Source organism: Anaerovibrio lipolyticus DSM 3074, assembly GCF_900141865.1.
GTDB classification, from domain to species: domain Bacteria; phylum Bacillota; class Negativicutes; order Selenomonadales; family Selenomonadaceae; genus Anaerovibrio; species Anaerovibrio lipolyticus.
Map to the genome: position 1 here is coordinate 1 of NZ_FQYW01000023.1, position 43,611 is coordinate 43,611.

The following is a 43,611-nucleotide window of genomic DNA, read 5'->3' on the forward strand; positions in this document are numbered from 1 at the left end:
GCCAGTTGTACAGCTGGGTAGCTGCGTTCGGAAGGGATAAACGCTGAAAGCATCTAAGCGTGAAACCCGCCTTGAGATGAGATCTCTCACAGAGTAATCTGGTAAGACTCCTTATAGACGATGAGGTAGATAGGCTGGAAGTGGAAGCGTGGTGACATGTGAAGCGGACCAGTACTAATAAGTCGAGGGCTTAACTTAAAAAGCACTTACTAAGATGGTTCTTGTTTCTGTTTAGTTTTGGAGGCACATTTAAAAATGTCTTCAAAAAAATTGTATATCCGGTGATGATGGCTATGTGGTCCCACCTGTTCCCATTCCGAACACAGTAGTTAAGCACATAAACGCCGAAAGTACTTGGCTGGAGACGGCCTGGGAGGATAGGAAGTTGCCGGTTAATAAAAAAGACTGTCTGTTGGCAGTCTTTTTTATTATGCAGATTTGTATTTTTCACTGGTCGTCTCCAGCCAATATTGGACGGCCTGGGAGAGTAACATGCCAGTGGCATGTTACTCGGAACAAGTACGACTGAATATCGGACTTGTTCCGCGGTTGGAAGTTGCCGGTTAAAAAAGAGGATTGTCTTTTGACAGTCCTCTTTTTTTATTGTTTTCAGGCCGTCTCGGCGTTTATGGCTTATAAGTTAATTCGTCGAAAGTACTTGGCTGGGGGTGAACATGCCGGTGGCATGTTCACCGGAAATAGTTCGACTGTATATCGAACTATTTCCGCGACCGGCCAGCAAGGATAGGAAGTTGCCAGTTAGGCGGGTCCTGTCATGGGATAGGCCATTCATTTGCTTCGCTAGTGCCACATCAATTAATATATCGGCTTTAATAAGCATGGACGGGCTACGCGGCCGTCCGCCATATCATATCGTCTTAAATAGATTTTGTGCAGATGTGCCATTTAGAGCTTCGCATGCTTCATGTCCTTATCCCATGCCACCCGCATTCCGCGGTTGGAAGTTTTTCGAGTTATCTCAATTTAGATAACTCTTTTTTTATGTAAACATTTAAATTGTTTAAGTATAATACGTTTAACTACCTACACCTAAAATAGGTAATTTGACCATGGTGTCAAGGCAATAAGTCTGAGAGATGTTTACTGACTAAATAACCCCTTTCTGCCACATAAACTCTAAAAATAGTGGTTATTACTGATTTTAAATGTTAAATTTTGGTTTTAAATTTTATATAAAAATTAATATAAAATTTTAGAAGTAATTTTTGCTGAATAAAATCGCTTTTTGTATTGGGATCGAAATCTGCTTTCAAGGCAACAATTTCTAAGTTGTTTCAGGATTTTTCGTTTAATTGTATTCTATAACCGAATTATCAAAATATTAAAACAATTGGAAAAATGTTCAGGACTATCGTTGCAATTTTTCGAATATTGTTGACTTTATCGCCTATTGATTATAAGATTTAAAAACAATTTGAAGTATTTATCATAAAAAGTTATATTTTATAACTTTTTTATGCTTTTTTGGTGATTTAAGATGGTATTTGAAAAATATGATGAACTTTGGCAAGGAATCTTTTGCTTAATTCAACTTCAGGGAATTCAGGCCGAAAGAGATAGATTATTAGCCGCTAGTATGGAAAAGCCAAAGGATTGGAAGGAGCTGGCCAAAATTGGTAAGGGTCTTGGTTTACGCTTTAAAAAGCGGGATTATGACCCTGAAGAGCTGTCTTCTTTGGAAGACCCTGTATTGGCCCTCATGAAGGATGGAAGCTGGCGTGTGCTTGGAAAAGGTAATGCTCAACGGATTATGGTTATGAATCCGTTATCTGGTGAAGCGGGAGCCGTTACCCTCGATAAATTTATTCCCCAGTGGAGTGGGGAATGTCTGAGGGTATCGGAGCCTTTTTCTTTGTCCAAGGGGCAGAGAAGATTTGGCTTGTCATGGTTTTTGCCGGTATTGCTTAAATATAAATCCTATCTTTTTGAGGTCATATTGGCATCCTTTTGTTTGCAGCTTTTGGGTATTGTAACACCGATTTTTACACAGGTTATTATTGATAAGGTCATAGCGCAACAGGGAATAGCAACCTTGACAGTCTTGGGTATTTCCTTGATTTTTTCGGCGATATTTGTTTGTGCCATGTCTATTGCCAGAAAGCTGCTTGAAACCTCGGTTACAAGTAAAGCGGACATTATTTTGGGCAGTCAGCTTGTCCATCACTTATTGAGGCTTCCTCTCAGATATTTTGAGGTCAGGAGAGTTGGAGATACGCTTACAAGGGTTTCCGCCTTAAGCAGTATAAGGGAATTCCTTACGGGGTCGTCTATAACTGCTGTTTTGGATGGAATTTTTTCATTTGTTTTTTTTGCCATTATGGCTTATTACAGTTGGAGCCTTACGATTATAGCTTTGCTCCCTGCTCCTTTGTATTTACTCATAAATATTTTGGTTACACCTGTTTATAAAAAGAGAATTTCAGAATATTGGCAGACAGGTGCACTTAATAATGCATTTCTTGTGGAAACTGTTACAGGGGCACAAACTGTAAAGGCTCTTGCTATAGAGCCGCAATTTATAAAGCGATGGGAAAGATTATTGGCTGAAAATATTAGTTCTGGGTTTAACAGCTTTAAATTGGGACTATTAATTAATACTTCCACGTCAGGAGTTCAGAATTTTTCCACGTTGATTATTTTGTTGGCAGGTGGTCATCAGGTTATGGATGGTACCTTAACAATTGGCCAGCTGATTGCCTTTCAGATGTTGGCCAGACAGGGCAGCGAGCCTTTATTCCGCCTATCAGCTTTGTGGCAGAAGGCACAACAGACAATGCTTTCAGTTCGAAGGCTGGGGGATATTATGAACAGTCGTCCAGAGCTGCTTCAGGGGGAGTGTCCCAAAACCATGTCTGGGGCCCTGGAATTCCAGTCAGTTTCCTTTTCTTATGATGTGGAGAAGGAACCGGCAGTAAAGGACGTTAGTTTTCAGGTGATGGCTGGACAGCGTATTGGTATCGTAGGTCCTTCCGGATCTGGTAAAAGCACTGTTACCAAGCTGGTAGAACAGTTATATTTGCCTGGTGAAGGGCAGATCTTAATTGACGGGCAGCCGGGGCAGAGAATTGATCGTCGTTGGCTGCGCAGTAATATTGGTGTTGTGCAGCAGGAAAATATACTGTTTAAGGGATCTATACGAGAAAATATTTCTTTTTCAAGGCCGGGGGCATCAATTGATGATGTAATCAGAGCAGCAACGGTGGCTGGTGCTCATGATTTTATTGTGGAATTGCCTAATGGCTATGATACACAGGTGGGAGAGCAGGGAGCTAACCTCTCAGGAGGACAGAAGCAGAGGATTGCTATAGCAAGAGCATTACTGAATAACCCCAAGATAATAATTTTCGATGAGGCAACCAGCGCTCTTGACTATAAAACAGAGCGGATTGTTATGAATAATCTTGATAGTATAGCCAAAGGGCGCACCATGTTGATTATCGCTCACAGATTATCTACGGTGGTAAAATGCGACAAAATATTGGTTATGGAGAGAGGCCGATTGGTGGAAGAGGGAAGCCATCAGCAGCTAATGGAGAAAAAGGGGCTGTATTACAGCTTATATAGACAGCAGGAGGTAGGATGATGTTTAGAAAGCTGCGTTTGTATATTGACAGATTGACGGCTGACAGAAAAAATGGGGATTCACAGGAGCTGACTTCCCAGGAGCGGGAGTTTTTACCAGGGGTTTTGGAAACCATGACCAGTCCACCGGCTCCAGCAGCCCGTAAGCTGTTATGGGTGCTTTTTGCTTTGTTATTATCAGCGGTGCTTTGGGTCTGCTTTGGACATGTGGATGAAGTGGCCGTGGCCGAGGGAAAGGTAATTCCAAACGGGGAAAGCAAGGTTATACAGGCTGAAGATAAGGGAGTAATTAAAAAAATCTACGTTACAGAAGGTCAACTGGTTCATAAGGGGGATCTCCTGGTGGAGCTGGATACTACTATGACTCAGGCTGATCTGGATAATTTAAAAAAGAAAATTGCCTACTACGAGACTGATATAGAAAGGCTGTTGGCGGAGCAAAGGGGGGAAGCCTTTATTATAGGGGAAAACAGTTCATTGGACAAGCAGGACAGGCTTTTTCAGCAGAACCTATATGCAAGCCGTATGGCTCATTACCGCTCCCAACTGGCAGTGGCAGCATATAATCTCCAGCAGCAGAAGGCAGCACTTTCCTCGGAACAAACAGGCTATGAGAAGCTGTCACGTCTATATGATATCGCTCAGGAAAAGAATACCAAGGTAGCAAAGCTTGCAGAGCAAAATGCCATTTCTACTTTTACGGCACTGGAGTATCAGTCAAAGGCTGTGGAGCTGGAGCAGGATGTTTATGGACAGAGTCATAAAATTGATCAGGCTCAATGGGCTGTGATTCAAGCAGAGCAACAGTTGGAGGAGGTTCGGGCTGAGCATGACAAGGAAATTACCGGCATGCTGGTGGAGAGTCGCAGACAGCTTGCTTCTTATCAGGAGGAGCTGAAAAAAGCAGATGAAAAAAATCGTCTATCACAGCTGCGGGCACCTATTGATGGCAAGGTAGCCCATTTAAGTGTTCATACTGAGGGCGGTGTGGTAACGCCAGCACAGGCTATTTTGGAAGTGGTTCCTGAGGATGCCCGCATGGAAGTAGAGGCCTGGGTTCAAAACCGCGATATTGGTTTTGTGCAGGAAGGCCAAGAGGCAGAGGTAAAAGTAGAGGCCTTCAGTTTCCAAAAATTCGGAACCTTAAGCGGTCATGTAATGCAAATCAGTCCTGATGCCATGGAGGACAAAGACAAGGGACGTCGTTACAGGGTAACTATAGAGTTAGACAAGCCGGAATTTCAGCTCGTTGATAGAGTGGCAGATATTTCATCGGGAATGACTGCCAGTGCTGAAATAAAAATACGCCAAAAACGTATTATTGAGTTCTTTCTGGACCCATTCCGACGTTATAAAAGCGAAGCATTACGTGAGAGATGAGAGGACTTGGGATGGGAGAAATAAAAATAGATTCCCTGCTTAAGTGTCTGGTAGTGGTGTTGACTATTCACGGCAAGGCTATACAGGAAAATCAGTTAAAACGGGCTTACGCTTCTGACGGCAAGCCGTTATCTTTAACAGAGCTCATAAGAGCCAGTAGGGAACTGGGGTTTAGGGCACAGCAGATAAAGGCTGAGAAAAATCACCTAAAATCTTTACCAATGCCCTTTATTGCCTGTATGGGGAAGAATGAGCACATTGTTGTTGTCAAAAGTCAGACTGATCAAATAGTATTTTACAATCCATACCATGGACTTATGGAACAGGCTCCTATGGAAAAGCTACAGCAGGAGTGGGATGGATCTTCTATATTGTTTGCAGATGATGGTAATACTGATGAGGTGCAGGGAATAGGCTTTTCCTGGTTTGTCAGTGTCCTTCGTAAATATTGGCCCCAGCTTGCAAAAGTAATGCTGTTGTCTGTATTATTGCAGCTATTTGGTCTGTTAAGTCCTTTTTTTACCCAGATCATTATAGATGATGTACTGGTACATAACAGCGTGTCTACTTTGGATATTATGGTTGGCGGCATGGCCATGGTTATGATGTTTCAGCTAATTTTGAGTGGCTTTAGAAGCTATATTTTTACCAATATTGCTAATAAGGCGGATGCGGAGTTGAGTGCCAGACTGTTTAAACACCTTATGTTTTTGCAGACATCTTTTTATAATAATTGGACTTCAGGGGATGTGGTAACGAGAATACGGGAGCTGGAAAAGGTTCGTCAGTTCATAACAGGTACCGGGGTTACCTTGGTGTTGGATGCTATATTTGCCGTGATTTATATGGCTGTAATGTTTCATTATAGTGTGGATTTGACATTAATCGTTTTGGTAGCAGTTCCGTGCTATACCCTGCTTAATCTGGCTATTATTCCTATATATAGAAAACGTTTAAATGAAAATTTTGCAGCCAATGCGGCCACCCAGTCCTACATAATTGAAACTGTTACGGGGATTGAAACCGTGAAGCATCATGCTGTGGAAGGACTTATGGAGAAAAAGTGGGAGAGCCTTCTGAATGGATTTGTAAAATCCAACAGGGCCATTGCCAATCTGGTAAATGGGGTGGGCAGTGTAGGTGGTCTGTACCAACAGCTGTTCATGCTTTCAATCCTTTGGTATGGTGCTTATCTGGTTATGGAAAATCAGCTCAGTATCGGTCAGCTTATTGCATTTCAGATGCTGGCGGGCATGGTGGTAACACCTGTTATGAGAATATTCTCCGCATGGCAGAGCTTTCAGCAGGCAAAGGTTTCTCTGGATAAGCTAGGGGATATAATGAACAGTCCAGCTGAGGCCACCTTTAATCCTAACCGTTCTGTATTGCCATCGGTAAGGGGGCGTTTGGAGCTGGACAATGTGTCCTTCCGCTACAGTGATGAGGGAAATCAGGTCCTAAGGCATATATCACTCAGTATTTCCGAGGGTAGCTGTGTGGGCATTGTGGGCCCGTCTGGGTCAGGTAAGAGCACAATAACCAGGCTGATGCAGCTCTTATATACCCCGGAATCCGGCCGGGTTCTGGTGGATGGAGTGGATATGGCCCAGATGGAGCCCGCTTGGCTTAGACGGCAGATTGGGGTGGTTTTGCAGGAAAGTTTTCTGTTCAATGGTACTATTGCTGAAAATATTGCGGCTGCCAAGCCAGATGCAACTGAGCAGGAAATTGTTCAGGTGGCTAGAATGGCCGGCGTTATGGATTTTTTGAAGGATATGCCTGATGGCTTTAACACCAATGTGGGAGAAAGAGGCGGTAATCTGTCAGGGGGACAGCGCCAGCGAGTGGCTATAGCCAGGGCACTTATTACAAATCCTAAAATATTGATTTTGGATGAGGCAACCAGCGCATTGGATTACGCCTCAGAACACAGTATTATGAGCAATTTGGAGAAATTTGCCAAAGGGCGCACTGTCATTATGATAGCCCACCGGCTAAAGACCGTGATGAAGTGCGATAAAATATTTGTTATTTCCCAGGGCGTGGTAGAAGAAGAGGGGAGTCATGAGGCCCTGCTGGAAAGGGGAGGTTTATATCATTCACTGTGGATGGAACAGCAATAACGCGCTGTTGCATTATAAATTTTATTTCTTGTAAGGGGGAAAAGAAAGATGGCGTTATTATCGAGGATCGTAAACGGTCTGGAGGAATTTTGGGAAGGAGGTGACTATTACGAAAGTGCTACTGAGCGTTCTCATGCAGAGCTAAATGCTGCCAAAAGGCATACTGCCATGCAACAGCTGGCAGACACTGCTGTGGCTGTCGGTGAAAGGGTAATCTCTGATCCTAAGGGGACCTTGGATATGGTAATTAACGATGCCAAGGTAGCTGTCTGGGGACACCATGGCCCACATCCAGTTCGGGATACGGCTAATTTCGTTAAGGGCATTTTTGGTATTACCAAGGATGGTATGTTAAAGGTGTTCAATGGATTTGCCGGTGACAGTGCTCCAATGCATTTTGAAAGACAGGATAATGCTGTCAGCCAGGCAGAGGGAGCTGTTATTACTTCCAAATTCAACACGGGTGCTTCTATCGGTGAGATGTCCTGGATGATTTATCAGGGTAGATTCAAGTACAATCAGGAGCTTATGGACAAGTGGACCCAGTATAACGATATTGAGACCTCCCATGGCTTCAATTGCCGCACCTATGTTAATGAGGCTGATAAGCAGGTCGTAGTTACTCTTGAGGGCACCCAGCCTAACAGTGATCTCAGTACCCTGTGGATTTGCAAGGATGGTCTGACTGATGCTGAAATTGGTCTTGGCATTATTCCTCCACAGATGCGTGAGGGATATGAGGAATTTAAGACAATTGTAGCGGATATTTCCAATAAATTTGTTGATAATGGCTACAATATTTCCTTTGCTGGCCACTCTTTGGGCGGCGGTTTGGCTCAGATGCTTCCAGGCATGTATTACATTGATACTGGTGTTGCCCTGCCTACTTTGGCAGAGGCTGGCCCTGGTATGCTGAAACACTTGAAGCTTTATGCTCAGGAGCAGCTTTTGGCCGGTAAATCCATTCATTTGCCTAGTGGTAATGTGGTTAGTCTTCACAGTGGCAGCATGGTGGACCGTGCCAAGGAGGCCAAGGCTATCGTTGACACCTTCAAAGCCCGGGATTTCAGCTTTGTTACTAATATGATTACTGTGCAGGATCCTGTAGGTGCTGTAAACTACGATGCTGACCCTGAAAAGGACGGCCATATCGGTGTATCCATTATTGTTCCTTATCTTATGACTACCCGTGAGGATATGCAGGATCTGGAATATGATGTGGTGGATGGTGTAAACAGAAAGCATTTTGTTACACCTGAGCTTACAGATAAGCTGGGCTTTGGCAATATTGAGGCAACCCGCTTTGATCGCCATGAGCCTGATCAGTCCGCTGTACTGTGGTCTGGTACAGCTGTGGGCTTCAAGGACCCAAGCATTATCGGTCTGGGCAGTGCAGTCTACAGGGCGTATGGTGAGCCACGCAAGGTTTGGGAAGGATCTTCATTGTCCCTGCCAGAGGTAACCATGTTCGGAACTTCTGAAAATGATTATATTGAGACTGGTGACAAGGCTACTCAGGTATACGCTGGTGATGGCAACGATGTTATTAAGGGCGGCAATGTAGGCAGTATTTTGGCCGGTGGTCATGGTGATGATTATATTGTAGGTGGCAGCGGAGACGATTATCTTGCAGGCGAAAATGGGGACGATAGCCTCCATGGTGGTGCCGGGAATGATATTCTCTTCGGTGGTGATGGCAATGATTACCTTGATGGCGGTGAAGGCAGTGATTTGCTCTTTGGCGGTCACGGTGACGATACGTTAGTATGGTCTAAGGGGAATGATTTCCTCTGTGGCAATGAGGGCAACGATACTATGGTTATCCGTGATGGTGCTCAGGGCAATGCTCAGCTCAAGTGGGAGCGCAACTACTCCAACTTTGGCAACGATACCGTTATCTTTGAGGGCACTATGGGCAAGGACAGCAATGTGCTTATGAACTTTGCTGATGAAATTCGCTTCCAGCATATGCGTTGGTCTGAAAATGGCGATGACCTTGTTATGACCGATAATCTCGGTGACAAGGCTGCCAGCGTAACCTTTAAGGATGCCTTTGATGCATTTGCCAAGAACAGCGGCAACATTGACATGCAGTTTACCAATGGCAGACTTTATGTGGATGATGTACTGTTTAATGTTCAGGCTGGCAGCGGTGATGTTAATGCCAGCGCTGATGAAAAATACAAGGGCACCATTATGCTGGGCTCCAAGGGTGATGATACCCTGCATTCTGGCAAGGGTGACGATTTGATGGTAGGCGGCAAGGGCAAGGATACCTACGTATTCGGCAACACCTTCGGCCATGATACCATTGTGGGCGGTGCTTCTGATGACGTTATTCAGTTCACCAATGCCTTTAATGAAAAGGAATATACCATTTCTCAGGACTTCGACGATTTGGTTATTTCCTATCAGCAGACCGGTTCTGCTGCAACTAATACGGTTACCCTTTCTGATTGGTTTACTTCAGCTGACCATATTGATACAGTTCAGTTTGGGGATGGCAGCTACAGCCTTTCTGATAAGGGATTCTCCAAGCAGAGTGCATCCTGCTAAAAATTAACCTTCATTTCATTCAAAAAATTATACCTTCATAAAACTTACCTCTCCTGAAAAAACTCCTCCTGTGATAACAGTATTCCACCTGTTGATCATGGGAGGAGTTTGTTGTTTTTATGAAAATTTTTCTTGCAGAGCTTGTAGGAAAAGTTGGGAGGCCTTGGAAAAAACTTGATTTTTTTTCCAGACCATTATCGGCTTGGCATAGATGGCCGGTTTCAATGGTCTTATACAAAGATCAGTTCCAGTTGTATTAATAAGGCCATCAAAGGAAATGGCACATCCTAATCCTGCCTGAATCATTATAGAAGCGTTATAAAACAGAGTATAAGAACCGACGATGTTCAAGTCCTTTAATGGCTTTTGCATCCATTGCTGTACTTCTGCTCCGTGGGTGATGGGGGTAATGCTCTGTCGTGATAGCAATAGAGGCGCATCCCAAAGGTCAGCCGGAGTGATGAATTCTTTTTTGGCCAAAGGATCATCTTTACGCACAACCAATACCCAGCGATCTTTAACCGGCAGCTTTAGATAACTGTATTTTTGGGAGCTAAGTTTTCCGTATATGTAACCAAAATCTATAAGTCCTAATTCAAGACGCTTACGGGTTGTTTCACCATCACCCGAAACGATATGAAAGTGGATATTTGGATATGTCCTGTGAAGTTCTTCTGCCACCTGCATTATTAGGGAAAAATTAATTGATTCTCCCGCACCAATACGGATATCACCTGCAATCGTCCGGTCATGGCTTAATAATTCTCCTTCGGTTTTTTCTACCAAAGATAGGATTTCTTCGGCACGTTGGCGAAGTAGTATTCCGTCTTCTGTAAGGGAGATGCGTCGAGGGGCACGTATGAGAAGCTGTTTGCCATATTCATCCTCTAAATCCTTTATTTGTCTGGAAAGAGTAGGTTGGGAAAGGTGAAGTTTTTCCGCTGCCCGGGAAAAACTTTCCTCTTTGGCCACTGTAAGGAAATATTTTAATATGCGAAATTCCATTATGATTTCTCCCTTAATTCATTTGATATGGAATATTATTCTACGCGTAGGGGAATAATCCTTTTTGGTGTATTTGGCTACATTAAATTAAAGAGGAGCTGCGAAATCACAGCTCCTCCAGGGTGAGTCTTATTTTATCATTTTGTTGTATTGTCATGTGGCTGGCCCAGTGGAATGTGGTTTACTGGGGCCTTGTCCACAGAATTGTCTTCTGATGGCTTTGGGGTTGATGAGGTTTTATCCGTTGGCTCGTTTACGGTTGGGTGATTATCTGCAACGGGGGTTTTGGCTGGTATATTGGATTTAGGGGCAGCTTCGGCTGGCTTATCTGTCATTGGGCCCTCATCAGTGATTGGGGTATTGCGCATTGATTCTTCTATTTCTATTGCGCCTGTTGCTGGTGGCTCAATTTTATCCTGTAAGGCTTCACTGGCAAATGCAGTGCAACTAAGCATCATAACGGCTAAAACGGACATACAAGTAATAATCTTTTTCATAATATCTACCTCCAATATATAAACTTATTTAAACTTCATAGGCCTATGTTGTTAATTATATTATCTTATAAATATGAAAAATTTATGGGCGATTATGAAAAATATAAGGAAAGAGTTAAAATAAATTAGTTTACTTATATCTATTACCAATAAGCATAGGTTTGTATTTGCTATAAGTATTTGTATTAGATTATTGCCTTTGCTATACTTGAATCATCGACAGAGATAGTGACAGTTAAGGAGGCAGGTTGCATGAAAAAAGCATTCAGACAGATTTTGGCAGCAATGTTATGTGCGGGAGTAATGACTGTAGGAATAAATACTGAGGCAGCAGTGCAGGAGGGAAGTATTATGCATAGTGCTGAAAAGCAAACGGATCGTGTTATAAAGGCAGAAAAACTTAATCTCACCAGTGAATGGGATAAGGTTTTTGCCAAAAGTGATGCGGTTAATCATAAAAAGGTAACTTTCGTAAATCGGTATGGAATTACCCTGGCCGCTGATATGTACATCCCTAAAGAAGCAAAGGGGAAAATGGCGGCTTTAGCGGTAAGCGGACCATTTGGAGCAGTAAAGGAGCAGTCATCTGGCCTCTACGCCCAGGAAATGGCTAAAAGGGGTTATTTGACTATTGCCTTTGATCCTTCATTTACCGGTGAAAGCGGTGGAGCACCACGGTATGTGGCTTCGCCGGATATAAATACTGAGGATTTCTCAGCTGCAGTGGATTTCCTTTCCACTCAGGAAAATGTAGATCCGGAACGTATTGGTATAATCGGGATTTGTGGTTGGGGCGGTATGGCAATTAATGCTGCTTCTATGGATACCAGGATTAAGGCTACGGTGGCTTCTACCATGTATGATATGACCAGAGTCAGTGCCAATGGCTATTTTGATTATGAAAAGGATGCTGATACCTTAGCCAAGGAGCGCTATGCCAACCGTCAGGCATTGAATAATCAGCGTACAGAAGACTACAGAAATGGTTATTATAAAAATGCCGGTGGCGTTCCCGATGTATTGCCAGAGGATGCACCTTGGTTTGTAAAGGATTATTTTGCATATTACAAGACCAAGCGGGGCTATCATCCACGTTCCCTTAACTCCAACGGTGGTTGGAATATGACTTCTGGGCTTTCCCTTATGACCATGCCGATTTTACAGTACAGTGATGAAATTCAAAGCGCTGTGATGGTTCTCCATGGTGAAAAGGCTCATTCCCGTTATTTCGGTGAGGATGCCTTCAAAAAGCTGAAGGGAGATAACAAGGAGCTGGTGATTGTTCCAGAAGCATCTCACATTGATTTGTACGATAATATGGATAAAATTCCATTTGATAAAATTGAAGACTTCTTCAAGAAGAATTTAAAATAACAGAATAGATACCAAGCCGGGGCTTTTGTGTGAGCTCCGGCCTTTGGTGTTATGGATGAGAACTATAAATGTGAAGTGCTTTAGAAAGGATAAATAAAATGAAAAAGATTTTGTTACTTTGTGTTAGTCTGTTGGTCGTGCTTGGAATAATGGGATGTGGCTCAGATAAAGGAAAGGCTGAGGTAAAACCTGACACCACATCTAAGGTGACTACAGACACATCGGCACCGGCAGCCAAGAGCAAGATTTTGGTGGCTTATTTTTCCGTCACAGGTAATAGCAAGCAACTGGCAGAGAACACAGCTAAGACTCTGGGAGCTGATTTGTATGAAATCCGTCCAGCCAAGCCTTATACCAAGGATGACTTAAATTATAACGACGAATCTACCAGGGCCACTGTGGAGCAAAAGAATGATAGCGTCCGTCCAGAATTGGCGGATAATAAAGCACCAATTTCCAATTATGAAACCATTATTTTAGTGCATCCTATTTGGTGGGGACAGGCACCACGCATCATGGATACCTTCGTGGAAAGCTACGATTTTACCGGGAAAAATATGACTAATATTTGTACCTCTGGCGGCAGTGACATCGGTACAAGCGGTGATTATCTGCAAAAATTAACTAAGGGTAAGGCTAATTGGAAGCCTGGTAAATTGTTCACCAAAGATGCCAGTGAGGCAGAAATCAATAGTTGGTTTAAGGCACTTGGATTTTAAAAATGAATGAACAAAAGATATCAAAACAAATGGTAGTGACCATATTGCTACCTATTATGCTTATATTGGTCATGTGTTTTCATCATATTCCAAAATTATTACATGAGATAATTGGTGTGGCATGGCTATTGCTGATGGGGGTACACATTTACCAGCATCGTCGTTGGTTTAGTGGCCTGCGACAGGGATCATGGAAAGCTGGCCGTGTGATAAATACCCTGGTCAATATTTTGCTTTTAGTCCTTGTATTGGTGGTAATTGGAGCAGGAATCGGAATATCCAACTACCTCTTCCGGGAAATTATTCCTCTGGATATACAGCGCAGCATTACTATTCATCAATTTCATGTGTCCCTGGGCTACGGCATAATAATTTTATGTGGCATCCATTGGGGACTGCATTGGAAGGGATGGCTAGGACAATGGAAGAAGGGGCTGAATATTGATAAATCAGTTTGGATTCGTCCCTGGCATAAATATTGTCTGGTGGCAATAATCATCATCGCTGGAATTTACAGTTCCATCATAAATCAGGTAGGCAATCGACTTTTGATGAAGCATATTTTTGCTACGGCGGCCACCTCATTGCCAGGAGGAGCCTATGCAATATTGCTGGTCTGTTTGTTGGGATTGTATGTTTTGGTTGGTGTTGTTATCGGTAGAGTATTTAGGTAGGGTAGTATGGTAAAGTACCTGTTTTAGTCGTGTTTTGGAGGAGATCCTTAGATGAAAATTAGAAAAAAGATAATAGTAGGGTTGGCAGCTGTAATGCTCATGTCAACAAATTTATTAAATGTGGAGGCATCAGAAATGGCAGATAATAATCGCAAAGCAGTAAAGGTGGTTCAGACCGCAGGCCGGCAGCAGCTGGGAGAATTTGCCCCGGATTTTGCCCGCTACAACGACGATATCCTCTTTGGGGAAGTGTGGTCAAAAAATGATGTGCTGTCCCTGCATGACCGCAGTATTGTAACAGTTTCAGCACTGGTGGCCAGTGGTATAACGGATAGCTCTTTAAAATATCATTTGCAGTCTGCTAAAAATAATGGAGTTACTAAGGCAGAAATGGCAGAGATTATTACTCAGCTGGGCTTTTATGGCGGTTGGCCAAAGGCTTGGGCTGCATTTAATCTGGCCAAAGAAGTATATAATGACACTCCGGTAGTAGCTGAAACCACTTCAGACAATGAAACACTGGAAAATATTATGGCTACCAGTCTATTTCCAGTGGGGGGCGAAAATGTAAACTACGCTCAGTATTTTGATGGGACAAGTTATCTGAATATGCTGTCCATGGATCAGGTAATTATTGGCAATGTTACCTTTGAGCCTGGTTGCCGCAACCATTGGCACATACATCATGCAGATAAGGGCGGCGGGCAAATGCTGCTCGTTACTGCTGGTCGTGGCTATTATCAGGAATGGGGCAAGGCTCCTCAGGAGCTTAAGCCAGGGGATGTGGTGCATATTCCTGCGAATGTAAAGCATTGGCACGGTGCGGCTCCAAACTCGGCCTTCCAGCATTTGGCTATAGAAGTACCAGGGGAAAATACCTCCAGTGAATGGTGCGAAGCTGTAGATGCAGCTGAATATAATAAATTAAAGTAAAACGTATTATTTTAAATAGTGCATTGTCCTTCTTCGGGGAGATTTTCTTATGATTAAAAGTAAAATATTGTGTGCAGCAGGATTAGCGATGCTGTTTTTGCTTTCAGGCTGTTCAGCTAATCAAAATACTGGTACAGCTTCTATGGCTGCACACCATGAACAGGCTGTACAGGAAAATACATCAGTTAAATCAGGTCAGAAAAAGGAAATGGCTATGGAATTGATGATTAATAATGTCAGAGTTCCTGTTAGTTGGGAACAAAACCCGTCTACTGAAAATCTAAAAAAGCTATTGCCCTTAACCATCAATATGTCAATGTATGGTGGATTTGAACAGGTGGGCTCTATAGGTCACAGCTTGACCAGAAATGATACACAGACAACTACCCAATATGGGGATATTGTTTTATACTCTGGCGATAAAATAGTAATTTTTTATGGTTCAAATTCCTGGTCATATACCAGGTTGGGACATATTAATTTATCCCAGCAGGAAATGACAGATTTGCTGTCTCATGGCGATGTGACAATGAAAATTACAGAATGATTGATTTTTTAGTAAAAGGAAAAGCTGTATGAGCATGAAAGTTCATACAGCTTTTTTGGTGTGTTAAAGATTCCACAGTTCAGCTTTCACATTACTCTTGGTCAGCAGGCCGTGGATTAGGGTAAAATATTTTGGCAGACTATCTTTGCACCATTGAATATCAATATTAAACAAGTCCTTGGTGATAGCTGTAAGGTCGAAGCCAAAGGCATCCATGGAATAGCGCATTTTGTCGGGTAGTCTGCATGGAATACCATCCTTTCGGGTACATATACTACAATTATTGCAGCCACCGGAGGATAGGGAGATACTTTCTGGAACTAATTGTTCCATGCTTCGGAGACTTTCCTCCAGATTAGCTTTTATCTCACATAGAATTTTCCACCCAATATCCTTTACCTTGTCAGGTGTATCTGCTTCGTGAATGATACGTTCATCCAAGGTTATTTTGGCACAGACCACATAAACATAAGTATATTTATCTAAATATTCGTTGACATCGAAGGCCAGAGGCGGGCAGGACCAGGTATTGTTGTATCTGGGGCATTCCTTGCAGTATGCAAGAAACTTTTCCTGATTCTGGTATTTTCTTTTAAATTCCTCGATATTAATAAAATTTTTTTGGTAATTTACTGAATACATAATGGCAATTCTCCTGTTACTTACACATATCATCGCCCCTATTATAACGCTATTACTCAAAAATGGCGATTTAATACAAAGCTTTTAAAAGACGTATCTGATAGAGGTGCGTCTTTTTTTATGTGCGCCCGGCGGCGCACGTTTCTAACCGGTGAAAGTCCGGAATCTGCCCGGTAGCGGGAAAGATATAGCCAATGGCAAGGGTGTCCACCGTGAGGCGGAATCTGAAGGAAGCCGGCGGCAAATCTCTGGCCTGACGAACAGAAATCGCATAAAGGCTACTATTGAGGATAAGGTCGCATAACGGGTTGAAGTCCAATAGCTACACGGAATCAATGGTAGTAAATGCGGCAGGTAGGTGGAGGGAAAGAAACGTGTGGTACCCGGGGAGGTCTGCATGGTATGCCTTGCAAAGTGATACAATATTCACTTCTAGGTAAGCTACGGTGAGAAGCGTGAGTTGAACATGCAGAAGTCAGTTCAAGTCATAGTACCGATGAAACCTGTGAAAGTAGGTAGGAGGGAAGGACTTGACGGTTATAACGGGACAGACGTCATTTACCCAATACTCGAAGATGGCAGTTGCTCGAAATGAGGTCACTTGCTGGAGAATAGGTCGGAAACCGAAAGGAAAGCAGGGACGCCTAGGGCTAGGGATAGGTGGTGCAAGGCATAGGCACATCCTGAAATAACCGAACCGCCGTGTACCGAACGGTACGCACGGTGGTGTGAGAGGACGGGGGTTAGCCACCCCCTCCTACTCGATTGCAATGAATGCTGTGTTTGAAAAATTAAAAAAGAAAAAATATTTTATGGAGTTGGATATGGAAAATAATATAAGTAAAGATAAGCAAAAGTTGTATGGATATGCCAGAGTCAGTTCATCATCTCAAAAAGAGGACAGGCAAATTATCGCATTAAAAGAAATGGGAGTATCGGAAGATGCCATATTTGTGGATAGGATGTCTGGCAAAAATTTTGATCGCCCAGAGTATAAAAAATTACTCAGAAAGCTCAATAACAACACTTGCTTGTACATAAAATCTATAGATAGGTTGGGTAGAAGCTATTCGGATTTAAGTGAGCAGTGGCGTATCATAACCAAGGAGAAGCAGTCAGATGTATATGTGATAGATATGCCTATATTGGACACACGGCGTGATAAAAACTTGCTCGGAACATTTATTAGCGATTTAGTTTTGAGCCTGCTTAGTTATTGCTCTGCTTCTGAATTGGCACTGATTCATTCAAGGCAACGGGAAGGAATAGAAGCGGCTAAGGCGAGGGGAGTAAGATTGGGTAGACCACCTAAACCTTTACCTGAAAATTTCGATGAGGTATTTCAAGAGTGGTCCTTGGGGAAAATTAGTGCAGTGGAGGCGTCCAAGAAATGTAATATGCCAGAATCCACATTCCGTTATAAAGCCCTTGCTTATCGTAAAAATTTAAAAAATAAAACCTGATTATCAGATTATGCTGGTAATCAGGCTTTTAGATAAAAAATCGCAAAAAAGTATACTTTTTTGCGGTGCTTATCAAAAGAAAAACTCTATGAATTATTCTACACCAAAAATCCTTTTTTACAAAGGATTTTATGAAGAATAATTAACAACTATATTCGTCAGAAATATCAAATTCCTGTGGCTTAAAAAAGTATACTTTTTTAAAGCTATAAGGAGATAAAGAGAGAATGGATATAGGACAAGATATGTATATATTGTGTGACAAAATGTTCCCATACAGTCGTAGTATTACTGGTGATGGGGTAAGACAAACATTACAGACATTGAGGGAAATAGTACCAGAAATCACAGTACATGAAGTACCAAGCGGTACAAAAGCATTTGATTGGACGGTGCCAAAAGAATGGCGCATCCGTGATGCATGGATAAAGAACTCCAAGGGTGAAAAGATACTGGATTTTAACGAGCATAATCTTCATGTGGTGGGCTATTCAACCCCTGTAGACAAAATAGTGGATTTGGCAGAGTTAAAGCAATATCTTTACACTCAGCCAGATCAGCCAGATGCTATTCCATATGTTACGTCTTACTACAAAGAGCGTTTTGGCTTTTGCATGACACAGCAGCAGTATGATGCTTTGCCTGAGGATACTTACCATATTTTCATTGAGAGCGAGCTCTTTGATGGTAGTCTGACATATGGTGAATTAATTATCCCAGGTGAGTCTGAGAAGGAAGTTCTTATTTCAACATATATGTGTCACCCATCCATGGCGAACAATGAATTATCTGGTCCAGCGGTATCAGTTTATCTGGCTAGATGGTTGCTTTCCACAGAGAAACGGCACTATACCTACCGATTTGTATATGTTCCTGAGACCATTGGTTCGTTGACGTATATGAGCCAAGGGGATAACCTTGAAAAGATGAAAGCAAATATTGTGGCAGGATGGAATCTGTCATGTGTTGGCGATGACCGTACATATTCTTATGTTAAGACTCGTTATGGTAACACTTTGACAGATAAAATAACTAAGAATGTTTTGAGCTTCATTTATCCTGAGTATAAGGAGTACTCTTTCTTGAAACGAGGCAGTGATGAGAGACAGTACAATGCTCCAGGTGTAGATTTGCCAATATGCGGTTTTTCACGGTCTAAATATGGTGAATATCCGGAGTATCATACCTCTAAAGATGATATGGGGTTGATCTCACCATCAGGTCTTCAAGGCGCATATGAAACAATGCAACGATGTATAGAAGCATTGGAAGGGAATAACAAATACAAGATACAGTGCCTGGGAGAGCCACAATTGGGAAAACGTGGATTATATCCGACTATCAGTCAGAAGGGTTCTTACGATGAAGTAACTGCAATGATGAATTTTATTGCATATTCTGATGGGACTAATGATATTGTTGATATAAGCAATTTAATCAGGACACCAGTTAGCAATTTGATACCTATTGCGCAAAAATTATCAAAATCTAATCTGATTAAAGTCGTAGAATGACTATTAAGGAGTTTTTCTATGTATGTATATGAAGAATCGTTGAAAAACACACTAATTAATTTGGGAGTTACTAAAGGAGATATCGTATATGTAGCCTCTGATATCACATTAATGCTGAATGTGATTAGAAAACAATACGGCATACGTACTGTTGAAGAAAGAAATAAGTTTTTGAATTGTTTTGTAGATATATTACAAGATATTGTTACACCTCAAGGAACATTACTTTTTCCAATGTATACATGGAAATTTTGCAGTGAACATTTATTTGATCGAAGAACGACCAAAAGCGAGGTTGGAGTATTAAATAACTGGATATTTGATAACAGGAAAGATTTTCAACGAACCAAACATCCAATGTATTCATTTATGGTGTGGGGAAAAGATTCAAAGTATCTCTTGGAACTTAATAATATAGATTCCTGGGGGGCAGGTTCTCCGTTTGAATATTTTCATCATAACAAGGCAAAAATGCTTTTGTTGGATGTTCATTTGAAACAATGCTTTACGTTCATGCATTATGTTGAAGAGTGTATAAATATTCCTTGCAGATATTTAAAAAATTTTCGTGGCAAGTATATTGATAACGATGGCAGTGAGTCTGAGCGATCTTACACAATGTTCGTTCGTGACCTAAATATCGACTCTGAGGCGTATGAACCAGATACAATGCTTACTGAACCAGGTGTAATGGTAGAAAATAATTGGTTGGGAATACCACTGAGACTTGTAGATTTGGCGGAATCTTATGATATTTATAGGCATGATTTCTTGAATAATGCAGGTCGGAATTGTTACAAATTTACAAATTATATTTTAGATTGTAATTCACCAAAGACTCATAATGATGATCTAAATAATTAAAAAATACGAGGAGGAATATTGCTATGGAGGAAAGACTTTTAATTATTATAAATGAAATCCGCAATGATAAGGGGGAGGAGCATGTAGCAGAAATAAAACCCGAATTGTCTTTACGAAAGGATTTAGGCTTTGATTCTATGGATTTAGCAACTTTTACTGCTAGAGTGGATGAAGAATTTGGTGTAGATGTTTTTGAAACCGGTATAGTTGATTTGCTTAGTGATGTTATGGAAAAATTGGGATGATGGAATATTTTTGGCAAGATGAGCAACGAAATATATTAAAATCTCGTGAGGAATTCATTGAGGATTTAAGGAAAATACAAAGTATCAACTTGTATAATTGTGAACAAAATCCCTATGATATGATGTTGCAATTGGTGGCATCAATGTTGTATGGAAAAGAGACATATTTGTTAGATGACAATTTTTCAGCTTCTGAATTATTATCATTGGGAATAAGTGCAACTGATACATCTAAGGTGTATTATATTGATAATCCCGTTCGGATAAAGAATTTTTCTGATATCGTATCAGCAATACAATCTAATAATTGGCGCGTGTGGTTATTTACATCAGGAACGACAGGATTGCCTAAGAAGGTATGTCACGGTTATGGTTCTTTGGGGAGAAATGTTCGATATAATGAACGCCACAATAAGGATGTATGGGCCTTCGCTTATAAAATGTCTCATATGGCTGGCGTTCAAGTGTTATTACAGGCACTGGTTAATAATAATACCATAGTTTATATTTTTGAAGATTCACCTCAAAATGTTGTGAAGATTATAAAACGGGCTGCATGTACTAATATATCAGCAACTCCTACATTTTATCGTAATTTATTGCCATTTATTTCTGAAGATCTGCCAGCAGTAAAGCACATTACTCTGGGAGGAGAAAAATATGATGAGAATCTTTGTAACAAACTCCATCAATTAATTCCTGGAGCGAAGATTCATAATATTTACGCTTCAACAGAAACAGGAAGTATATTAGCCTCACATGGCAATAAATTTAGTATTTTGCCAGAATACAAACAGTGGATAAAAATTTCTCCTGATAATGAACTTTGCATTCATAAATCATTATTGGGTGATTTTTCGTGTGCTGATGATTGGTATAATACCCATGATTTGGTAGAAATTGATGAAAACGGATTCTTGCGTTTTTTATCGCGAAAAAGCGACTTGATAAATGTTGGTGGTTATAAAGTCAATCCATTAGAGGTTGAAAATTTAATTCAGCAGGTAGATGGTGTAGAAGATTGTTTAGTAAAGGGAAAGAAGAACAGTGTGTTGGGATCAGTGCTGGAGGTAGATGTTGTAGTGAATTCCCGGTATGATGCTAAAACTATGAAGACCAACATTATGGATAGGCTGAAAAAAGAACTTCAACCATTTAAGATTCCTCGTATTTATCATTTTGTAGAAACTATAGAGAAAACACGTAGTGGAAAGAAGGTACGCAAATGAATTGGGTTGTAGTTACTGGTGACACCGGAAGTCTTGGCAGTGCTATAATTGAGAAGATTATTGGTGAAACATCATTTGGTATAATTGGTATTGGACGGAGAGAAAATGAATTTACAGATAAAGTAGCGAAACTTTATCCTGAAAGGTATTGGCATTTGTCTTTTGATTTAAACGATGCGGACAATATTAAAGAATTATTTAATAAAAAAATTCGTCCGATTGGAAGAATATATGGCTTTGTAAATAATGCTGCCAATGCTTATGATGATTTGGTTACCAATATACATCTGGAGCCATTGGAGAGAATGTATAGAATAAATGTGTTTTCTCCGATGTTATTAACTAAATATATTATTCGTGATATGTTGGTTAGTAAGCTGTCTGGGTCTATCGTTCATATATCATCCGTTTCTGCACATACTGGATATAAGGGGTTGGCGATGTATGCTTCTACCAAGGGGGCTTTAGAAGCCTTTTCTAAAGGAACAGCCCGTGAGTGGGGATCTAGAGGCATTCGTTCAAATGTTGTGGCTCCAGGATTTATGGAAACAGCAATCAGTGCAAAACTTACAGATGAACAGCGCAATAAAATATATAAGCGTACTTCTTTAAAGAAGGCAACTGATGTGAATAGTGTTGCTGAATTGGTTGTATTTCTGATGACAGAGAAGGCAAAGTCTATAACTGGTACTACCCTACATGTAGATAATGGGACTATATAATATAAAAAGTTATGCCAATTGTACTTGATGTTGACTCATATTTGGATCGGTGTATTGTGGATATGAGCAAGGTAGTTAATTTTAAATAATAATACATACGAGGTAGAAAAAAGCCCTATTCGTGAGTAAAATATTGTTCTCGGATAGGGCTTTAAAAATAGCTTGTCTTATGTAGTACAGAGCAAAAAATTAGATTCGCAACCCAGTATAGGCATGTGGTGCATATTTCATATTGCTGCCTCTTTTTCCGATGTTCAATCACAGGGCAAATTATGGACGAGAAGGCCCGATATATTGTAAAATAGTGGTGGATGGGAGGTATTGGTATGGAAGCTTTAAAGGATTATAATAAATCAGAACTTATAGATGGTGTTATCTACGATATGAGCCCGGCCAACATTCGTCACATAAGGATTCAGGGGCATTTGTTTACTATTATCAATAATTTTTTAGCGGGGAAAAAGTGCAAGGCTTTTTTTGAGGCTGAAGCGGTACTTAGTGAACGGGATCACCTTATTCCGGATATTAGTATTGTTTGTGATGATTCCAAGATCAAGGAAAGCTACATTGATGGGGCACCTGATTTTGTGGCTGAGATATTGTCTCCCAGCACCCGAAAGCGGGATATTACAGTAAAGAAAGATATTTATGAGCGTTCTGGTGTTAAAGAATATTGGGTAATCAGTCCGAAGGATGAGGCTATTGAGGTTTACCGATTAAATGAGCAGGGGACTTTTTACCTTGACAATGTATATACGAGATTTACGGAAAGCGAATGGGAACGCTTGCGGGAAGAGGAAAAGGCTGAACAGAATTTGTCTTTGAAAATTAGCTTGTATGATGATTGGGAAATACAGCTGGATGATATTTTTGCAGAATAATTTGATAGTACAGAGAATTCCTTGCTAAAATTCCCGTAATGTGATACAGCTCATTGATTAATTACTGGTATAACTGTATTAACTGGCAGTCCAAGAAAAATGAACACTTCAGCTATGGTACAGGCCTTTTGTGAAGGGGCTGAGGCAGCTGGCCATCAGGTAGAAGAATATCATGTAGGCAAGATGAAAATCGGTGGCTGTCTGGGCTGTGAGTATTGTCACACCAAGGGTGAGGGAAATTGCGTTCAAAAGGATGATTTCGAAAAGCTGTTGCCGGCCTACAAAGAGGCAGATATGGTTGTCTTTGCTTCACCAGTGTACTATTTTGCCATGACTGCCCAGATGCAGGCGGCCATCCAGCGTGTGTACTGTATCGGTAAGCCACAAAAGGCTAAAAAGGCGGCATTGCTTTTGTCCTCCGGCTCTCCAGGCACTCACGATGGCTCCATTGCCCAGTTCAAGGCTTATATGGCTTATGCTAATATCGAAGTGGCGGGTATTATTACCGCCGCAGGCGAGGAAAATAAATCCGAAGCGAAGCTGAATGAAATCAGGGATTTTGCCAAGGGCTTGTAAAATGATAACAAGTCAGTGGGAGCTATAGAGTCTCACTGAAGTTATTCAAATTCCCATAGTGGCCTGACAAGGTGTGTGACTTTGTCAGGCTATTTTTTAGCATAGCAGGTAATTTTTAGTTGGTGTCGAAGAAAATAACCAGGTAATTGTGTATGACAATAGGAGGGCTTGAATGATGAAAAAAGTAATTGCCATAAATGGCAGTCCACGACGTAATGGAAACACGGCAGAACTCTTGAACCAGGCCTTAAAAGGTGCCCAGGAAGCTGGCGCGGAAACTGAGCTGATAAATCTTTATAGTCTGAACTTCAAAGGCTGTATCAGCTGCTTTTATTGCAAACGCAAGGACAAGGAGCATGGTACTTGTGCAATGAAGGATGATTTAACGCCAATTATCGAGCGCATTAAGGAAGCAGATGCTTTGATTATGGGTGTACCCGTTTATTTTATGAATCTTTCTTCCGGAATGTGTGCCTTTATAGAACGGCTGCTTTTTTCCAATTATATTTACAGCAACGAAATTCCAACAGTATTTCCAAAGTCTTTGCCCAATGCTTTTATTTATACCATGAATATGACTGAGGAACATGTTAAACAGTTTGGTATGCGGGAAAGATTTGCTGTGCATGAAGGCTTTGCCAGCAAAATCCTGCAAGCGGAAACCAAGACGCTATATGCGTATAATACGACACAGTTTAGCGACTATGCCAAATATGAGTCCTCGATATTCGACCCGCAGGCTAAAGCTGCTTATCGTGAGGAGATGTTCCCCAAGCAATGTGCAGCGGCTTATGAATTGGGCAAGACCCTGTTAGCTGATTAAGATGGAAAAGCCCCTTGCCGTTTTTATGAGGCAGGGGGTACTTTTTGATAATTGTGCGTATACAGTCAGATTTTGAAACCCGTCTGGTTGTGGTTGAAGTACTGCAAAAAAGTGGAGGGCTGGAAATGGACAATAAGGAACACCCTAAAAATATCATAGTTAGGGGGGCTCGCGTGCATAATCTGAAAAATATTGATGTGGATATTCCCTTGGGCAAGCTGGTGACCATTGCCGGGGTATCCGGCTCGGGGAAATCGTCTTTGGCGTTGGGGACCTTGTACGCAGAGGGTTCACGGCGTTATCTGGAGGCACTGTCTACCTATACACGTCGCCGCATCACGCAGGCCGGCAAAGCCGATGTGGAAGAAATTCGTCATGTACCGGCGGCACTGGCACTTCATCAGCGCCCGGGAATTCCCGGCGTGCGCAGTACCTTTGGCACGGCTTCAGAGCTATTGAACAGTTTGCGCCTGTTGTTTTCCCGTTTGGGCAGTCATACCTGTCCCAATGGGCATCTCTGCCCGCCCAATATGGATGTGGCGTTAATGTTGCCTACGAAATGTCCGATATGTGGCGAGGAATTTTATGGCCCTGGAGCTGAGGCTATGGCTTTTAACTCAGAAGGGGCATGCCCGCATTGTTCAGGGACAGGGATTGTGCGTACGGTTGATGAGTCTAGTCTTGTGCCGGATGAAAGTCTGTCTATTGCGGAGGGGGCAGTGGCTCCGTGGCAGACGCTTATGTGGTCTTTGATGAAAGATATCGCTAAAGAAATGGGCGTGCGGATTGATGTACCCTTCCGTGATTTGACACCGGCTGAAAAAGATATTGTCTTTCATGGCCCCGCAGAGAAAAAACATATCTTCTATGTTAATGAGAAGACTAATGTAGCTGCGGAAATGGATTTCACCTATTACAATGCCATTTATACGGTAGAAAATGCGCTGGCGAAGGTCAAGGACGAAAAGGGCATGAAGAGGGTCGAAAAGTTTCTGCATGAGGCTGCCTGTCCAGAATGTCAGGGTACGCGGCTGTCGGCGAAGGTTCGTTCAACAAAACTGGCTGGAAAAAATCTGGCCGAGGCCACGGCCATGACCTTGGATGAATTGATTCTCTGGGTAAAGGGTGTGCCGGATACCTTGCCGCAGGAAATGCGCCCGATGGCCGAAAGCATCAGCGAATCTTTTTTGGATAATGCCCGCAGGCTGAAGGAATTAGGCTTAGGATATTTGTCCCTTGACCGTGCCAGCAGTACATTATCAACTGGCGAGCGCCAGCGCGTGCAGCTGGCCAGAGCGGTGCGCAATGAAACCACAGGGGTGCTTTATGTACTCGATGAGCCGAGTATAGGCCTGCATCCGGCCAATATCGAGGGCCTTTTGGATGTGATTGACAGCTTGCTGCGTGACGGCAATACCGTGGTCTTGGTTGATCATGATGTACATGTATTGCAGCATGCCGATTATTTGATTGAACTTGGACCGTTGGCTGGTAGTGAGGGCGGTAATTTGTTGTTCACCGGAGACATGCAGGCGGCAGTGAAAAGCAAGATATCCAAGATTGCGCCCTTTATTCGGGGTGGGGCAAATTGCAATTTGCGGCAGCGTGCGTCCATGGATGAGATGTTTGCCTTTGGTACAATCCATTTGGAAACGAATTCGTTGCATACGGTAAAACCATTGCAGGTAGACATCCCCAAGGGGAGATTGACGGTAGTTACCGGCGTATCTGGTTCGGGCAAGACCACCATGGTGCTTGAATGCCTGATGCCTGCACTGACAGCAAATGCTGAAGGAAGCAAGCTACCGCCACAGGTCAGGACCATAAATGCTGAAGGCGTACGCCGAGCCAATCTGATTGATGCCTCGCCTATCGGTATCAACATCCGTTCCACAGTGGCGACGTACAGCGGTGTACTCGATGACTTACGGAAGCTCTATGCCGCTACTGACATAGCCAAAGAGAAAAAATGGAAGGCGGGTGCCTTTTCCTATAATACGGGCAAACTTCGTTGTCCAACTTGTGATGGCACGGGCCAGATTTCTCTCGATGTACAGTTCTTGCCTGATGTGACGATTACTTGTCCGGACTGCAACGGCCAACGTTATAGCGAAGCAGCCAAAGAGGTCCATTGGCAGGTGGATGGTTTAGAACGAGGCTATACTTTGCCGGAAATACTCTCTCTTACAGTCAAGGAGGCATTGCCGCTCTTTGCCAACCAAAAAAAGATTTATGGAAAGCTTTCGACCTTGGACAACTTGGGATTGGGTTATTTGACTTTGGGGGAAGATACACCTGCCCTCTCTGGCGGAGAAGCTCAACGCTTGAAGCTTGCCAGTGAGATGGGACGTTCTCAGGCAGATTCGGTCTTTATCTTTGATGAGCCGACAATTGGCTTGCATCCCTTGGATGTACAGGTACTTCTGCAGGTATTTGACCGCTTGGTGGGTGCCGGTGCAACCGTGATTGTCATCGAGCATGATTTGGATGTAATCATCAATGCGGATTACCTGATTGATATGGGCCCCGAAGGTGGTGAAAAAGGCGGACGTATAGTGGCCTGTGGCACGCCGGAAATGGCAGCAGAGAGCAAGGATAGTATTACGGGAAAATATATTGCCAGAGAAATAGGACAGCAGGAATTTGAATAAATCGACTGATTAAGTTATTATACTTTGAAATTCGGCTGGTCAAGATAGAAGTGCTGCAATAGCTTTATGAAGGCGTGAAGGGATTCCCGTTGGTCATTTTTATGGGTATAAACCCCACAGGGAATGATTACCTCGCTATCAAATTCCAGCCAGGCAAATTCGCCGTTATGGTCATTTAGGAAGCCGGGAGCCAGACACACTCCACGATGGGCAGCCACGTTGGTTAGGGTAGTATCATGGTCTTGGCTGTTGAAGTAATCTACATGAATTTCCTGAATCATACGCTGCTGCAGGACACGTAAAACAGGCGGTGAACCACCGCCTACCATAAGTGTACGGCCTTTTAAGTCGCTGGGTAAAACCAGTGACTTTTTTGTTAAAGGATCATTTTTTTCTGTAATGAGATATATTTTGCTGTCAAATAGATGGTGGCAAATAACATCGGGAACCCGTTTCATGGTGTATTCCATAGCAAAGGTCACGTCATGCTCTCCCCTTAGAAAAGCGTTTTGTCCATCCTTCCAGTCAAAGTTGGCAACTATAGAGACTTCAGAAAAGCTTCGGCTGAATTGGGCGATGACTTGGGGAAGAAAGTAGATGGCGGACCGTATAGGCAGGGTTATACTGATACTTTCTTTATATTTGGCACTAAAATTTTGCCCCTGTTCAATGGCAACTGCCAGTTGGGCGTATATAGAGCGCAGTGTGCTCACGAATTGGGAACCGGCAGGGGTGAGAGCAGCTCCTTTTCCGGACCGTTCAAAGATATCAAAGCCAATTTCCTTTTCCACCAGCTTTATTTGATAGGTGAGTGTTGGCTGTGAAATAAAGAGATTTTCGGCGGCACGGTTGAAATTCAGCACCTGTGCCAGTTCCAATATATATTCCATTTGCTTGGTGTTCATCGATAAAGCCTCCTTTGCTTCTATTTGCAGTATAGCGTTCAGAAATCAAAAGGGCAACGATTTTAATAGAAAAAATAAATTAATAATCTAAGTTTACAATTAGATATTTCAATAAGAAATGGCTATAATGAAATCAACAAAAGTAAATGCAGATATGATGAAAGGGGAATATCAAATGTCATTGGAGATTTTGGAAGCAAAAGAAGCAATTCGTGAGGTTATCGATGGTTTTGCCAATATGGAGTGCAATGTGCCGGCTCAGATGGTTTATTTTACTGAAGATGTTCATGTTATGGTTTATATGGGTGATAAGCTCACCATGGATATTCATGGACGGGAGACGTTGGAAAAGCAGTTCAGTGCTTTTACTGGTGGTATCAAGGCGTCGCACCATCAAAATGGTCAGCAGGTAATTACGGTGGAGGGCGATACGGCTACAGATGTTCATTATTGTCGGGCAGCACTGGTGATGGAGGAAAATGGACAGGAGGTAGTGTCAGATAACTACATAAGGTATACAGATAAGCTGGTTAAGCAGGGTGGCAAATGGCTGATTAAGGAACGGGAACAGCATTTTGTTATCACGAAGAAGCAGACGATATAAGTGGTATAGCCAGCGTGATATCAAATATAGTACATTTTAGGAAAGGATAAAATATAATGAGTGTTTTTGCGGATTTACGTAATGGTAAGCATTATGACATTATGGATGAGCAGTATAAAAAGGAGGCTCATACAGAATTTAATCGTTGCCGCCATTTGTGCCATGAAATCAATGCCACTGACCCTGATGAGCAGGAAAAAATCGTAAGACTGGAGCAAGAATTGTTTAATGGTAATTTGCCGGAAAACAGTTTTTTGACACCGCCTCTGCAAATTGATTGTGCCAGCTGTCTCCATCTTGGTGAAAAAGTATTTGCTAATCATGGGCTTACGGTAATGTCGGTGGGAACCATTACTATAGAGGATGGCGTTATGATGGGGCCGGAAGTAGGATTGTTTACGGTTAACCATGAGCCTAAAAATATTCGTACCATTATGACCAAGGAAATCCATATCAAGAAAAATGCCTGGATAGGGGCGAGGGCAAACATTCTTCCAGGGGTGACTATCGGGGAAAATGCTATTATTGGCACCGGTTCTGTAGTGACGAAGGACGTACCGGATAATGCTGTAGCAGTTGGTGTGCCGGCTAAAATCGTGAAGATGCTTGAGTGAAATAAATCATAAGGGTGCAACAGCAGTTGAGGGATTAGCTGTTCATGGCGGATTAGTTGGAAGTCAAAAGACACAAAAAATAGACTGAGTCAAGAGAAAATTGAAGTAAGGTTATTCCTATCGGATAATTGAGAACATTGGAGGGGCAAAATATGTACGGATGGAAAAAGGTATATCGAAACATCTTAGTGGTAGGAATTTTGTTGGCATTTAATACCGGTTTATCACAGGCCTCACCTATCACCATAGAGGCGCAGGGTTCCTTCACCGTTGGAGGAAGCTATAAACAACATGAAGGAACATGGGTACAAGAGAATTTCATTTCCGAGGCCGGTCAGAGGGCTTATGGAGATTTTGCCTATGTGGAATATCAAAAGCCTATTAACGCAAAAAAATTACCGTTGATTTTCCAGCATGGTGGTGCACAGTCCAAACGTACTTGGGAATCTGGTCCTGACGGGCGGGAGGGGTTCAATACCATGTTCCTCAGAGCAGGTTATTCGGTTTATTTGGTAGATCAGCCGAGAAGTGGTGAAGCAAATTTGTCCACAGAGGCGGTTACTCCGGATACACCTTGGGCAAGTAATCCAATGTACGGTGATAAGACACTATATGTTCTTTCACGTATCGGGCATTATGATGAAAATGGAAATCCTGTGCCAAATGCACAATTTCCAGATGGGGAAACAAATTATCAAGCCTTCCAGCAAAGCTGGACGATTGGTTCTGGGCCATTGGATAATGACCTTAACGCCGATGTTTTGACGAAACTTTTCCAGCAACAAAAGGATGGGGCAGTTCTGGTATCTCATTCTATGGGGGGAACCATAGGTTGGCGTGCAGCCATTCGCACGGATAAAGTAAAGGCAATTATTGCGTATGAGCCTGGTGGTACGCCATTTCTGTTTCCACAAACAGAAATGCCAAGAATAAATGAGGCTCGATTTAAGGCTCTTTCAGCATCGGCAGTAGGGGTACCCATGGATGATTTTCTGAAATTAACCAAGATTCCTATCATTCTGTATTACGGAGACTATATCAAGATGGGTTCTGAAAATGTTGGCGAGGACAAGTGGGGCACAGAGTACGCTATGGCGCAGCAGTTCGTGGAGACTATTAACCGCCATGGCGGAGATGCTATGCTTGTGCATTTACCGGATATTGGTATCAAAGGCAATTCTCATTTTCTTATGCAGGAAAAAAATAACAGGCAAATTATGGAATTAGCTTTAAAATGGCTGCATGAAAAGGGTTTGGATGGATAAACTAAAATCATGTCAAGGAGTTGTAATTGGTGTTTGGACGTAATGTAGGCAAGGTAATTGGAGCTCTTAAGAAAGGAAATTTGTGGTACTTATGGCAAAGACTTTGGTAATCTATTATTCCCGTAAGGGGGAAAATTATGTAAATGGCAGCATAAAGAATTTGGCCAGGGGCAATACAGAAATTTGTGCAGAATATATAAAAAAAGCCGTAGGTGCGGACATTTTTGAGATAGAGACACAAAAAGCCTATTCTACGGATTATACTCAGTGCACGATTGAGGCCAAGGCTGAATTGAAAAATGGTGCCCGTCCTGAATTGGTGAAAATGCTGGATTCGGTGGCTGAATATGACAACATTGTAGTGGCCGGCCCTTGCTGGTGGGGAACCTACCCTTGTGCTGTGTTTACCCAGCTTGAGGCCTTGGATTTTAACGGTAAAAAAGTATTTCCATTGATGACCCACGAGGGCAGTGGCATCGCCGGGGCTCCTGCCGCTTTGAAAAAGTATTGTCGGGGTGCTGTGGTTGGTGAAGGCCTGGCCGTACAGGGGGGAGCCGTCGCAGAATCTGAAGCAAAGGTGGCTGCTTGGGCAAAGAAAAATCTTGAATAGGAGGGGATATATATAATGAGTAAAGATGTTATGATTGTCACCGGTGCAGGGCAGATTTCCATGGCTATTGCCCGCCGCATGGGTTATGGCAAGAAAATTATTCTCGGTGATAAAAACGAAAACAATGCGCAGGCAGTTTCTAAAATTATGAATCAGTCAGGCTTTGATGTGGAGCCGTTTATGATGGATATGTCATCGCGAACATCTATTCAGGCTATGGTGCAAAAAGCAACGGAATATGGTGAAGTGAAAGCATTGGTCTGTGGAGCAGGTGTTTCACCGTCACAGGCATCGATTGAAGTTATTTTGCAGGTTGACCTCTATGGAACGGCAGTACTGATGGAAGAAGTCGGCAAAGTTATTGCCAAGGGCGGCACTGGGGTAATTATATCCAGCCAGTCCGGACATCGTATGCCAGCACTCACGCCGGAGCAGGACAGGGCACTGGCGATGACAGCGACAGAAGACCTGCTAAGGCTGGATTTTTTGCAGCCAGAAAAGATAAAGGATACCTTGCATGCCTATCAGCTGGCCAAACGCTGTAATGAAAAGCGCACAATGTATGAAGCTGTCCGTTGGGGTGAACGTGGCGCAAGGATAAATGATATTGCGCCCGGAATTATTGTTACGCCTTTGGCGATTGATGAGTTCAACGGTCCGCGTGGTGATTTTTACAAGAATATGTTTGCCAAATGCCCGGCAGGCAGACCCGGCACTGCTGATGAAGTGGCTGATGTAGCGGCGCTTTTAATGAGCGAACGGGCGCAGTTTATCACGGGTTCAACATTTTTGGTAGATGGTGGTGCAACAGCCTCGTACTACTATGGGCCGTTGCAGCCTAATTCTTAAAGCAGGGATGGCCCCATTCAGCATGGCTGAAAATCGGGCTGTTTTGTGCAGCCCATTTTTTTAAAAAAATTTACTTGACCGGTAGTAACTCCCGAATGATATGTTTTTACATAGAGGTGAATGTAAATATTGTATCGGGAGGTTGACGAAATATGCCAAAAATAAACTTGAAGCAGCGTGTTACAGGAACCGCGATGGCACTTACCCTTGTTTGGGGTGTGACATTATCGGCTCATGCCATGGAGCATCCCATTATGATTGAGGATCAGGGCAGCTTTTTTGCTGGCGGAAGGGTAGTGCAAAGTCAGGGCGTGTACAAGGATGATGAACCGACAAATTTTGACGGAGAAACGTTGCATGGTGATGCGGCATATGTTTTCTGGCAGAAGCCGGTAAAGGCGAAAACAAATGCAATGGTTTTTCTCCATGGCTTCGGTCAATCAGGAAAAACATGGGAAACGACCCCTGATGGTCGGGATGGGTTCCAAAATATATTTCTTTCCAAGGGATATTCTGTCTATATTGTTGATGAGCCAAGACGGGGACGGGCCGGTAATTCCACAGTGCCAATGGAGTTGAAGGCACAGCCCCAGGATCAGCTGTGGTATGATAATTTCCGTATAGGTCAATGGCCGGGCTATTATGCTAATGTAGCAGTGCCACGGGATGAGGAATCAAGAGCACAGTTTTTCCATCAAATAACGCCAGATACCGGAAAGTTTGATGTGCAGGTGGTAGCAGAGGCTATGACAGCTGTAATGGAAAGAACAGGCAATAGCGTGCTGGTCACCCACTCTGCTGGCGGCGGACCTGGCTGGCTTACCGCAGCGCATAGTGACAAGGTCAGGGGAGTTATTGCCCTGGAACCGGGAACATTTCCTTTTTTAAAGGAAGATATGCCCGAGGTAGAATCAACCACCAGTCCATTTCCTGCCCCAGGTATGGAAGTGAGCAGGGAGGAATTTCAGCGATTACTAAAAATACCTATGGTGGTATATTTTGGTGACAACATTAAGACCGGCAGTGAGCCAGATACTCATTGGGGACTGGATAATTGGCGGGTTCGTCTAAATCTGGCAAAAAAATGGGAGCAGACTATGAAACGATATGGAGGAGATGTACAGGTAATTTCCCTGCCTGATATTGGCATAAAGGGCAACACTCATTTTCTTATGGCTGATCTTAATAATGCAGAGGTGGCCGGTGCCATGGAAGCATGGATGAAGGAAAAAGGACTGGTGCAGGAGGCTATGCCACTGCCCTTAGGAAAAGATATTTCAGAGCGTTTTATTGGTACGGTACATCGAAATGATTTGATTGATAATGAAGATGTCTACAAGCTGCCCCAGACAAATGTAATAACCTTTGAGCCAGGCAGTCATAGCGGCTGGCATACTCATGGGGCGATGACCGTCATCGGCGTAGCGGGCGTGGGGATTTATCAGGAATTTGGCAAGCCTGCTGTATTGATTCGTCCCGGTGATGTGGTACAGATTCCAGCAGGCATCAGTCATTTTCACGGGGCTGTAAAAGACTCCCAATTTCAGCAAATCGTTATTTATGATAAAAATTGGCAGGCTCCGGCAAATTCTAAAGCACATACCGGTCCTGTGACCGATGATGAATACCATAGCATTGAATTTTCTGCTCAAAATGTTACTGCCAATGTAAACAATAATGCGTATCTATTTAATTATTCATCGGAACCGTTTAAATCTTCCAATTTCAATAATCCGGTGTATTTAGGCAAGGTTTTGTCAAAACCAAATGAAGCAGCTTCGCCAGAATGGACGTATGTTGTTTTTCCGAAAGGAACGTATAACCGTTGGCATAGCCATAAGACGGGACAGGTGCTTATTGCCACTGATGGCGTGGGATATCATCAGATAAAAGGCGGTAAATTGGAGGTGCTACATCCGGGAGATGTGGCATTCTGCCCGCCGGGAGTAACTCATTGGCATGGAGCAGCACCCCAAAACAGCTTTGCTCATATTGCCATAAGTCCACAGGACAATCACGATGTTACCTGGTATGATTTTCCTGATAAGGAATATTCTTCAATTGATTGAATAATAAATAAAGAATTTAGATAGTTGCCTTATGTGCTTCGTCTGGTGGTACAAGATTGCTGTAGTATTCGATTTTTCCACTTTGTACATTATCGTAAAATTGCTGCTTCCAGTCGATATAGGCAATGGCCTCCTGCAAGGAGGCCAGCTTTTCTTTAAGCAGACTCTGCTTATGCTCCAACATGATTTTTCTCTGGGGAATGGTTGATTTACCAGCCATACATAATTCCAGATATTCTTTCATTTCAGCTATACTCATTTCACAGTTTTTCAGACAAACAAGGCTTTTTATCCAGGCCAGATCATGGTCATCAAAGACACGGCGGTTGTTTTTGTCCCGTTTGACGTAGGGAACCAGACCCTGATTGCAATAAAATTTTAGGGTTTCATAGGGTATTCCTGTTCTATCGCCGATTTGCTTCATGGTGTACATGTAAAAATGTCTCCTTTCTTTGGCAAAAAATCTGAGAAAGCACTTGACCGGTAGTTACTACCGCTTGATATGCTTTAATTATAGCATATCAAGTCTGGCTAATCGAGACGGACTGTCGATTTTTTTACAAAGCAAAGGAGGATTTTCAATGGGAAAAGGCTTTACCAAGAAATTAATTACTGCGCTTATGATTGGAGGATTGATGACAATGGGAGTTAGTGGACAGATTTCGGAGGCTGCGGCAAATATTACAAATCCATACGGCCTTGTATACGGAAATGCTATTACACATAATGAAGCCGGCAAGGTGAATATTAGGCCTGTAGAGTATAAGGTAGAAGGAATAAAGGTATCTGCTAACCTTTACCTTCCAGCCGGTTATGAGGAAAACGGCAGTAAAAAATATGCAGCAGTGACCGTGGCCCATCCTAATGGTGGCAGCAAGGAACAGGTGGCAGGACTTTATGCCCAGCGACTGGCAGAGCTGGGGTATATCGCCATTGCTGCTGACGCACGCTATCAAGGGGCCAGTGGAGGTGAACCAAGGCTTCGGGATTACCCGTCAAATCGCATTGAGGATATAAGTGGTATGCTGGATTACCTGTCCACGCTCAAGAATGTTGATACGTCACGCATAGGCTCGTTGGGAATTTGCGGTGGCGGTGGCTATACTCTGGCAGCAGCTCAAATTGACAAGCGTATCAAGGCTGTGGCGACTCTTTCCATGTTTAATTCCGGACGGGTTCGCCGCAATGGATTTTTGGATGCGGATATTAAGGGAATACAAGCCCGGCTGGAAAAGGCAGCTGTGGCCAGAAATAAAGAACTGACAGGCGAAATTGTGTATGAGGGCTTCCTGCCGCCAAATTCCACTGATGAGCAGCTGCGGGCAAAAATGGCTGAGCTTCCTGAAAACACACTTTATCGGGATGGTATTGAATATTATGGGCTTTCCCATCGTCATCCAAATGCTACCGGCAGTTATACTACCGAGTCCTTTATGAAGCTTATGGCCTTTGATGTGGAGGATCGGATGGACCTTATTAATCAACCACTTTTGATGATAGCTGGGGAAAAGGCGGATACCCTCTATATGACAGAGGATGCTTATGCCAAGGCCAGTGGAACGGAAAATAAGGAGCTTTATATGATTGAAGGAGCCAGCCATATCCGTACCTATTGGGTGCCTGAGTATGTTGACAAGGCAGTGAATACGCTAGGGGATTTCTTCAGAAGGAATTTATGAGTTCGTCACAGGAAATTTTTGAATGGGAGGACAGGCTGTGAAATATCGTACATTGGGAAAAGACTTGAAGGTTTCTGCCGTGGGACTTGGCTGCATGGGTATGAGCCACGCCTACGGAGCACCAGCGGATCATAAGGAAATGACAAATCTCATAGCCGAAGCCGTTGATATGGGCTATACTTTTTTTGACACGGCGGAGTGCTATGGTACCGACGACGATCCCCACGACAATGAAAAGTTGGTGGGGGAGGCACTGAAGCCCTATCGTGACAAGGTTATTATCGGCACAAAATTTGGCGTTTACTTCGATACCTCTGTCACAGCAGCTGATAAGCCCGTCATAACGGATTCCCGCCCCGAAACCATAAGAAAGAGTCTGGAAGGCTCACTGAAACGTCTGCAAACTGACCATATAGATATTTATTACCAGCACCGGCAGGATGCAAATGTTCCCGTGGAGGAAGTGGCGGGTGTCATGGCTGATCTCATCCAAGAGGGGAAAATTCTTCACTGGGGATTGTCAGAAGTGAATGAGGACACCATTCGCCGTGCCCATAAGGTTTGTCCCGTAACGGCGGTGCAAAATCGCTATTCCATGATGGCACGGCACTATGAGCCACTATTCCCGGTACTGGAGGAGCTTTCCATAGGTCTGGTGGCATTCTCGCCCATGGCCAATGGACTGCTGACGACAGCTTACGGTAAAGATGACAAATTTGATGCGAAAACAGATTATCGCAGCACCATGCCCCAATTCACAGCAGAGGCCATGGAGAAAAATCGGGAGCTTTTTGCTTTGCTGAAGCACACCGCCGAGGAAAAGGGAGCTACCCCAGCCCAAATTTCCTTGGCGTGGATGATTGAGAAAAAACCTTGGATTGTGCCGATTCCCGGCACGAAACAATTGTCCCGCTTGGAAGAAAACGGAAAATCAGCAGATATTACGCTCACTGCGCTGGAGGTCAAGGCACTGGATGAGGCTTTGGATCACATGGAGATGTCGGCGGTGTACGGCGGAGCGCAGGTGAAAACAAGATAAGTGCGGCTAGGAGGAGATTAACTTGAAAAAAATATTGACAATTATGTGTTTGGCGTTATTTGCCATTATGACAGCGGCATGTGGGTCAGCAGAAACCCCTGCCAAAACTGAAAAGACGGTATCAAATAACAATTCCGTCAGCACTCAGGCACCAGCTGCGCAGGGAAAGCGTATATTAGTCGCTTATTTTTCCCGGGCGGATGAGAATACTGGTGGCGTGGGCTACATAGAAAAGGGGAATACGCGCATATTGGCAGAAATGGCTGCGGATATAACCAAGGGAGATTTGTTTGAAATAAAGACGGTCAAGCCGTATCCAAAGGAATATCGCCCTGCAACTGAAGTTGCCAAGCAGGAAAAGGAAAACAATGAACGTCCGGAAATCAATGGCCCATTGCCAGACATGAGCCAATACGATGTCATTTTTTTAGGCTATCCGATTTGGTGGAGTGATTTGCCAATGGGGGTATATACGTTCTTAGAAAAAGAAAATTTTGCAGGCAAGACAATTATCCCTTTCTGTACCCATGAAGGCAGTGGTATAGGCAATACCGAGCGGTTCATTGCAGAAACTACAAAAGCTAAAGTCCTGCCAGGCTTGGAAATGCGCGGTAAAAAAGCTCAGACTCAGCAGGCTGAAGCCAGAAAAGATATGGAAAAATGGGTAAATGAAAGCTTAGGGAATTAAGCTTTTATGGAGGTAGATGAAAATGGAGTATTTGGAGTTAAATAACAAGATGAAGTGTCCGGTGGTCGGTATAGGGACTTATACTCTTTCTCCGGCTGACGCGGAAAAAAGTGTCAGGGAAGCCCTTAAAATGGGATATTCTCTTGTAGATACAGCAAATGCCTATGTTAATGAGCGAGCAGTAGGGAGGGGAATAAAGGAAAGTGGCGTTAAGCGGGAGGATATATTCCTGTCCACCAAGCTGTGGCCTTCGGAATTTGAAAATAATAATGCTGTGGATGAGACCTTGGCACGCTTGGGCGTTGAATATGTTGACTTGCTATATGTCCATCAACCAGCCGGTAATTGGCTGGCAGGCTATAGACAGCTGGAAAAGGCCTATAAGGAAGGTAAAGCAAAAAGTATTGGCATTTCCAATTTTGAGGGGAAGTATATTGATGAGCTTCAGCATAAATGGGAAATAGTACCTCAATTTATTCAGGTAGAGGCCCATCCATATTTTACGCAAAAAGAGCTTCGTCAGATTCTTGGCAAATATGATATAAAGCTCATGAGCTGGTATCCTCTGGGGCATGGTGATAAATCTCTTATGGATGAACCATTATTTGTAGAGTTGGGGAGAAAGTATGGTAAAAGTACTGCTCAGATAATTCTTCGCTGGCATACCCAAATGGGTTTTGTAGTAATACCGGGAAGCAGAAATGTGGCTCATATAAAAGATAATCTTGATATTCTTGATTTTGAATTGACAGATGAGGAAATGACAGAAATCGCCAAACTGGACAAGAATGTACGCTATTATTATAGAACTGATGAGCAATTGGTTCAGTTTGCTGCCTGGAAGCCAGAGTATGAGCAGGTGTAAAAAAGTTCATTTTATGATATTCTTTCATATAGGAAAATGAATGGAATTTAAAGCTTAGGAGGGATAATGCCATGTCGAATATGTCAAGACGTAATTTTGTGAAGATGGCAAGTGCGGCCATTGCCGGAGTTAGTCTTACCGGGCTATCGGGGTTTGTAAGTGGTTGTGGCGCAAAGGCTGCAGATAGTAAAGCTCCTGCAACAAATGCCAATAAAGCATCTGTACAGGCGTCAGATAAGGCAAAGGTTTATTTTACCAAGCATATTGATGCAGAGCACCTTCAGAAGCTGTATGAAAAGGTTAATAGTGAAATAAGTGGTAAAGTAGCAATCAAGCTTCATACGGGTGAGCCCCATGGCCCCAATATTTTGCCACGGGATATGGTAAAAGCCTTCCAGAGCCATGTACCAAACAGTACCATTATTGAGGCCAATGTGGCCTATGGCGGACCACGTTCTACCACGCAGCAGCATCGTCAAACCTTGCAGACCAATGGTTGGACCTTTTGCCCGGTGGATATTATCGATGAAGACGGGGATGTGAATTTCCCGGTCAAGAACGGCTTGCATCTTAAAGAGGTGGCTGTGGGAGGCCATTTGGCAAATTATGATTCACTGGTAGTGCTTACCCACTTCAAAGGCCATGCCATGGGCGGCTTTGGCGGTTCATTGAAAAATATCGCCATTGGTTGTGCTTCAGGCAAAAAGGGCAAGCTGCAGGTTCATGGTGTGCAGGATTACGGAAAATGGGTAATGGGCGGCCTGTTTATGGAGCTTATGGCGGATAGTGGCAAGGCTATTTGCGACCATTTTGGCAAAAATATCACTTTCTTAAATGTGATGAGACGTATGTCGGTGGATTGTGATTGCGCGGGGACCAGTGCGGCGGAGCCAGTTATCCCGGATATAGGTATACTGGCCTCAACGGATATTTTGGCCATCGATCAGGCCTCCATTGACCTGGTATATAATTTTAAGGATTCACGCAAAAATGACCTTATTGAACGCATTGAGAGCCGGGAAGGCTTACGCCAGTTATCAGCCATGAAGGAGCTGGGGATGGGCAATGACCAGTACGAGTTAATCGAGGTAGAGTAGGTATATGGTGAATGCTCATGAATAGACGAAATTTTATTATTGGTGGACTGGCGACGGTGGGAATGCTGTCCCTGGGTGGATATAGCTTTCTCCATCGGCCAGAATTTGGGCGGCTGCCACAGGGGGAGCGATTGGCCCGTATTCAGGCTTCACCTCATTATGTCAACGGACAGTTCCAAAATCTGGTGCCAGTACAGGTGATGAATGAGGATAGCGGGGAAAATCGTTTTGTGGCTACTGCCAAGTTCCTCTTTGGAGATAAGTCAGCTCTGTCACCCCAGGAGCCTATGCTTTCACATAAAACAGATTTAAAAGCTCTGGACATAAATCAGGATCTGGTGGTGTGGATGGGGCATTCCACCTTTTATATGCAGCTGGGGGGACGGCGGATTTTGATAGATCCGGTTTTTAGTTCCTACGCTTCGCCAGTATTTTTTATCAATAAAGCCTTTCCTGGAAGTAATGTTTACACGTCTGATGATATTCCGGATATTGATGTGTTGGCTATTTCCCATGACCATTGGGATCATTTGGATTACCCGACGGTAATGGCTTTAAAAAGCAAAATTAAAAATATCGTTTGTCCTTTGGGGGTAGGCGAATATTTTGAACAGTGGGGCTTTGATCCACAAATTCTCCATGAAGAGGACTGGGACACGGAAATTAAACTAGCAGAGGACTTTTCTGTTCATGTGTTACCATCACAGCACTTTTCGGGGCGGTTTCTTACGCCAAATCCTACCCTGTGGTGTGGCTTTGCCTTTATAACACCAAGGCACAAGGTGTATTATAGCGGTGATGGGGGATATGGGGCCCATTTTAAGACCATTGGTGACCAGTTCGGTGGGTTTGACCTGATGCTAGGCGAAAATGGCCAGTATAATATGGCTTGGCACGCTATTCATATGCTGCCGGAGGAAACAACTAAAGCGGCGGTGGATGTGGGGGCAAAGGCATTGCTGCCTGCTCATGGGGGAAAATTTGCTTTGGCCCGCCATCCGTGGCAGGAGCCATATAGAGAATTGACTCGCTACAGCCAAGGGCAAAGCTACAGGCTGCTCACCCCGATGATTGGTGAGGTTTTCAATATAGGTGATGAACCGCCACAGCAGTTTGGGCAATGGTGGGAAAATATGAAATAAAAATTGGACTATATGACTCCCGGCTTCGGCTGGGAGTTTTATGTTGATAGAATAGTCAGAGAATAATATTGGTGTGAAATGCCTGATTGTTCGTTGCAGTATGGGGATGTCTTGTGCTACAATAACCTTCGATGGACGGTATTCCATGAGGAAACTGTACTTATCTTTTTTTGAATTGAAAAGCGCATCCGCATAAATGAGGTGATGCGATGAAGATTGGTTTTTTCGGAGCCGGCAAGGTCGGCTTCACTCTGGGAAAATATTTCCGCATACATGGTGTCGAAGTTATAGGCTATTATAGCCATAGCATTCAATCTGTAAAAGAGGCAGCAGAGTTTACTCAGTCACAGGCTTTTATCAATGCAGAAGACCTGTTAGCAGCTAGTGATGTGCTTTTTTTCACGCTGCCGGATGGAGTGATTCGGAATTTTTACGAACAGCTTCCTTCTGAAAAGATTCAAAATAAGATTTTTTGTCATTGCAGTGGTGCGCTGACCGCAGGGGATGCGTTTCCAAATATTGAGCAATATGGGGCCATCGGCTTTTCCGTTCATCCGTTGTTCGCCGTAAGTGATAAATATCACGCTTACGAGGAGCTGACGGATGTTTTTTTTGCGCTGGAGGGCTCGGGGGAAAAAATTGCCCTTATGGAAACGTGGCTTAAAGGGTTAGACCTTAAGGTCAAGGTAATTGAGCCAGGGGTTAAGGTCAAATATCATTGTGCGGCGGCGCTGGCCAGCAATTATGTGATTGCCTTGCTCGCATTGAGCCAAAGCTTGTTGACGGAGTGTGGCTTTTCACCTGCAGAGGCAGAGTGGGCCCTTAAACCGCTGTTTGCCGGCAATGCTCACCATATTGTAACTGACGGTATGGTACAAGCATTAACTGGTCCTGTGGAACGGGGAGATTTGGGGACAATTCAGAAGCATCTGGAGTGTCTGCCCCCTGATAGGGCACAGCTTTATAGCCTTCTGGCCAGGGAGCTGGTTATGACAGGCCAAGCAAAGAATCCAACACGGGATTACTCTTCCATCAAGGAATTTTTAAACACATGGGACTTGAAAGGAAGAGTAAAATGAAAAACACTGTTGCGACGTTTGCTAAGATGAAGGCTAATGGTGAAAAGATTTCTATGCTGACCTGCTATGATTATTCCACCGCCAAGCTGGAGGAAGCAGCCGGCATCAATGCCATTTTGGTAGGGGATTCCTTGGGGAATGTAATGCTTGGCTTACCAGATACCTTGTCAGTTACCATGGAGGATATGATTACCTATGGTCGTTCAGTGGCTAGGGCCTGCCATGATACCATGGTGGTTATCGATATGCCATTTATGTCTTATCAGGTGTCCGTGGAGCAGGCTGTAATGAATGCGGGACGCCTGATGAAGGAAGGCCGGGCCAATGCCGTAAAGCTGGAGGGTGGCGCCGCTGTTTGCCCGCAGATTAAGGCCATTACAGAGGCTGGAATTCCCGTGGTGGCTCATTTAGGCCTTACCCCTCAGTCAGTAAATGCCTTGGGGGGAAACCGCATTCAGGGGAAGAGCGAAGAAGCGGCAAAAAAGCTAATTGAAGACGCATTAGCCATCGAAAAGGCTGGAGCATTTGCTTTGACCCTGGAGTGTATACCGGCTCCATTGGCCCAGCTTATCACTGACAAGCTGTCTATTCCTACTATTGGCATTGGGGCCGGGGCTGGATGTGATGGACAGATCCTTGTATACCAGGATATGCTGGGACTGTTTTCAGATTACACACCAAAGTTTGCCAAGCATTTTGCCGCGCTGGGTAAACAGATGAAGGAGGCTTTTGCAGCCTATGTTAAGGAAGTACAGGCAGGAACCTTCCCAGCCGAGGAGCATACATTCAAGATGGACGAAGATGTGTTAAATAAGTTATATTAATATTATATAAATTTAATTCTTCTTATTAAGAATTTCTTTCCTAAGCAAGATGATACCGTGATGAGGTTCACCGTTGAGGTTTATACATTATGAATACTATACAAGAAATAGATAAGCATTTGCCTATACTAAGTAACTGTGCTTTTTTTGGTGGAATGAACCATAAAGAAATACAGGCGGTATTAGGCTGTATAGGTGCATATTCCGTGCAGGCTCCTAAGGGGAAGTATATTTTCCGGGCAGGGGACAGCACTGAAGTCATGGGGCTGGTTTTGTCCGGCTCGGTGTTCATTATCCAGGAGGATGTATGGGGGCACAGAAATATTATGGCTAAATGTCATCCAGGGGAGTTTTTCGGGGAAATTTATGCCGCTACTCCTGGCGCAGTGCTGAATATCAGTGTTGTGGCAGAGACGGATTCCCTCATAATGATGATGAACGTCAAAAGACTAATGGCCAGCTGTTCCTCGGCCTGTGAGCACCATCAACGGCTTATTCGAAACTTGGTTAGTGTTTTAGCCAATAAGGTTATGGCTTTTAATGAGAAGATTACTCATATAAGCAAACGGTCAACCCGGGAAAAAATACTTTCCTATCTTTCCCGGGAAGCCCAGCGGCAGGGCAGTCTTAGCTTTGATATACCCTTTAATCGGCAGGAGCTGGCTGACTATCTCTGTGTGGAGCGTGCTGCCATGACGGTGGAAATCTCCAAGCTGCAAAGGGAAGGGATTTTAAAAACCAACCGAAAGCACTTTGAGTTAGCGATTAAGGACATTACCTAAAAAAGGCGATTCTTTGATAGAAGTTATCAAAGAATCGCCTTTTTTTTATGGGTAGTATACTTATATGAAGTAACGCTCTGAATTTGCAGGATAACGGCCCTGGGTGACGAATATATGCGGTAGCTGGACAAGGCATAGGAATGTGTGTATGAGCAACCTGGTAATATGTAAAGCTCATTTTTCAAAAGTTTTGCAAGCAAATCCTTAAATTAGCGTGCACTTAACAGGCCCCTGGACAGTAAACCTAAAATCCAGAAGGCTTGTTCGTAAAATATTAAGATTGGCCTACTCTGTTTTCGGAGTAGAGCTGATTCTTGGCCAGCAATCCAAAAATCAACTTTATTGCTTTACGAGCTGTGAGAGCGAGTGCACGTTTATGCTGATGGGTTTTAACCTCAGCGTATTTCTTGTAGTAAAACTCACTGTATTCTTGGCAGTGTAGTCTTATATGGCTGGTAGCTTCCAACAGATAATATCTT

The 43,611-nt window shown here is 43.3% G+C and carries 40 protein-coding genes, 2 rRNA genes and 1 pseudogene; 37 read left to right on the forward strand and 6 right to left on the reverse strand.

Annotation, left to right across the window (positions count from 1 at the left end; translation table 11 throughout):
- The 6 genes from B6K08_RS11600 to B6K08_RS14280 all read left to right on the forward strand — a co-directional run.
- Positions 1 to 198 (forward strand): 23S ribosomal RNA (locus B6K08_RS11600); the annotation flags it as partial.
- Positions 199 to 277: 79 nt separating this feature from the next.
- Positions 278 to 394 (forward strand): 5S ribosomal RNA (gene rrf / locus B6K08_RS11605).
- A 1,104-nt stretch (positions 395 to 1,498) separates the two neighbouring features.
- Complete coding sequence (locus tag B6K08_RS11610; RefSeq protein WP_039205783.1) at positions 1,499 to 3,604, forward strand: peptidase domain-containing ABC transporter; 2,106 nt, start codon at positions 1,499 to 1,501, stop codon at positions 3,602 to 3,604.
- On the forward strand, positions 3,601 to 4,983 hold the full coding sequence (locus tag B6K08_RS11615) for an HlyD family type I secretion periplasmic adaptor subunit (RefSeq protein WP_234985360.1): 1,383 nt from the start codon (positions 3,601 to 3,603) through the stop codon (positions 4,981 to 4,983). The genes B6K08_RS11610 and B6K08_RS11615 overlap by 4 nt, the downstream gene beginning before the upstream one ends.
- Positions 4,984 to 4,994: 11 nt before the next feature.
- Positions 4,995 to 7,106 (forward strand): peptidase domain-containing ABC transporter, encoded by a 2,112-nt coding sequence (locus B6K08_RS11620; RefSeq protein ID WP_159446775.1) that lies wholly within the window; start codon positions 4,995 to 4,997, stop codon positions 7,104 to 7,106.
- Positions 7,107 to 7,154: 48 nt separating this feature from the next.
- On the forward strand, positions 7,155 to 9,662 hold the full coding sequence (locus tag B6K08_RS14280; RefSeq protein WP_039205780.1) for an alpha/beta hydrolase family protein: 2,508 nt from the start codon (positions 7,155 to 7,157) through the stop codon (positions 9,660 to 9,662).
- A 117-nt stretch (positions 9,663 to 9,779) separates the two neighbouring features.
- Here the strand turns inward: B6K08_RS14280 and B6K08_RS11630 are convergent, their stop codons facing one another.
- Complete coding sequence (locus B6K08_RS11630) at positions 9,780 to 10,667, reverse strand: LysR family transcriptional regulator (protein WP_039205778.1); 888 nt, start codon at positions 10,665 to 10,667, stop codon at positions 9,780 to 9,782.
- A gap of 137 nt (positions 10,668 to 10,804) precedes the next feature.
- Complete coding sequence (locus B6K08_RS11635; RefSeq protein ID WP_080326205.1) at positions 10,805 to 11,164, reverse strand: hypothetical protein; 360 nt, start codon at positions 11,162 to 11,164, stop codon at positions 10,805 to 10,807.
- 252 nt (positions 11,165 to 11,416) lie between these two features.
- Here B6K08_RS11635 and B6K08_RS11640 point away from each other — a divergent pair, with 252 nt between their 5' ends.
- The 5 genes from B6K08_RS11640 to B6K08_RS11660 all read left to right on the forward strand — a co-directional run bounded on the left by B6K08_RS11640 (position 11,417) and on the right by B6K08_RS11660 (position 15,411).
- Positions 11,417 to 12,538 carry an alpha/beta hydrolase gene (locus B6K08_RS11640; RefSeq protein ID WP_039210457.1) on the forward strand — a complete coding sequence of 374 codons (1,122 nt, stop codon included), beginning with the start codon at positions 11,417 to 11,419 and terminating at the stop codon, positions 12,536 to 12,538.
- Positions 12,539 to 12,636: 98 nt separating this feature from the next.
- Positions 12,637 to 13,257 (forward strand): flavodoxin, encoded by a 621-nt coding sequence (locus B6K08_RS11645; protein WP_039210459.1) that lies wholly within the window; start codon positions 12,637 to 12,639, stop codon positions 13,255 to 13,257.
- Positions 13,258 to 13,373: 116 nt separating this feature from the next.
- On the forward strand, positions 13,374 to 13,931 hold the full coding sequence (locus B6K08_RS11650) for a hypothetical protein (protein WP_234985361.1): 558 nt from the start codon (positions 13,374 to 13,376) through the stop codon (positions 13,929 to 13,931).
- A gap of 51 nt (positions 13,932 to 13,982) precedes the next feature.
- Complete coding sequence (locus tag B6K08_RS11655; RefSeq protein ID WP_080326206.1) at positions 13,983 to 14,864, forward strand: carboxymuconolactone decarboxylase family protein; 882 nt, start codon at positions 13,983 to 13,985, stop codon at positions 14,862 to 14,864.
- A 49-nt stretch (positions 14,865 to 14,913) separates the two neighbouring features.
- Positions 14,914 to 15,411, forward strand: coding sequence for a cyclophilin-like fold protein (locus B6K08_RS11660; protein ID WP_052212416.1), 498 nt, complete (start codon positions 14,914 to 14,916; stop codon positions 15,409 to 15,411).
- Between the two features lie 63 nt (positions 15,412 to 15,474).
- Here B6K08_RS11660 and B6K08_RS11665 read toward each other — a convergent pair whose 3' ends face one another.
- The gene (locus tag B6K08_RS11665; protein ID WP_039210465.1) at positions 15,475 to 16,053 is read right to left on the reverse strand and encodes a DUF2284 domain-containing protein; all 579 of its coding nucleotides are present in this window, start codon (positions 16,051 to 16,053) and stop codon (positions 15,475 to 15,477) included.
- A gap of 151 nt (positions 16,054 to 16,204) precedes the next feature.
- Between B6K08_RS11665 and B6K08_RS13840 the strand changes: the two genes are divergently transcribed.
- The 11 genes from B6K08_RS13840 to B6K08_RS11715 all read left to right on the forward strand — a co-directional run bounded on the left by B6K08_RS13840 (position 16,205) and on the right by B6K08_RS11715 (position 27,021).
- Positions 16,205 to 16,357 (forward strand): hypothetical protein, encoded by a 153-nt coding sequence (locus B6K08_RS13840; RefSeq protein WP_159446776.1) that lies wholly within the window; start codon positions 16,205 to 16,207, stop codon positions 16,355 to 16,357.
- A 475-nt stretch (positions 16,358 to 16,832) separates the two neighbouring features.
- Complete coding sequence (locus tag B6K08_RS11670; RefSeq protein WP_234985362.1) at positions 16,833 to 17,516, forward strand: recombinase family protein; 684 nt, start codon at positions 16,833 to 16,835, stop codon at positions 17,514 to 17,516.
- Positions 17,517 to 17,743: 227 nt separating this feature from the next.
- Positions 17,744 to 19,030 carry a DUF4910 domain-containing protein gene (locus B6K08_RS11675; RefSeq protein ID WP_080326208.1) on the forward strand — a complete coding sequence of 429 codons (1,287 nt, stop codon included), beginning with the start codon at positions 17,744 to 17,746 and terminating at the stop codon, positions 19,028 to 19,030.
- Positions 19,031 to 19,048: 18 nt separating this feature from the next.
- Positions 19,049 to 19,894, forward strand: a complete 846-nt coding sequence (locus B6K08_RS11680) for an AAC(3) family N-acetyltransferase (RefSeq protein WP_039209583.1) — start codon at positions 19,049 to 19,051, stop codon at positions 19,892 to 19,894.
- Between the two features lie 23 nt (positions 19,895 to 19,917).
- Complete coding sequence (locus B6K08_RS11685; RefSeq protein WP_039209579.1) at positions 19,918 to 20,139, forward strand: acyl carrier protein; 222 nt, start codon at positions 19,918 to 19,920, stop codon at positions 20,137 to 20,139.
- Positions 20,136 to 21,368, forward strand: coding sequence for an ANL family adenylate-forming protein (locus B6K08_RS11690; protein WP_039209574.1), 1,233 nt, complete (start codon positions 20,136 to 20,138; stop codon positions 21,366 to 21,368). Before B6K08_RS11685 ends, B6K08_RS11690 begins: the two co-directional genes overlap by 4 nt.
- Positions 21,365 to 22,090 carry an SDR family NAD(P)-dependent oxidoreductase gene (locus tag B6K08_RS11695; RefSeq protein WP_039209570.1) on the forward strand — a complete coding sequence of 242 codons (726 nt, stop codon included), beginning with the start codon at positions 21,365 to 21,367 and terminating at the stop codon, positions 22,088 to 22,090. Before B6K08_RS11690 ends, B6K08_RS11695 begins: the two co-directional genes overlap by 4 nt.
- Positions 22,091 to 22,416: 326 nt before the next feature.
- Entirely contained in the window at positions 22,417 to 22,971 is a 555-nt protein-coding gene (locus tag B6K08_RS11700) for a Uma2 family endonuclease (RefSeq protein ID WP_052212284.1), read from the forward strand.
- Positions 22,972 to 23,040: 69 nt separating this feature from the next.
- Positions 23,041 to 23,547, forward strand: a complete 507-nt coding sequence (locus B6K08_RS11705; protein WP_268761951.1) for a flavodoxin family protein — start codon at positions 23,041 to 23,043, stop codon at positions 23,545 to 23,547.
- A gap of 172 nt (positions 23,548 to 23,719) precedes the next feature.
- A complete protein-coding gene (locus B6K08_RS11710; protein WP_234985363.1) occupies positions 23,720 to 24,370 on the forward strand; it encodes a flavodoxin family protein in 651 nt (216 codons plus the stop codon).
- A gap of 53 nt (positions 24,371 to 24,423) precedes the next feature.
- Positions 24,424 to 27,021: an excinuclease ABC subunit UvrA gene (locus tag B6K08_RS11715; protein ID WP_327078481.1), complete on the forward strand. Its 2,598-nt coding sequence runs from the start codon at positions 24,424 to 24,426 to the stop codon at positions 27,019 to 27,021.
- A gap of 17 nt (positions 27,022 to 27,038) precedes the next feature.
- Here B6K08_RS11715 and B6K08_RS11720 read toward each other — a convergent pair whose 3' ends face one another.
- A complete protein-coding gene (locus B6K08_RS11720) occupies positions 27,039 to 27,926 on the reverse strand; it encodes a LysR family transcriptional regulator (protein ID WP_080326209.1) in 888 nt (295 codons plus the stop codon).
- Positions 27,927 to 28,101: 175 nt separating this feature from the next.
- Here B6K08_RS11720 and B6K08_RS11725 point away from each other — a divergent pair, with 175 nt between their 5' ends.
- The 6 genes from B6K08_RS11725 (at position 28,102) to B6K08_RS13625 (ending at position 33,937) form a co-directional block, all read left to right on the forward strand.
- Positions 28,102 to 28,530, forward strand: a complete 429-nt coding sequence (locus B6K08_RS11725) for a nuclear transport factor 2 family protein (RefSeq protein ID WP_039207860.1) — start codon at positions 28,102 to 28,104, stop codon at positions 28,528 to 28,530.
- 56 nt (positions 28,531 to 28,586) lie between these two features.
- Entirely contained in the window at positions 28,587 to 29,144 is a 558-nt protein-coding gene (locus tag B6K08_RS11730) for a sugar O-acetyltransferase (RefSeq protein ID WP_039206655.1), read from the forward strand.
- A 152-nt stretch (positions 29,145 to 29,296) separates the two neighbouring features.
- A complete protein-coding gene (locus B6K08_RS11735) occupies positions 29,297 to 30,409 on the forward strand; it encodes an alpha/beta hydrolase (protein ID WP_080326210.1) in 1,113 nt (370 codons plus the stop codon).
- 91 nt (positions 30,410 to 30,500) lie between these two features.
- The gene (locus B6K08_RS11740) at positions 30,501 to 31,019 is read left to right on the forward strand and encodes a flavodoxin (RefSeq protein WP_039207323.1); all 519 of its coding nucleotides are present in this window, start codon (positions 30,501 to 30,503) and stop codon (positions 31,017 to 31,019) included.
- 15 nt (positions 31,020 to 31,034) lie between these two features.
- Positions 31,035 to 31,868 (forward strand): SDR family oxidoreductase, encoded by an 834-nt coding sequence (locus B6K08_RS11745; RefSeq protein WP_039207321.1) that lies wholly within the window; start codon positions 31,035 to 31,037, stop codon positions 31,866 to 31,868.
- A gap of 152 nt (positions 31,869 to 32,020) precedes the next feature.
- Complete coding sequence (locus tag B6K08_RS13625) at positions 32,021 to 33,937, forward strand: alpha/beta fold hydrolase (RefSeq protein ID WP_082013138.1); 1,917 nt, start codon at positions 32,021 to 32,023, stop codon at positions 33,935 to 33,937.
- A gap of 16 nt (positions 33,938 to 33,953) precedes the next feature.
- Here B6K08_RS13625 and B6K08_RS11755 read toward each other — a convergent pair whose 3' ends face one another.
- The gene (locus B6K08_RS11755; protein ID WP_039207319.1) at positions 33,954 to 34,370 is read right to left on the reverse strand and encodes a MerR family transcriptional regulator; all 417 of its coding nucleotides are present in this window, start codon (positions 34,368 to 34,370) and stop codon (positions 33,954 to 33,956) included.
- Between the two features lie 148 nt (positions 34,371 to 34,518).
- Between B6K08_RS11755 and B6K08_RS11760 the strand changes: the two genes are divergently transcribed.
- From B6K08_RS11760 to B6K08_RS11800, 9 genes are all read left to right on the forward strand, one after another.
- On the forward strand, positions 34,519 to 35,616 hold the full coding sequence (locus tag B6K08_RS11760) for an alpha/beta hydrolase (protein WP_080326211.1): 1,098 nt from the start codon (positions 34,519 to 34,521) through the stop codon (positions 35,614 to 35,616).
- 37 nt (positions 35,617 to 35,653) lie between these two features.
- Entirely contained in the window at positions 35,654 to 36,655 is a 1,002-nt protein-coding gene (locus B6K08_RS11765; RefSeq protein ID WP_039206523.1) for an aldo/keto reductase, read from the forward strand.
- A gap of 22 nt (positions 36,656 to 36,677) precedes the next feature.
- The gene (locus B6K08_RS11770) at positions 36,678 to 37,343 is read left to right on the forward strand and encodes a flavodoxin (RefSeq protein ID WP_200810428.1); all 666 of its coding nucleotides are present in this window, start codon (positions 36,678 to 36,680) and stop codon (positions 37,341 to 37,343) included.
- Positions 37,344 to 37,365: 22 nt separating this feature from the next.
- Positions 37,366 to 38,208 carry an aldo/keto reductase gene (locus B6K08_RS11775; protein WP_039206518.1) on the forward strand — a complete coding sequence of 281 codons (843 nt, stop codon included), beginning with the start codon at positions 37,366 to 37,368 and terminating at the stop codon, positions 38,206 to 38,208.
- 71 nt (positions 38,209 to 38,279) lie between these two features.
- Positions 38,280 to 39,305, forward strand: coding sequence for a DUF362 domain-containing protein (locus tag B6K08_RS11780; protein ID WP_039206516.1), 1,026 nt, complete (start codon positions 38,280 to 38,282; stop codon positions 39,303 to 39,305).
- Between the two features lie 17 nt (positions 39,306 to 39,322).
- Positions 39,323 to 40,447 (forward strand): MBL fold metallo-hydrolase, encoded by a 1,125-nt coding sequence (locus B6K08_RS11785; protein ID WP_039206514.1) that lies wholly within the window; start codon positions 39,323 to 39,325, stop codon positions 40,445 to 40,447.
- A 209-nt stretch (positions 40,448 to 40,656) separates the two neighbouring features.
- A complete protein-coding gene (locus B6K08_RS11790; protein ID WP_039206512.1) occupies positions 40,657 to 41,526 on the forward strand; it encodes a Rossmann-like and DUF2520 domain-containing protein in 870 nt (289 codons plus the stop codon).
- The gene (gene panB, locus B6K08_RS11795; protein WP_039206510.1) at positions 41,523 to 42,350 is read left to right on the forward strand and encodes a 3-methyl-2-oxobutanoate hydroxymethyltransferase; all 828 of its coding nucleotides are present in this window, start codon (positions 41,523 to 41,525) and stop codon (positions 42,348 to 42,350) included. The genes B6K08_RS11790 and panB overlap by 4 nt, the downstream gene beginning before the upstream one ends.
- An 89-nt stretch (positions 42,351 to 42,439) precedes the next feature.
- Entirely contained in the window at positions 42,440 to 43,132 is a 693-nt protein-coding gene (locus B6K08_RS11800) for a Crp/Fnr family transcriptional regulator (protein ID WP_039206508.1), read from the forward strand.
- 274 nt (positions 43,133 to 43,406) lie between these two features.
- On the opposite strand, the pseudogene B6K08_RS14135 reads toward B6K08_RS11800, so the two are convergent.
- Positions 43,407 to 43,611, reverse strand: a pseudogene (locus B6K08_RS14135) (IS110 family transposase); the annotation flags it as partial.

What these genes read in the sequence shown, in the direction of transcription:
- B6K08_RS11610 (WP_039205783.1), top strand. Translation starts at nt 1,499, where the DNA reads ATGGTATTTGAAAAATATGATGAACTTTGGCAAGGAATCTTTTGCTTA.
- B6K08_RS11615 (WP_234985360.1), top strand. Translation starts at nt 3,601, where the DNA reads ATGATGTTTAGAAAGCTGCGTTTGTATATTGACAGATTGACGGCTGAC.
- B6K08_RS11620 (WP_159446775.1), top strand. Translation starts at nt 4,995, where the DNA reads ATGGGAGAAATAAAAATAGATTCCCTGCTTAAGTGTCTGGTAGTGGTG.
- B6K08_RS14280 (WP_039205780.1), top strand. Translation starts at nt 7,155, where the DNA reads ATGGCGTTATTATCGAGGATCGTAAACGGTCTGGAGGAATTTTGGGAA.
- B6K08_RS11630 (WP_039205778.1), bottom strand. Translation starts at nt 10,667, where the DNA reads ATGGAATTTCGCATATTAAAATATTTCCTTACAGTGGCCAAAGAGGAA.
- B6K08_RS11635 (WP_080326205.1), bottom strand. Translation starts at nt 11,164, where the DNA reads ATGAAAAAGATTATTACTTGTATGTCCGTTTTAGCCGTTATGATGCTT.
- B6K08_RS11640 (WP_039210457.1), top strand. Translation starts at nt 11,417, where the DNA reads ATGAAAAAAGCATTCAGACAGATTTTGGCAGCAATGTTATGTGCGGGA.
- B6K08_RS11645 (WP_039210459.1), top strand. Translation starts at nt 12,637, where the DNA reads ATGAAAAAGATTTTGTTACTTTGTGTTAGTCTGTTGGTCGTGCTTGGA.
- B6K08_RS11655 (WP_080326206.1), top strand. Translation starts at nt 13,983, where the DNA reads ATGAAAATTAGAAAAAAGATAATAGTAGGGTTGGCAGCTGTAATGCTC.
- B6K08_RS11660 (WP_052212416.1), top strand. Translation starts at nt 14,914, where the DNA reads ATGATTAAAAGTAAAATATTGTGTGCAGCAGGATTAGCGATGCTGTTT.
- B6K08_RS11665 (WP_039210465.1), bottom strand. Translation starts at nt 16,053, where the DNA reads ATGTATTCAGTAAATTACCAAAAAAATTTTATTAATATCGAGGAATTT.
- B6K08_RS11675 (WP_080326208.1), top strand. Translation starts at nt 17,744, where the DNA reads ATGGATATAGGACAAGATATGTATATATTGTGTGACAAAATGTTCCCA.
- B6K08_RS11680 (WP_039209583.1), top strand. Translation starts at nt 19,049, where the DNA reads ATGTATGTATATGAAGAATCGTTGAAAAACACACTAATTAATTTGGGA.
- B6K08_RS11685 (WP_039209579.1), top strand. Translation starts at nt 19,918, where the DNA reads ATGGAGGAAAGACTTTTAATTATTATAAATGAAATCCGCAATGATAAG.
- B6K08_RS11690 (WP_039209574.1), top strand. Translation starts at nt 20,136, where the DNA reads ATGATGGAATATTTTTGGCAAGATGAGCAACGAAATATATTAAAATCT.
- B6K08_RS11695 (WP_039209570.1), top strand. Translation starts at nt 21,365, where the DNA reads ATGAATTGGGTTGTAGTTACTGGTGACACCGGAAGTCTTGGCAGTGCT.
- B6K08_RS11700 (WP_052212284.1), top strand. Translation starts at nt 22,417, where the DNA reads ATGGAAGCTTTAAAGGATTATAATAAATCAGAACTTATAGATGGTGTT.
- B6K08_RS11710 (WP_234985363.1), top strand. Translation starts at nt 23,720, where the DNA reads ATGATGAAAAAAGTAATTGCCATAAATGGCAGTCCACGACGTAATGGA.
- B6K08_RS11720 (WP_080326209.1), bottom strand. Translation starts at nt 27,926, where the DNA reads ATGAACACCAAGCAAATGGAATATATATTGGAACTGGCACAGGTGCTG.
- B6K08_RS11725 (WP_039207860.1), top strand. Translation starts at nt 28,102, where the DNA reads ATGTCATTGGAGATTTTGGAAGCAAAAGAAGCAATTCGTGAGGTTATC.
- B6K08_RS11730 (WP_039206655.1), top strand. Translation starts at nt 28,587, where the DNA reads ATGAGTGTTTTTGCGGATTTACGTAATGGTAAGCATTATGACATTATG.
- B6K08_RS11735 (WP_080326210.1), top strand. Translation starts at nt 29,297, where the DNA reads ATGTACGGATGGAAAAAGGTATATCGAAACATCTTAGTGGTAGGAATT.
- B6K08_RS11740 (WP_039207323.1), top strand. Translation starts at nt 30,501, where the DNA reads ATGGCAAAGACTTTGGTAATCTATTATTCCCGTAAGGGGGAAAATTAT.
- B6K08_RS11745 (WP_039207321.1), top strand. Translation starts at nt 31,035, where the DNA reads ATGAGTAAAGATGTTATGATTGTCACCGGTGCAGGGCAGATTTCCATG.
- B6K08_RS13625 (WP_082013138.1), top strand. Translation starts at nt 32,021, where the DNA reads ATGCCAAAAATAAACTTGAAGCAGCGTGTTACAGGAACCGCGATGGCA.
- B6K08_RS11755 (WP_039207319.1), bottom strand. Translation starts at nt 34,370, where the DNA reads ATGTACACCATGAAGCAAATCGGCGATAGAACAGGAATACCCTATGAA.
- B6K08_RS11760 (WP_080326211.1), top strand. Translation starts at nt 34,519, where the DNA reads ATGGGAAAAGGCTTTACCAAGAAATTAATTACTGCGCTTATGATTGGA.
- B6K08_RS11775 (WP_039206518.1), top strand. Translation starts at nt 37,366, where the DNA reads ATGGAGTATTTGGAGTTAAATAACAAGATGAAGTGTCCGGTGGTCGGT.
- B6K08_RS11780 (WP_039206516.1), top strand. Translation starts at nt 38,280, where the DNA reads ATGTCGAATATGTCAAGACGTAATTTTGTGAAGATGGCAAGTGCGGCC.
- B6K08_RS11785 (WP_039206514.1), top strand. Translation starts at nt 39,323, where the DNA reads ATGAATAGACGAAATTTTATTATTGGTGGACTGGCGACGGTGGGAATG.
- B6K08_RS11790 (WP_039206512.1), top strand. Translation starts at nt 40,657, where the DNA reads ATGAAGATTGGTTTTTTCGGAGCCGGCAAGGTCGGCTTCACTCTGGGA.
- panB (WP_039206510.1), top strand. Translation starts at nt 41,523, where the DNA reads ATGAAAAACACTGTTGCGACGTTTGCTAAGATGAAGGCTAATGGTGAA.
- B6K08_RS11800 (WP_039206508.1), top strand. Translation starts at nt 42,440, where the DNA reads ATGAATACTATACAAGAAATAGATAAGCATTTGCCTATACTAAGTAAC.